The sequence below is a fragment of the Streptomyces sp. NWU339 genome, assembly GCF_003143855.1.
Taxonomy (GTDB): Bacteria; Actinomycetota; Actinomycetes; order Streptomycetales; family Streptomycetaceae; genus Streptomyces.
This window is the reverse complement of the sequence record NZ_QFRK01000019.1, coordinates 57672-106760: the sequence shown is the minus strand read 5'-3', so window position 1 is coordinate 106760 and position 49089 is coordinate 57672. Positions and strand designations below refer to the sequence as shown.

General features: G+C 71.0%; 47 protein-coding genes and 1 pseudogene (1 of these 48 cut by a window edge). 24 read left to right on the top strand and 24 right to left on the bottom strand.

Annotated features, from left to right (window positions below):
• On the top strand, positions 1 to 347 hold a 347-nt coding region (locus DIZ27_RS22680), incomplete at its 5' end, for a cytidine deaminase (RefSeq protein ID WP_109380277.1).
• A 43-nt stretch (positions 348 to 390) separates the two neighbouring features.
• Here DIZ27_RS22680 and DIZ27_RS22675 read toward each other — a convergent pair.
• From DIZ27_RS22675 to DIZ27_RS22665, 3 genes are all read right to left on the bottom strand, one after another.
• Entirely contained in the window at positions 391 to 1008 is a 618-nt protein-coding gene (locus DIZ27_RS22675) for a DUF1707 domain-containing protein (protein ID WP_109380276.1), read from the bottom strand.
• A 96-nt stretch (positions 1009 to 1104) separates the two neighbouring features.
• Positions 1105 to 1344, bottom strand: a complete 240-nt coding sequence (locus DIZ27_RS45855; RefSeq protein WP_181383644.1) for a hypothetical protein — start codon at positions 1342 to 1344, stop codon at positions 1105 to 1107.
• 70 nt (positions 1345 to 1414) lie between these two features.
• Positions 1415 to 2665, bottom strand: coding sequence for an amidohydrolase family protein (locus tag DIZ27_RS22665; protein ID WP_109380275.1), 1251 nt, complete (start codon positions 2663 to 2665; stop codon positions 1415 to 1417).
• A 248-nt stretch (positions 2666 to 2913) separates the two neighbouring features.
• Here DIZ27_RS22665 and DIZ27_RS47290 point away from each other — a divergent pair, with 248 nt between their 5' ends.
• The 3 genes from DIZ27_RS47290 to DIZ27_RS22645 all read left to right on the top strand — a co-directional run bounded on the left by DIZ27_RS47290 (position 2914) and on the right by DIZ27_RS22645 (position 6867).
• Positions 2914 to 3003: a TRIC cation channel family protein gene (locus DIZ27_RS47290; protein ID WP_258308507.1), complete on the top strand. Its 90-nt coding sequence runs from the start codon at positions 2914 to 2916 to the stop codon at positions 3001 to 3003.
• A 479-nt stretch (positions 3004 to 3482) separates the two neighbouring features.
• Positions 3483 to 6008 carry a discoidin domain-containing protein gene (locus DIZ27_RS22650; protein ID WP_109380273.1) on the top strand — a complete coding sequence of 842 codons (2526 nt, stop codon included), beginning with the start codon at positions 3483 to 3485 and terminating at the stop codon, positions 6006 to 6008.
• Between the two features lie 319 nt (positions 6009 to 6327).
• The gene (locus tag DIZ27_RS22645; RefSeq protein ID WP_109380272.1) at positions 6328 to 6867 is read left to right on the top strand and encodes a hypothetical protein; all 540 of its coding nucleotides are present in this window, start codon (positions 6328 to 6330) and stop codon (positions 6865 to 6867) included.
• A gap of 16 nt (positions 6868 to 6883) precedes the next feature.
• On the opposite strand, the gene DIZ27_RS22640 is transcribed toward DIZ27_RS22645, so the two are convergent.
• Both DIZ27_RS22640 and DIZ27_RS22635 read right to left on the bottom strand, forming a co-directional pair.
• A complete protein-coding gene (locus DIZ27_RS22640) occupies positions 6884 to 7876 on the bottom strand; it encodes an ATP-binding protein (protein ID WP_109380271.1) in 993 nt (330 codons plus the stop codon).
• 118 nt (positions 7877 to 7994) lie between these two features.
• Complete coding sequence (locus DIZ27_RS22635) at positions 7995 to 8759, bottom strand: CDP-alcohol phosphatidyltransferase family protein (RefSeq protein WP_109380270.1); 765 nt, start codon at positions 8757 to 8759, stop codon at positions 7995 to 7997.
• A 108-nt stretch (positions 8760 to 8867) separates the two neighbouring features.
• Here DIZ27_RS22635 and DIZ27_RS22630 point away from each other — a divergent pair, with 108 nt between their 5' ends.
• From DIZ27_RS22630 to DIZ27_RS47285, 5 genes are all read left to right on the top strand, one after another.
• Positions 8868 to 9851: a zinc-binding alcohol dehydrogenase gene (locus tag DIZ27_RS22630; RefSeq protein WP_109380269.1), complete on the top strand. Its 984-nt coding sequence runs from the start codon at positions 8868 to 8870 to the stop codon at positions 9849 to 9851.
• Positions 9852 to 10077: 226 nt separating this feature from the next.
• Entirely contained in the window at positions 10078 to 10476 is a 399-nt protein-coding gene (locus tag DIZ27_RS22625; protein WP_109380268.1) for a 6-carboxytetrahydropterin synthase, read from the top strand.
• A gap of 17 nt (positions 10477 to 10493) precedes the next feature.
• Positions 10494 to 11675 carry a glycosyltransferase family 4 protein gene (locus DIZ27_RS22620; RefSeq protein ID WP_109380285.1) on the top strand — a complete coding sequence of 394 codons (1182 nt, stop codon included), beginning with the start codon at positions 10494 to 10496 and terminating at the stop codon, positions 11673 to 11675.
• On the top strand, positions 11672 to 12676 hold the full coding sequence (locus DIZ27_RS22615) for a class I SAM-dependent methyltransferase (protein ID WP_109380267.1): 1005 nt from the start codon (positions 11672 to 11674) through the stop codon (positions 12674 to 12676). The genes DIZ27_RS22620 and DIZ27_RS22615 overlap by 4 nt, the downstream gene beginning before the upstream one ends.
• The gene (locus DIZ27_RS47285) at positions 12673 to 13929 is read left to right on the top strand and encodes a lysylphosphatidylglycerol synthase transmembrane domain-containing protein (RefSeq protein ID WP_375231995.1); all 1257 of its coding nucleotides are present in this window, start codon (positions 12673 to 12675) and stop codon (positions 13927 to 13929) included. The genes DIZ27_RS22615 and DIZ27_RS47285 overlap by 4 nt, the downstream gene beginning before the upstream one ends.
• On the opposite strand, the pseudogene DIZ27_RS22605 reads toward DIZ27_RS47285, so the two are convergent.
• Positions 13815 to 14573: pseudogene (locus DIZ27_RS22605) on the bottom strand (creatininase family protein); the annotation flags it as partial. The gene DIZ27_RS47285 and the pseudogene DIZ27_RS22605 overlap by 115 nt on opposite strands.
• Before the next feature lie 41 nt (positions 14574 to 14614).
• Here DIZ27_RS22605 and ribA point away from each other — a divergent pair.
• Positions 14615 to 15274, top strand: coding sequence for a GTP cyclohydrolase II (gene ribA, locus DIZ27_RS22600; RefSeq protein WP_109380264.1), 660 nt, complete (start codon positions 14615 to 14617; stop codon positions 15272 to 15274).
• A gap of 54 nt (positions 15275 to 15328) precedes the next feature.
• Here the strand turns inward: ribA and DIZ27_RS22595 are convergent, their stop codons facing one another.
• Entirely contained in the window at positions 15329 to 16558 is a 1230-nt protein-coding gene (locus DIZ27_RS22595; protein WP_109380263.1) for a serine hydrolase, read from the bottom strand.
• A 153-nt stretch (positions 16559 to 16711) separates the two neighbouring features.
• Between DIZ27_RS22595 and DIZ27_RS22590 the strand changes: the two genes are divergently transcribed.
• The gene (locus DIZ27_RS22590) at positions 16712 to 17155 is read left to right on the top strand and encodes a PPOX class F420-dependent oxidoreductase (protein ID WP_109380262.1); all 444 of its coding nucleotides are present in this window, start codon (positions 16712 to 16714) and stop codon (positions 17153 to 17155) included.
• Between the two features lie 68 nt (positions 17156 to 17223).
• On the opposite strand, the gene DIZ27_RS22585 is transcribed toward DIZ27_RS22590, so the two are convergent.
• Positions 17224 to 18582, bottom strand: a complete 1359-nt coding sequence (locus DIZ27_RS22585; protein WP_109380261.1) for an MFS transporter — start codon at positions 18580 to 18582, stop codon at positions 17224 to 17226.
• A gap of 200 nt (positions 18583 to 18782) precedes the next feature.
• The gene (locus DIZ27_RS22580; RefSeq protein ID WP_109380260.1) at positions 18783 to 19448 is read right to left on the bottom strand and encodes a TetR/AcrR family transcriptional regulator; all 666 of its coding nucleotides are present in this window, start codon (positions 19446 to 19448) and stop codon (positions 18783 to 18785) included.
• A 144-nt stretch (positions 19449 to 19592) separates the two neighbouring features.
• On the opposite strand from DIZ27_RS22580, the gene DIZ27_RS22575 reads away from it, so the two are divergent.
• Together DIZ27_RS22575 and DIZ27_RS22570 are read left to right on the top strand one after the other, a co-directional pair.
• Positions 19593 to 20477: a shikimate dehydrogenase gene (locus DIZ27_RS22575; protein WP_109380259.1), complete on the top strand. Its 885-nt coding sequence runs from the start codon at positions 19593 to 19595 to the stop codon at positions 20475 to 20477.
• A gap of 76 nt (positions 20478 to 20553) precedes the next feature.
• Positions 20554 to 22389 (top strand): bifunctional sugar phosphate isomerase/epimerase/4-hydroxyphenylpyruvate dioxygenase family protein, encoded by a 1836-nt coding sequence (locus DIZ27_RS22570; RefSeq protein WP_109380258.1) that lies wholly within the window; start codon positions 20554 to 20556, stop codon positions 22387 to 22389.
• 23 nt (positions 22390 to 22412) lie between these two features.
• Here the strand turns inward: DIZ27_RS22570 and DIZ27_RS22565 are convergent, their stop codons facing one another.
• The 5 genes from DIZ27_RS22565 to DIZ27_RS22545 form a co-directional block, all read right to left on the bottom strand.
• Entirely contained in the window at positions 22413 to 22997 is a 585-nt protein-coding gene (locus DIZ27_RS22565; RefSeq protein ID WP_109380257.1) for a histidine phosphatase family protein, read from the bottom strand.
• 5 nt (positions 22998 to 23002) lie between these two features.
• Entirely contained in the window at positions 23003 to 23938 is a 936-nt protein-coding gene (gnd, locus tag DIZ27_RS22560; RefSeq protein WP_109380256.1) for a phosphogluconate dehydrogenase (NAD(+)-dependent, decarboxylating), read from the bottom strand.
• 70 nt (positions 23939 to 24008) lie between these two features.
• Positions 24009 to 24944 carry a glucose-6-phosphate dehydrogenase assembly protein OpcA gene (gene opcA / locus DIZ27_RS22555; RefSeq protein WP_109380255.1) on the bottom strand — a complete coding sequence of 312 codons (936 nt, stop codon included), beginning with the start codon at positions 24942 to 24944 and terminating at the stop codon, positions 24009 to 24011.
• Positions 24941 to 26515: a glucose-6-phosphate dehydrogenase gene (gene zwf / locus DIZ27_RS22550; protein WP_109380254.1), complete on the bottom strand. Its 1575-nt coding sequence runs from the start codon at positions 26513 to 26515 to the stop codon at positions 24941 to 24943. The genes opcA and zwf overlap by 4 nt, the downstream gene beginning before the upstream one ends.
• A 279-nt stretch (positions 26516 to 26794) precedes the next feature.
• Positions 26795 to 28210, bottom strand: a complete 1416-nt coding sequence (locus DIZ27_RS22545) for a glycoside hydrolase family 16 protein (protein ID WP_109380253.1) — start codon at positions 28208 to 28210, stop codon at positions 26795 to 26797.
• Between the two features lie 195 nt (positions 28211 to 28405).
• Between DIZ27_RS22545 and DIZ27_RS45850 the strand changes: the two genes are divergently transcribed.
• Genes DIZ27_RS45850 through DIZ27_RS22535 form a run of 3 tightly spaced genes read left to right on the top strand, consistent with a single transcriptional unit; the run spans position 28406 to position 33008 of the window.
• Positions 28406 to 28579 carry a hypothetical protein gene (locus DIZ27_RS45850; RefSeq protein ID WP_181383643.1) on the top strand — a complete coding sequence of 58 codons (174 nt, stop codon included), beginning with the start codon at positions 28406 to 28408 and terminating at the stop codon, positions 28577 to 28579.
• Positions 28576 to 29922 (top strand): 6-phospho-beta-glucosidase, encoded by a 1347-nt coding sequence (locus DIZ27_RS22540; protein ID WP_109380252.1) that lies wholly within the window; start codon positions 28576 to 28578, stop codon positions 29920 to 29922. The genes DIZ27_RS45850 and DIZ27_RS22540 overlap by 4 nt, the downstream gene beginning before the upstream one ends.
• Before the next feature lie 20 nt (positions 29923 to 29942).
• On the top strand, positions 29943 to 33008 hold the full coding sequence (locus DIZ27_RS22535; protein WP_109380251.1) for a glycoside hydrolase family 38 C-terminal domain-containing protein: 3066 nt from the start codon (positions 29943 to 29945) through the stop codon (positions 33006 to 33008).
• Positions 33009 to 33067: 59 nt separating this feature from the next.
• Here the strand turns inward: DIZ27_RS22535 and DIZ27_RS22530 are convergent, their stop codons facing one another.
• Positions 33068 to 34219: an ATP-grasp domain-containing protein gene (locus tag DIZ27_RS22530; RefSeq protein ID WP_109380250.1), complete on the bottom strand. Its 1152-nt coding sequence runs from the start codon at positions 34217 to 34219 to the stop codon at positions 33068 to 33070.
• 319 nt (positions 34220 to 34538) lie between these two features.
• On the opposite strand from DIZ27_RS22530, the gene DIZ27_RS22525 reads away from it, so the two are divergent.
• Together DIZ27_RS22525 and DIZ27_RS22520 are read left to right on the top strand one after the other, a co-directional pair.
• On the top strand, positions 34539 to 35429 hold the full coding sequence (locus tag DIZ27_RS22525; RefSeq protein ID WP_109380249.1) for a metallophosphoesterase: 891 nt from the start codon (positions 34539 to 34541) through the stop codon (positions 35427 to 35429).
• Positions 35426 to 36103 carry a 4'-phosphopantetheinyl transferase gene (locus DIZ27_RS22520; RefSeq protein WP_109380248.1) on the top strand — a complete coding sequence of 226 codons (678 nt, stop codon included), beginning with the start codon at positions 35426 to 35428 and terminating at the stop codon, positions 36101 to 36103. Before DIZ27_RS22525 ends, DIZ27_RS22520 begins: the two co-directional genes overlap by 4 nt.
• Positions 36104 to 36167: 64 nt before the next feature.
• On the opposite strand, the gene DIZ27_RS22515 is transcribed toward DIZ27_RS22520, so the two are convergent.
• Positions 36168 to 36404, bottom strand: coding sequence for a hypothetical protein (locus DIZ27_RS22515; protein WP_109380247.1), 237 nt, complete (start codon positions 36402 to 36404; stop codon positions 36168 to 36170).
• 150 nt (positions 36405 to 36554) lie between these two features.
• Positions 36555 to 37211 carry a helix-turn-helix transcriptional regulator gene (locus DIZ27_RS22510; RefSeq protein ID WP_109380246.1) on the bottom strand — a complete coding sequence of 219 codons (657 nt, stop codon included), beginning with the start codon at positions 37209 to 37211 and terminating at the stop codon, positions 36555 to 36557.
• Between the two features lie 223 nt (positions 37212 to 37434).
• On the opposite strand from DIZ27_RS22510, the gene DIZ27_RS22505 reads away from it, so the two are divergent.
• A complete protein-coding gene (locus DIZ27_RS22505) occupies positions 37435 to 38097 on the top strand; it encodes a hypothetical protein (RefSeq protein WP_181383642.1) in 663 nt (220 codons plus the stop codon).
• Positions 38098 to 38183: 86 nt separating this feature from the next.
• On the top strand, positions 38184 to 39182 hold the full coding sequence (locus DIZ27_RS22500) for a LacI family DNA-binding transcriptional regulator (protein ID WP_181383641.1): 999 nt from the start codon (positions 38184 to 38186) through the stop codon (positions 39180 to 39182).
• Between the two features lie 277 nt (positions 39183 to 39459).
• On the opposite strand, the gene DIZ27_RS22495 is transcribed toward DIZ27_RS22500, so the two are convergent.
• The 7 genes from DIZ27_RS22495 to DIZ27_RS47275 all read right to left on the bottom strand — a co-directional run bounded on the left by DIZ27_RS22495 (position 39460) and on the right by DIZ27_RS47275 (position 45164).
• Positions 39460 to 40746 (bottom strand): ricin-type beta-trefoil lectin domain protein, encoded by a 1287-nt coding sequence (locus DIZ27_RS22495; protein ID WP_146228978.1) that lies wholly within the window; start codon positions 40744 to 40746, stop codon positions 39460 to 39462.
• A gap of 338 nt (positions 40747 to 41084) precedes the next feature.
• The gene (locus tag DIZ27_RS22490) at positions 41085 to 41528 is read right to left on the bottom strand and encodes a hypothetical protein (protein ID WP_109380243.1); all 444 of its coding nucleotides are present in this window, start codon (positions 41526 to 41528) and stop codon (positions 41085 to 41087) included.
• Positions 41529 to 41588: 60 nt separating this feature from the next.
• Positions 41589 to 41966: a hypothetical protein gene (locus DIZ27_RS22485; RefSeq protein WP_181383640.1), complete on the bottom strand. Its 378-nt coding sequence runs from the start codon at positions 41964 to 41966 to the stop codon at positions 41589 to 41591.
• 33 nt (positions 41967 to 41999) lie between these two features.
• Complete coding sequence (locus tag DIZ27_RS22480; protein WP_109380242.1) at positions 42000 to 42179, bottom strand: hypothetical protein; 180 nt, start codon at positions 42177 to 42179, stop codon at positions 42000 to 42002.
• Between the two features lie 245 nt (positions 42180 to 42424).
• Positions 42425 to 43918 (bottom strand): DUF6056 family protein, encoded by a 1494-nt coding sequence (locus DIZ27_RS22475; protein ID WP_109380241.1) that lies wholly within the window; start codon positions 43916 to 43918, stop codon positions 42425 to 42427.
• Positions 43919 to 44102: 184 nt separating this feature from the next.
• Positions 44103 to 44411, bottom strand: a complete 309-nt coding sequence (locus tag DIZ27_RS47280) for a glycosyltransferase (RefSeq protein WP_258308506.1) — start codon at positions 44409 to 44411, stop codon at positions 44103 to 44105.
• A gap of 150 nt (positions 44412 to 44561) precedes the next feature.
• Positions 44562 to 45164, bottom strand: coding sequence for a hypothetical protein (locus DIZ27_RS47275; RefSeq protein WP_258308505.1), 603 nt, complete (start codon positions 45162 to 45164; stop codon positions 44562 to 44564).
• 467 nt (positions 45165 to 45631) lie between these two features.
• Between DIZ27_RS47275 and DIZ27_RS22460 the strand changes: the two genes are divergently transcribed.
• The 4 genes in view from DIZ27_RS22460 to DIZ27_RS22445 are tightly spaced (at most 36 nt apart) and all read left to right on the top strand, a layout consistent with a single transcriptional unit that may run on beyond the window.
• Entirely contained in the window at positions 45632 to 46975 is a 1344-nt protein-coding gene (locus DIZ27_RS22460; protein WP_109380240.1) for an ABC transporter substrate-binding protein, read from the top strand.
• 6 nt (positions 46976 to 46981) lie between these two features.
• Positions 46982 to 47935: a carbohydrate ABC transporter permease gene (locus DIZ27_RS22455; RefSeq protein WP_109380239.1), complete on the top strand. Its 954-nt coding sequence runs from the start codon at positions 46982 to 46984 to the stop codon at positions 47933 to 47935.
• Positions 47932 to 48795, top strand: coding sequence for a carbohydrate ABC transporter permease (locus DIZ27_RS22450; RefSeq protein ID WP_109380238.1), 864 nt, complete (start codon positions 47932 to 47934; stop codon positions 48793 to 48795). The genes DIZ27_RS22455 and DIZ27_RS22450 overlap by 4 nt, the downstream gene beginning before the upstream one ends.
• Positions 48796 to 48831: 36 nt before the next feature.
• On the top strand, positions 48832 to 49089 hold the 5' end (the start) of the coding sequence (locus tag DIZ27_RS22445) for an alpha-amylase family glycosyl hydrolase (RefSeq protein ID WP_109380237.1). 1479 nt of this gene lie beyond the right edge of the window; the window shows 258 of its 1737 coding nt (coding positions 1-258); its start codon is at positions 48832 to 48834; its stop codon lies beyond the right edge, outside the window.

Genomic DNA, 49089 nt, shown 5'->3' with positions numbered 1-49089 from the left:
TGGCAGCCGCACCCCGCGCCCGGGACGGCCGGCTCGTCACCGCGGGGAACGCCTACCACCTCACCGGAGGACCCTGCGCCGAGTTGGTCCTCATCGGCGCGGCAGCCGCCCAGGGCGCCTACGAGCTGGACACCATCGTCGCCGTGGGCGCCCGCGACCGGGGGGTTGTCCCCCCGTGTGGCCGGTGCCGCCAGGTCCTTCTCGACTACTTCCCTGCCCTGAAGGTCATCGTCGGCGAGGGCGACCGCATCCGAACCGTCCTGATCACCGACTTGCTGCCCGAAAGCTACGTCTGGGCCGACCACCAGCTCGACGTTGAGAAAACCGCGCCACTCAGCACGAGCTGACACCGTCAGCCGACAACAGGGCGAACGTTGCTTGATGCAGCACCTAGTCCGGCGTCGGATTGCTGTGCAGCTTGCGCCGTTCCCAGAGGTTGGGGTGGCGGATGACCACTCCCGCCATGCCGCCGGACCCGGTGAGCCGGATCAGCGGAGTTCCCGGAAGCCGGTCGGGAGTGGTCTTGTCCCTCAGGCCGCCGATGCCGGGATCCATGCCGCTGGTGTCTGCGGCCCAGCCCTCGGGGATGACGATCGTGACACCGGCTGTCTCCCCGTACGCCTCCACCGCGACCTCCGTGAGGCGGCACTCGACCCGGGTGAAGTCGACCTTCACACCCCCCAAGCCTCCGTGAGCGATCACGCGCCCGGGAACCTCCCAGCGCCCGGGGCCTCGAGACGCGCCGTACATGCCGCCCTTGAGCACCAGCGGCGGCAGGTTCTCAGCGGAATTCATCCTCGGCAAGTCGGCGGTCAGGACGGCCAACTCGGCGTAAGTCTTGGACTTCAGCGCCTGCTCCAGGCGCGAATCCAGCTCATCGAGGTCGATTCGCCCCTCGGCTGCCGCATCGCGCAGCTGCTCCACCACTGCTTCCCGGTCGTCGTGAGAGGCGCGGAGCTCTCCCGGTGGAGCAGGGCGCGGAGAGGGCTTCGGAGGCTGAGCAGTCATGGCCACAAGGATAAGCAGCCGTCGGACTGAGCGGCATGGCCGGTACCTGTGGGTGAGTTGGGTTCCAGGCCGCTGCGGGCCGCGCGCTCGGCGGGGTCATTTCGCTGAAGGGCGGATCACGCTCACGGACGCCCACACGGTCTTGCCGGGCCCGGAGCGGCGGTCGGTGACCTCCAGGCGCAGCCGCCCGCGGTCCGCCTCGGCGGTCAGCCGGACGTGGAAGTCCCGGTCGGGGACGCGCCCGTGCCGGACGGCGGCGGCACGCTGATCATGAGCCGGCCCGCAGGGCGGCAGGACACCACACGAGCCCGTGCCGACCGGCACCCTGGACGCCACGGCTGCAGACCGAGCGCCTGCGGTCGATTCGACAAGTCAGACACTCCCCGCCCTCCCGGGTTCTGGCGCCTCATGCCGGGACGGCCCCGCGGTGGAGAGTGCCGTCGTGCATGACGAAGTCGACGCCGGTGGTGGCGTTGATGTCGTCGAAGGGGTTGCCGGGCAGGGCGATCAGGTCTGCGGTGGCGCCGGACCGGATGCGGCCCAGGTCGGGCCGTTGCAGCAGGTCGGCGGCGGTACTGGTGGCGGCGCGCAGCACCCGTAGCGGGGTGATGCCACTCTCCACCATGGCGGGGAACTCGTTCCCGTTCCGGCGGTGGGGGAACATGCCGGCGTCGGTGCCGAAGGCGATGCGCACGTCGCTGGCGGCGACGTTGCGGGCGCTGTCACGGAGTTGGTCGGCGTAGCGGTGGAACTTCTCCCGCTCGGCGGGGGCCTTGCCCTGCCAGTAGTCATCGTCGCCGAGGTGATCGAGCGCGTCGACGACCATGAACTGGGTGGGGACGAGGAACACCCCTTGCTGCTGCATGAGGGACAGTGTCTCGGCCGAGGCGAGGTTGCCGTGCTCGATGGACCGCACCCCGGCCCGTACGGCGCGGGCGACGCCCTCGTCGCCGTAGGCGTGCGGGGTGCACGGCACGCCCAGGTCGGCGGCGGTGGCCACCAGCGAGTCCATCTCGGCCTGGGAGTAGGTGGCCTGCCCGGGATCGTCGGTGGGGGTGCCGAACCCGCCGGTGGCACCGAACTTGATCCAGTCCGCGCCGGCGCGGATCTCCTCGCGCACGGCTCGGGTGACGGCGGCGGGCCCATCGGCGAGTACACCGATCTCGCGGCCGTACTCGGGGGCGAGCAGCGTGGAGAGGTCCCCGTGTGCGCCGCGGGCCGAGATCAGGTGCGGGGCCACGAGCATGCGCGGTCCGGTGACCAGGCCCTGGGCGAGGGCATCGCGCAGGTAGAGCGTGATCGGTTGGTCGGCGAAGGTGGCCAGGTCACGCACCGTGGTGAACCCGCGGTCAAGCAGATCGCGCAGCACCGGCAGGGCTCGTAGGGCGATGACCGTGGCCGGGTCGGCGGCGAACGCGGTGAGCAGGGCGGAAGGGTCCATCGTGGTGTGGATGTGGCAGTCGATGAAGCCGGGGAGCAGCATGCGCTCACCGAGCTCGACCACCTGTCCCGCGCCTCGCTCCACATGGTCGCCGACCTCGGTGATACGCCCGCCGCGGACCGCGATCTCGGTGTGGCCGGACGGTGTCTCGGCCAGCCCGTCCCAGCTCCGCTCAGCTACCAGTACGACGGTTTCGCACGAGGTGGTAGCGGTCATGACCCCTCCATGGCATGCGCGCCGATGCGTATCCCCGATCACTTCCTGATTGTGACACTTTGCTTTTACCTGTGCCGGAAATGCGATTCTGTGGTGATCCCGGCGTGTATGCAGGCCGGGATTGGCTTCCGAACTGCCGCCGTTGGCCGCCCTCGACCTGAACGGCGCCTTCGCCTTCGGACTCAACGGAGCGCCGACGGCCGTGCGCACCGCACGGCTGGATGTGGTCGGCGTGGGTCGCTCTCGGCATGACCACCGCACTCGGTGACGGGGTCATCCGCGACGTCCTCATCGACTCGCTGCCACCCGCCACCTTCCAGGACTGGCGCTACCGGTGAACGAGGTCGGCAACACATGGACCTATGTGACGGTCCGTGCCACCGGGGCCCAGGGCTGGGTGTACGACGGAAACCTCACGAACGGCGGCGGTTTCGTCCCGTGCTGAGCCGGCGCCAGGTCCGCCGAGTGAGGCGACAAGGGAAACGGGGTGGACCGCCGGAGTCGTCCGGCGGTCCACCCCCGTCGGCGAAGCGAGGTCCGCCGCGCCGAGGGCCGCGACTTGCCCGGCGGGCCCCTGTTCGGCCGGCACCGTGTCGAGGGCGTACTGCAGCAGCCCGGTGCCCAAGCCGTGGGGTTGCCCGGTGAGGGCACCGGCCGGGTACCGGCCAGTTTTTTCCAACGTTGCACATACTCTTCAGCCGGGACCCCGACCCATGGCACTCTGAGTCGAGAACCTCTGGCGGACAACGCTGTCAGGAACGGTCCGTCAGACGCTCGGGCAGCCCTGTCGACTCGTTCTCGCAGAAGGAGCACTCGCATGGCCCTCGATCGTCGGCGGCTTCTCCACAGCGGCGCAGCGGCCCTGGGCGCGGTGGCCTTGAGCGGTGCGGTGCCGCCCGGCGCGGCCGCACGCGTGAGTGCACCGGGCAGCTCCCCGGGCAGTGCACCGGGCGGCCCTCCGGGCGAGGCGCCCGCAGTTGGCGAGCGGTCGGTCGCGTCCCCGTCGTATCCGGCGGTGGGCCCCGGAACAGCCTTCCTGGACCACCGCTCACTGCTGGGAGACCTGCCGGAGGTCGAGTGGTACGAGGCGAACATCCCCTTCGTCGACCTGCCCGACGCCGCCATCCGGGACACCTACTACTACCGGTGGCGCGTGATCAAGCATGCCCTGAAGTACACCGGGCCCCGGGAAAGCTGGATCCTCTCGGAGTTCCTGGGTCCGGTCGGCTACTCCGCGCCGCACGGCGGGATCAACGCCGCCGCCGCTCACCACATCCGCGAGGCGCGCTGGCTGCGCGACCACCGCTACCTCGACGACTACATCGGCTACTGGCTGCGCGGCAGCGGCTCAGGACCCAAACCGGCCACGGACTTCCTCAACAAGAACACCACCGACTGGGCGCACCAGTACTCCTTCTGGATCGCGGACGCCGTCGTGGCCCGGGCGTCGACCGACGGCAGATGGGAGCACGCCCTGGGTCTGCTCGACGAGCTGGAGCGCCAGTGGAGGCGATGGGCTCCGCAGTTCGACGACGAAGTCGGCCTCTACTGGCAGACACCGGTGTGGGACGCGATGGAGTACACCGCGAGCTCCTACCAGAGCGACGACCCCTACCACGGTGGTGAGGGGTTCCGCCCCACTCTCAACGCCTACCAGTACGGCGACGCCAAGGCGATAGCCGCGCTCCTGCGACGCCGCGGCCACCGGGGCGACGAGGCGAAGGCCGACCGCTACGACGAGCGGGCCCGTGCCCTGCAGGTGCAGCAGGAGCGCCTGCTGTGGGACGAGGAGGACCAGTTCTACAAGCACGTCATGCGTGACGGGAACCCCGAGCGGCGCAGGATCGCCGACCGCGAGCAGATCGGCTTCCTGCCGTGGTACTTCCACATGGCGCCGGCGGGCAACGCTGCGGCATGGGCCCAACTGCGCGATCCCGAGGGGTTCTCCGCGCCCTTCGGTCCCACCACGGTCGAGCGGCGCAGCCCGTGGTTCATGTACCAGGCACTCGAAGGCTGCTGTCGCTGGAACGGTCCGAGCTGGCCGTTCGCCACCAGCCAGACGCTCACCGCCCTGGCCAACCTCCTCATCGACTACCCCGCCCAGCCCCACGTCGACCGCGCCGACTACTACGCCGTGCTCCGCGCCTACGCCCTGACCCATCGCAAGGACGGCAAGCCGTATGTCGCCGAGGCGCACCACCCCGACGAGGACCGCTGGATCTACGACGGCCGCGGGCACAGTGAGGACTACAACCACTCCACCTTCAACGACCTGGTCCTGTCGGGGCTGCTCGGGATCCGCTCCCGGCCCGACGCCACCGTCGCCCTGGCGCCACTGGTACCGCGCGCATGGGATCACTTCGCCGTGGAGAACCTCCCCTACCACGGCCACAACCTCAGCGTGCTCTTCGACCGCAGCGGCCGGCACTACGGACACGGAGCCGGCCTGAGCGTCTGGCTGGACGGCCGGCGCATCCACCGGCAGGCCGACCTGGAGCCGGTGACGCTCCCCATCGGCAGGACCAGGCAGCACACCCTGCCCCGCGAGGTCGACGACCTGGCAAACGTCGAGCAGAAGGGCTACCCCCTCGCGCGGGCCTCGTACACGTTTCCCCTCGACAGCCCGGCCAAGGCCATCGACGGACAGGACCTCCACCTGGACACGCCGTCGTCGCGGTGGACCAACTACGGCAGCCCCCACGCCGGCGACTGGCTCGCCGTGGACTTCGGCGTCCCCACCCCCGTGTCGGACCTGCGCATCTCCTTCTACGACGACGGCGGCGGAGTCCGCACCCCCGACTCCTACGAACTCCACCACCTCGGCCGGGACGGCGGATGGCATCCCCTGCCCGGCCAGCACCGCACCCCGCGAACCCCCCGGCCGGGGACCCTCAACCGCATCCTCCTGGAGAGGGCCGTCACCACCACCGCCCTCAGACTCATCGCCACACGCACCTCGGGCGGCGCGGTGGGAGTCGCCGCCTGGCAGTCATGGCGGACGGAAGATCCCCGGCTCACCCTCACCATCGAGACACCACCGAACGGCCTCGTCCCCGTGGAGCCGGGCAGGACCGTGAAGGTCACCACCACCGTCACGGCGACGACCAGCGCAGTCGTCAGCCCCCAACTGCTCGTCCCCGACACCTGGAAAGCCCTTCCCCAGCGCACGATCCACCCCACCACCCTCCGGGCGGGAAAGACGCTGCACACACGCTGGCTGGTGACGGCTCCCGCCGACCTGCCCCACCGCCTGCCGCAGCCCCTGCGCCTGCTGGTCCGGTCCCGGGGCGGGAAGGCGGAGCAGTTCGCCACCAGCGTCGTCGCCCAAGCACAGGCCGACTGACGCAACCACCACAGCACTGTCGCCGTACGGCACAGCACACACAGCCTTCCGACGTCACTCGGCGGGGAACGATCACCTTCAGCGCGGGAAGCGGGCTTCGTGCGGCATGCGAATCGACTGGCCGGAGCCTTTCGTCGGTGCCTCTGGAACGCGTCGTCCCACCCGTGTGCGAAGGGCCCGTCGCCCTGCCGTCAGCTCGTACCTCGTGCTCACGCGATCGGGTGATGCTGCCGAGGACGGGCACGGGTGGCGACCGCGGTCCGTTTGATCCCGTGACGAGGGCTTCTCGTCGTTCTCATCGCAGACCACGGGGGTACACATGGGTCTCCACTTTCATCGCCACCCTGACGGCACGACCACCGGGCGCAACGACGCCAGTGGGTTCACCGTGACGCATGCCGACGAGGAGGAGGTGAAGAGGCTGTTGTACGAGGACGCGGGGTGGCAGTACACGCCGCCACCGCCGCCGGTTCCGGCGGGGTTCCATCGGTTCTCCCTGGTGCACGAGGAGTTCGGTGTGGCCGGGTTCGGGGACGAGCGGTATGCGAGGCTGCGGGAGCGGCCGCCGGACGGCTGTGTGCCGGTGGACTGGGGGTGTTTTGCGCTGGAGTGCGAGCGGCCGGGGAAGACGCTGCTGGACGCGGTCGCCGGGACCGTCGCCCAAGTCCGGCGCGAGCACGGGCTGGTGCTGAACAGTCTGGGTGTCGAGAAGCCGCAGGAGTGGCTCGGTGACGACAGGGACGGGTGTGCGGCGGTGATCGCCGCACACCTGTTGCTGATGGGCACCCACCGTGCCCGGCTGCTCGGGTACGGGCGCAAGGACCTGGTCCGGCTGCTCGATTCGACCGGCATCGAGTAGCCGGGCAGGGCCAGGGTCAGGGCAGGAGGGCTTCGGGGCCGGGGACGAAGTCCGGGTCCACCTGGGCCGACAGGTCCTCGCCGGTGCGGGCGTCGGCCCAGGAGCGGGCGTTGCGGAGGTGGAACTCCACGGCGTGGCGGTGGAGGCGGTCCCAGTCGCGGGGGTGGGAGTCCACGGCCTCGCGCATGACCGTCAGGGCGTGGCGGTTGTGGGGTTCCAGCGTGCTCAGGGGGTCCGAGGCGTCCGCGGAGTCGGGACCGGCCGGTGCTGCCCTGCCCTGTTCCGCCGCCCGTACCCAGTCGGAGTGCACGAGGTGGGTCAGGAGGTCGTCGCCCACCTGGTTCTTGAGGAAGAGGAGGTCGTCCTCGCAGGTCACCTTGTTGCCGATGACCGCGATGCGGATGCCGAACTCGCGGGCGTGGTCCCGGTACTGGCGGTAGACGGAGACGCCCTTGCGGGTGGGTTCGGCGACCAGGAAGGTGAGGTCGAAGCGGGTGAACAGGCCGGAGGCGAAGGCGTCGGCGCCCGCGGTCATGTCGACCACCACGTATTCGCCGGGGCCGTCGACCAGGTGGCCCAGGTACAGCTCCACCGCGCCCAGCTTGGAGTGGTAGCAGGCCACCCCCAGGTCACTGTCGTCGAACTGACCCGTCGCCATCAGCGGGACGCCGCCGGCCCGGACGACGTGCCGCGTGTGCAGTTCGTCGTCGCCCAGCAGACGCAGGAGGCGTGAGCCGCGGCCGGGCGGGGTCGTCTTGATCATTGATTCGGTGGAGGTGATGCGGGGATTGGTGCCGCGCAGGTAGGCCTTGACGTCGTGCAGGCGCGGGCCCAGGGGAGGGGGCGTCGTCGGGGTGTCCTCGGCGGGGGCGAGGGCCTCGGCCAGGTGCTGGTTGATGTCGCCGTCGATAGCGAGGACCGGGGCGCCGGTGCTCGCCAAGTGACGGGAGAAGAGGGCGGACATCGTCGTCTTGCCGCTGCCGCCCTTGCCGACGAACGCGATCCTCATCGGCACTCCACCGTCTTGAAAACGAATGTCATGTCGGTAGATTTAGAGGGGGGCTGGGATGGTGTCAAACACTTCGGGGCGTGTCGGCGCCACTTCATGCTTACGGGTCGAGGGGGTATCAGCCCGCGACGAGTTCGCGCACCGGCTGTTCGGTGCGGGAGGCGGGCCGCAGCCGGGAGGTGTGCCACAGCCACAGGACGTCGCGGCCGAACGACCACAGCAGCAGGCCCAGGGCCAGCGCCACCACCCCGACGTTGACCGGGTGCGGCAGCAGGTCCGCGCCCGCCACCAGCAGGAGGACGCCCTGCAGCGCGGCCACCGTCTTGCGGGCCGTGCTCGGCGGGAGGGCGGCGTTCAGCCATGGCCACACCCGGGCCGCGGCGACGAAGACGTACCGCATACCGCCGATCAGCAGCACCCAGGGGCCCATCGCCATCGACACGTACACGCTGAGCACCAGGATGAGGAACGCGTCGACCTCCATGTCGAAACGGGCGCCCAGCGCGGTCGACGTGCCGGTCCTGCGCGCCACCTTGCCGTCCACCCCGTCGAGGACGAGGGCCACGGCGGTCAGTCCGACGAGGAGTGAGACGGGCGGAGTGTCCTGGAAGGAGTCGGCGACCAGCGCGGTCACCCCGCCCACCAGGATCGCCCGGCCGAGCGTGACCCGGTTGGCCGGGCCGAACGAGCGCAGGCGGGACCGGTGCAGGGCCCGGGAGAGCACCGCCCAGGTGGCGATCGTGAACGCGAGGCCGGTCAGCCAGCCCGCCGGGCCCATGCCGATCGCCGTACCGAGAAGCGCCAGCAGCAGGACCTGTATGCCCGCCCCCACGGCGGTCTCCTGCTGTACGAGCCTCGCGTCGTAACTGTTGTTCAGGGCCACCGAACACCCTCCGGCCGTGTGACAGAGTCGATCAACGCCGCTACCTTGTGCGCGGCCTGTGCACCACTCGGTACGGGTGCGACTCGCCGTTCGTTCAGGAGGAATTCGATGAACCGCACCGCTCATGCGTTCTGGCTCGACTCGCCCGGGCGGGGTGAGATCCGCGAGATCGCCCTGCCCGCCCCCGGTGAGGACGAGGTGCTGGTGCGCTCGCTGTACTCCGGGGTGAGCCGCGGTACGGAGACCCTCGTCTTCCGCGGCGGGGTGCCCGAGAGCCAGTACACGGCGATGCGCGCGCCGTTCCAGGAGGGCGACTTCCCGGGGCCGGTGAAGTACGGCTACCTCAACGTGGGCGTGGTGGAGGAGGGGCCTGCGGCACTCGTCGGGCGCACGGTCTTCTGCCTCTACCCGCACCAGACCCGTTACGTCGTCCCGGCGAGCGCCGTGACACCCGTGCCCGACGACGTGCCCGCCGGCCGGGCCGTGCTGGCCGGCACCGTGGAGACCGCCGTCAACGCCCTGTGGGACGCGGCGCCGTTGATCGGCGACCGGATCGCCGTCGTCGGCGGCGGCATGGTCGGCAGCTCGGTGGCCGCGCTGCTGGCCCGTTTCCCCGGCGTACGCGTCCAGCTCGTCGACGCCGACCCCGTGCGCGCCGAGACCGCCGAGGCCCTCGGCGTCGGATTCGCGCTGCCCGGGGACGCCCTGGGCGACTGCGACCTGGTCGTGCACGCCAGCGCCACCGAGCAGGGGCTCACCCGGGCGCTCGAACTGCTCGGCGCCGAGGGCACGGTGATCGAACTGAGCTGGTACGGCGACCGGAAGGTGAGCCTCCCGCTGGGCGAGGCCTTCCACTCCCGGCGGCTCGTCATCCGCAGCAGCCAGGTCGGCACGGTCTCCCCGGCCCGCCCCGGCCGCAGTTACGCCGACCGGCTCGCCCTCGCCCTCGACCTGCTGGCCGACCCCGCGCTCGACGCGCTGATCACCGGCGAGTCCGCGTTCGAGGAGCTGCCCGGCGTCATGCCCCGCCTCGCCTCCGGCGAGATCCCGGCCCTGTGTCACCTCGTCCGCTACGGCCGGACCACGCCCTGATCGGAGGGCCACCGCCTGACGCGCAAATAGATCGGTTCCAAGGTCACCAAGGGCCCGGCGCCTTCGATTTGCCCGCCCCACGGCGGGCGGCGAAGCCGCCCTGGATCGCTGACCTGAGAAAAGACGGACCGGGGGCTGAACGCCGAACGGCGGACGGCCGTACTACACGGCATCCCCGGCGGCGATCGGCCGGGGGGCAGACGCGCCGCACCTGGAGGGTCGTCCGTTGTTCAGCATCACCGTCCGCGATCACATCATGATCGCCCACAGCTTCCATGGCGAGGTCTTCGGACCGGCCCAGCGCCTGCACGGGGCCACGTTCCTCGTGGACGCCACATTCCGGCGCGAACAGTTGGACGAGGACAACATCGTCGTCGACATCGGCCTCGCGACGCAGGAACTCGGGGCCGTCGTCGGCGAGCTGAACTACCGCAACCTCGACAACGAACCCGACTTCGCGGGGATCAACACCTCCACGGAGTTCCTGGCCAAGATCATCGCCGACCGGCTTGCCGAGCGCATCCACAAGGGCGCGCTGGGTGAGAACGCCAAGGGCATCGCGGGACTCACGATCACCCTGCACGAATCGCACATAGCCTGGGCGAGTTACGAGCGTGAGCTGTGAACGACGCCACCGCCACCGTGACCGACACGGCTACCCAGCGGGCCCGCCTGGACTACGTTCCCCAGCAGGCCTCCTTCCCGGGGAACGGAGGGATCATCCCCATGTCCCTGCGCTCCGTGCACTTCCTGATGCCGGGTGGCGTCGACGACCCGGCCGCACCGAGTGGTGGCAACGCCTACGACCGGCGCGTCTGTCTGGACCTGCCCGGCTTCGGCTGGGAGGTGCAGCGGCACGCCGTGGCCGGTGACTGGCCCCGCCCGGACGCCGCCGCCCGCACCGCGCTCGCCCGCACCCTGCGCGAACTGCCCGACGGCGCCGTCGTCCTGCTGGACGGACTGGTCGCCTGCGGGGTCCCCGAGATCATCGTCCCGGAGGCGGAACGGCTGCGGATGGCCGTCCTCGTCCACCTCCCGCTCGGCGACGAGACCGGGCTCGACCCGGCGGTCGCCGCCGATCTGGACGCCCGTGAGCGTACGGTGCTGCGCGCGGTGCCGGCCGTCATCGGCACCAGCGACTGGGCGGTACGCCGTCTCGTCTCCCACCACGGGCTCGCACCCGACCGGGTCCATGTCGCCGCTCCCGGCGCCGACATCGCGCCCCTCGCCTCCGGCACCGACGGCGTCTCCCGGCTGCTGTGCGTCGCCGCCCTCACCCCGCGCAAGGGCCAGCACCGGCTGGTCGAGGCGCTGGCGGCGGTGTCCGACCTGCCGTGGAGCTGCTCGCTGGTCGGCGGACTCGGCCATGACCCCGAGTACGTCGCCCATCTGCGGTCCCTGATCGGCGAGTACGGCCTCCAGGACCGGCTGGAGCTGGCGGGACCGAAATCCGGCGCCGAACTCGACGCCAGTTACGCCGCCGCCGACCTGATGGTCCTCACCTCGTACGCCGAGACGTACGGCATGGCGGTCACCGAGGCGCTGGCGCGTGGCATTCCGGTGCTGGCCACCGATGTCGGCGGTCTGCCCGAGGCGGTCGGCCGCGCCCCCGACGGCGGGGTGCCCGGCATCCTCGTACCGCCGGAGAACCCCGCCGCCATCGCCGTCGAACTCCGCGGCTGGTTCGGCGAGGCGGACGTCCGCCGCCGGTTGAAGGCGGCCGCGCGCGGCCGACGTGCCGCGCTCGGCGGCTGGGCGAGCACCGCACAGAGCCTGGCGGCGGTACTGCGCCGGCTTCCGACCGAACCCCGGAGGGCCGCATGACCAGCTCGCCAACCACGCAGACGGTCCAGGCGGCGCAGCCGACGGCACCGGCCGGACCGGCCGGTCCCGCCGCCCGGCAGTCCGTCATCCCCGGGGCCGGCCCCGCGCTCCGTCCCGGGGAGCGGGACACCCTCCGGCTGCGGGAGGCCGCCACCGCCGACACCGATGAACCCGCCCGGTACGCGCCCGAGTGGCTCCAACTGCGTGAGCCCGCAGACGCCTACGCACGCGCCCACGACCTGCTCGACCCGCTGCGCATCCGGCTCGCCAACCTGCCGCAGCGGGCCGGCGGTTTCATCGTCCACGACATCGGCTGCGGCACCGGCTCCATGGGCCGCTGGCTCGCGCCCCGGCTGGACGGTGCCCAGCACTGGATCCTGCACGACCGGGACCCCTACCTCCTCCACTTCGCTGCCGTCGCCTCACCGCGGTCCGCCGCCGACGGCAGCCGCGTCAGCGTGGAGACCCGGCGTGGCGACGTCGCCCGGCTCACCCCGGAGGCACTGGCGGGCGCCTCCCTGGTGACGGCGTCCGCACTGCTCGACGTCCTCACCCGCGCGGACGTCGACGCCCTTGCCGCCGCCTGCGCCGGAGCCGGCTGCCCGGCCCTGCTCACGCTCTCGGTGGCCGGACGCGTCGAACTGACCGCGCCGCACCCGCTGGACCAGGAGATCACCGAGGCGTTCAACGCCCACCAGCGCCGGGACGGACTGCTCGGCCCGGACGCGGCCACCGTCGCCGCGGAGGCCTTCGCCGAACGCGGTGCGACCGTACGGCTCGACCCGAGCCCCTGGCGGCTCGGCCCCGAGCAGGCCGAACTGACCGCGCAGTGGCTGCGGGGCTGGGTCGGCGCGGCGGTCGAGGAGCGCCCCGAACTGGCGGAGCCCGCGGGCCGTTACCTGACCGAGCGCCTGGAGGCCTGCGCGGCGGGCGAGCTGCGGGTCGTCGTCCACCACAGCGACCTGCTCGCCCTGTGCCGGCCGTCGGGCGCCGCCGCGTGAGTGCCCGGACGGTGGAAACACCGGTCCTGGACACCCCGGTACCGCGCCCCGGCAGCGCCCCGCGCGCTCTCCTCGTCCGGCTCAACACCCCCACCGTGCGCACCCGCCTCGGCAGCGCCGCCGGTGTCCTCATCCTCGCCGTGCTGCTGTGGCGCCTGGGCACCGGTGTCCTCCTCGACGGGCTGCGCCGGATCGACGGGCTCTCCGTGCTGGCGGCGCTCGGGATCGGGTTGGTGACCACGGTGTTCAGCGCCTGGCGCTGGGCCCTGGTGGCCCGGGGCCTGAGAATCCGGCTGCCGCTCGCTCCGGCCGTCGCCGACTACTACCGTGCCCTGTTCCTGAACGCGGCCCTGCCCGGTGGCGTCCTCGGCGACGTCCACCGCGCGGTGCGGCACGGGCAGAGCACCGGTGACCTGGGCCGCGGGGTGCGGTCCGTGGTGCTGGAGCGGGCCGCGGGACAGCTGGCGCTGTTCGCCGCCGGGGCCGTGATGCTGCTGACCATGCCGTCGCCGGTCCGGGACGACATGCGGCAGGCCGTCCCGCTCGTGGGCCTCGCCGCACTCGGGGCCTGTGCCGTCGTCCTCGCCCTGCGGATGAACCGGTCGGCGTCGTCACGCCGGGGCCGGGCGCCGCGGCCGGTACTCGCCGAGGCCCGCGAGGGGCTGCTGTCCCGGCGCAACGGTCCGGGTGTGCTGCTCTCCTCCCTCGTCGTGCTCGCCGGATACCTGGCGATGTTCGTCCTCGCCGCTCGCGTCGCCGGAGTCGGCGCGGCGGTGACCGAGCTGCTGCCGCTGGGCGTACTGGCGCTGCTCGCCATGGCGCTGCCGCTGAACGTCGGCGGCTGGGGCCCCCGGGAGGGCGTCGCCGCCTGGGCGTTCGGCGCCGCGGGACTGGGCGCGGGCCGGGGACTGGCCGTCGCCGTGGTCTACGGGGTGCTCAGCCTCGTGGCGAGCCTGCCCGGAGTGATCGTGCTCGTCGTCCGCTGGTACGCGGAACTGCGCGCCGGGCGGCGGACGGTGGCCACCGCCGCCCGGCGCGCCCAGGAGGACACGGCCTATGCGCCGTCGCTCACCGCGTCGGCCGAACCGGTGGCGCCCGCCGAACCGGCCGGGGTCGCCGCCTCCGTCGCGGTGCTGCCGGAGGTGAGCATCGAGAAATACGCGCCGAAGGAATCCACGAGGCTCGCCAGGAGCTCTTTGCCCTTTTCCGCGGAGCCCAGTGAAGGGCGTCCTATGACACCGGAATCGGTATAGGCGGTCATTCCCAGCGTGAGCAACTGGCGCCGGTCGTCGGCGACGTGGTCGGAGGTCTCATAACCGGTACGGAGCAATTCGGGGTGAGTGTGCAGAAGGATGGAGGTCTCGATTTCCCCCGCGTGCATGTCGGTGAGCAGCGAGGTGACCACGCCGGCGTGCCGGCGCGCGGCCTCCCAGTCCTCCGGCGCCGGGAACAGCGACATGCGCTCGCCGCGGGCGGAGGATTCCTGGACGACGTTGCCGAGTACGTAGTTCCCGCCGTGTCCGTTGACCAGCACCAGGGTGTCCACGCCGGACCGGCGCAGCGAGTCGGCGATGTCCCGTACCACCGCGTGAAGGGTCACGGAGGAGATGGAGACGGTTCCCGGCCAGGCCGCGTGCTCGTGCGAGCACGAGATCGTCACCGGAGGGAGGAGATGCACCGGGTACGTGTCGGCGATCTCCCTCGCGACGGCACACGCCACCAGGGTGTCGGTCACCAGCGGCAGGAACGGGCCGTGCTGCTCGAAACTCCCGACGGGAAGGACCGCGATCTGCCGTGAGACGTCGGCGCCTCGATTCCGTACATCTTCTGTAGTATCCGCCGGCAACAGACCGTGGACCGGGCCGTATGCCGCCGACCGCTTTTGTGAACCACTCATACCCTCACGGCCTTTCGTCTCTGCTTAGGAACCCGAGAATCATGACAGAAAACATAGGCGTACTCGCCAAGAAGCCACCCCAGCGGACCGGCGTGGAACGTGTCGTGAATGTGCCGTTGCCCACCGTGTACGGAAAGTTCCAGGCGGTCGGCTACCTCGACCACGACCGCGGTGACGAACAAGTCGCCCTGGTCCACGGAGACATCGGCACGGACCGGGTCCTCACCCGGCTGCACTCGGAGTGCCTGACCGGCGACGCGTTCGGCTCCCAGCACTGCGAGTGCGGCGACCAGCTCGCCGCCGCGCTGCGCGCGGTGGCCGCCGAAGGGGCGGGCGTCGTCCTCTACTTGAGAGGACACGAGGGCCGCGGCATCGGCCTGCTGGCGAAGCTGCGCGCGATGGCCCTGCAGGCGGAGGGGCTGGACACCGTCGAGGCGAACCTCGCCCTCGGCCTGCCGGTGGACGCCCGCGACTACGGTGTCGCCGCCGGCATGCTCCAGGACCTGGGCGTACGGTCGGTGCGGCTGATGTCCAACAACCCCCGCAAGCACGAGGCGTTGGTGCGGCACGGGGTCCAGGTCGCCGAGCAGGTGCCGCTGTTGATACCGCCGTGCGAGAGCAACATCACCTACCTGCGCACCAAGCGGGAGCGCCTCGACCACGACCTGCCCCACCTGGACGCGGTGGCGCACTGGTCCTGACGTCCCGACGGACCCGGCACCCCGGCGGCGAACCGGCGTCCGGCCGGCCGGCGTTCAGCCGGTCACGGCCTCGTGCACCAGCCGCCTGAGGTCCGGGAACACCGAGTGGGAGGACCGGGGCCGCACCTGTGTGTAGAACTGCACGGTCAGGTCGCGGCCCGGGTCGACCCAGAACGCGGTGGTGGCGACCCCGGTCCAGCCGTAGGTGCCGAGGCCGGACGGGGCCCGCGTACGGGACGGGTCGACGACCACGGAGACACCGAGGCCGAAGCCGATGCCCTCGTTGCCGGGCTCGTCGTGGGCCGGACGGCTGCCGAAGGCGCGCAGATCGGCGCCGCCGGGAAGGTGGTTGCGGGTCATCAGGTCCACCGTCTCCGGGGTGAGCAGCCGGACACCGTCCAGTTCGCCCCGACGGCGCAGCAGTTCCATGAAACGGTGCATGTCGTGGGCGGAGGCCGCCATCCCCCCGCTGCCGGACAGGAACCGGGGACGCCCCCGCAGCGGCAGCCCGGCGATGGGCTCGATGCCGCCGGCCTCTGTCTCCCCGTACAACTCCGCGAGCCGCTCCGCCTGTTCGTCACCAACCTGGAAACCGGCGTCCGTCATCCCCAGCGGGCCGAAGATCCGCTCGGCGAAGAAGGTGTCGAGCGGCTGCCCGGACACCACCTCGATGATCCGCCCCAGCACGTTGGAGGCGACCGAGTAGTTCCACTGCGTGCCCGGATCGAACTGCAGCGGCAGACCGGCGTACACGTCGACCGTCCCGGCGAGGTCCGCACCCGGGGCCACCGACGAGTCCAGTCCGGCCTCGCGGTACAGCGCGTCCACCGGATGGGCGTGGTAGAAGGCGAACGTCAGCCCGGCGGTGTGGGTCATCAGATGCCGTACGAGCAGGGGGCCGGCCGCGGGACGCGTCCGCATCCCGTCGCCGGAACCGCTCTCGTACACCCGGGGTTCGGCGAACGCCGGCAGGTGACGGCCGACCGGATCGTCCAGCGACAGCCGACCCTCCTCCATGAGGATCAGCGCGGCGACGGCGGTCACCGGCTTGGTCATGGAGTAGATCCGCCACAGTGTGTCGCTCCGCACCGGCAGCCCGGCCGCGACGTCCCGCCGCCCGTACGCCGTCAGATGCGCGACCCGCCCGCCCCGCGCGACGGCGACGAGGAAGCCGGGCAGCCGCCCCTCCTCGACCTCGTGCGCGAAGTGCCGGTCCAGCCGGTCCAGTGCCTTCGCGTCCAGACCGGCCTCCGCCGGGTCGGCCTCTTGCCGCAGCAGTTCCATCGCGCACTCCTTCGATCATGCTCCCGAGCTGAGTCCGGCATACCCCGCCCACAGCACGTCAGACCTCGTCGGGCCGGGTGAACACACCGGCGAACCCGGACGGCCGGCGAGGGCGCCGGGAACGACGGGCCCGGTGCGGGCGTTGCACGGGGTATGACACAGGACACACTGCCCGCGCTGCTCGCACTGATCGGTGATCACAACGGTGGCGTGCTCGTCACGCTGAAACAGGACGGACGGCCCCAGCTTTCGAACGTCAACCACGCCTACTACCCCGACGAGCGGTTGATCCGTGTCTCGATCACGGACGACCGGGCCAAGACCCGCAACCTGCGGCGGGACCCCCGGGCGTCCTACCACGTGACCACCCCCGACCGGTGGGCGTACACGGTCGCCGAGGGCACCGCCGAACTGTCCCCCGTCGCCGCCGACCCGCACGACGAGACGGTGCGGGAACTGATCCGGCTCTACCGCGACGTCAACGGCGAACACCCCGACTGGGACGACTACCGCGCCGCCATGGTCCGCGACCGCCGCCTCGTGCTGCGGCTGCGGGTGGAGCGGGCGTACGGGATTCCCCGGCGCGGCGAGTCGTAGGGCCCGGGGCGCGCCGACGCGTGACCCCCGGAGCCGGGTACCGGCTCCGGGGGTCGGGGCGAGCGGGCTCAGGCCGTCACTTTCTCCGGCTGGGTCACGCCGTCGCCGGTCGCGCGTTCGCCGAGCAGTTCGGTCGGGACGCGGTGGGTCTCCCGCGCGGAGAGCGCCGCGATCACCGGCGGGACGCACAGGGCGGTCGTGAAGAGCGCCACCGCCGTCCAGTCGTCCCCGTCCGGGCCCGCGATCTGCGCGGCGAAGGTGACCGCGAAGCCGGCCACGGCGAAGCCGATCTGGGTGCCGATCGCCACGCCCGAGAGCCGTACCCGGGTCGGGAACATCTCCCCGTAGAAGGACGGCCACACACCGTTCGCGGCGCTGTAGACGACACCGAAGGCGATGATGCCCAGCAGCATCGTCAGGGCGAAGTTGCCGGTGGAGATGACCCACAGGTACAGGAACATCGTCACCGCGCTGCCGACGGCGCCGACCAGGAAGACCGGGCGGCGGCCGATCCGGTCGGAGAGCACGGCCCACAGGGGGATCGCGGCGAGCGCGGCGACGTTCGCCAGCGCGGCCACCCACAGCATCGACGTGCGGGACATGCCGACCGCGTCACTGGTCGCGTACGCCAGCGCCCACACCGTGAAGATCGTGCTGACCGAGGCGATCAGAGCACCCGCGACCACCCGCAGGACGTCCGCCCAGTGCTCGCGCAGCAGCACGGCCAGGGGCAGCTTCACGACCCCCTCGGTGGCGGTCTGCTGCTCGAAGGCCGGGGTCTCGTCCAGCTTGCGGCGGATGACGTACCCGACCACGGCGACCGCGACGCTCATCCAGAACGGCACCCGCCAGCCCCAGGAGAGCAGCTGCTCCTCGGGCATCGCGGCCACCGGGATGAAGACCAGCGTGGCCAGCAGCTGGCCGCCCTGCGTACCGCTCAGGGTGAAGCTGGTGAAGAAGCCGCGCCGGTGGGGCGGCGCGTGTTCCAGGGTCATCGAGTTCGCGCTGGCCTGTTCGCCGGCCGCCGAGATGCCCTGGAGGATGCGGCACAGCACCAGCAGGACCGGCGCGAGGGTGCCGACCTGGTCACGGGTGGGCAGACAGCCGATGAGGAACGTCGACACGCCCATCAGCATCAGCGTGAAGACCATGATCTTCTTACGGCCGACCCGGTCCCCGTAGTGGCCGAGGAACAGCGCGCCGAGGGGCCGTGCCGCGTACGCGACACCGAACGTCGCCAGCGACAGCAGGGTCGCGGTGGCCGGGTCGGAGTCGTCGAAGAACACCTCCGGGAAGATCAGCGCCGCCGCGCTGCCGTAGATGAAGAAGTCGTAGTACTCCAGGGCGCTGCCGATCCAGGCGGCGGTCGCCGCCTTCTTCGGCTGTCCGGGCGGGGAGGCGTCGCGGGGCGGTGCGGGGACGGACACGGCGGGCTCCTTCGAGGGGACTCCACGACGGTACGCGGAGGATGAGCTGAGGGGAGAAGCCGGTGCGCTAATTAACCCACTGGATAGTTAGTCGCGGCTGGATAGGGATGCTGCGCCCGACGGCCCCCGGTGTCAAGAGGTGGCGTCGTACGGAGTCGGCCCAGGGTCCGCCGGATTGAAAGGGCGAGGCTCTCCGCCGGTCAGTCCGTGGCCCGCTCCGCCGTCAGGTACGCGATCACCATGTCGCCCAGCATCGCCCGGTAGTGCTCGCGCCGGTCCGGGGCGACCAGGTCGCGGCCGAACAGCGCACCGAAGGTGTGCCGGTTGGACACCCGGAAGAAGCAGAACGAGCTGATCATCGCGTGCAGGTCGACGGCGTCCACGTCGGCCGTGAACAGGCCCGACTCCTGCCCCGCGGCCAGGATCCGGCGGATCACGTCGAGCGCCGGCGAGCCCATCCGGCCGAGCTCCTCGGAGGCCCTGATGTGCTCCGCGCCGTGGATGTTCTCGATGCTCACCAGGCGGATGAAGTCAGGGTGCCGCTCATGGTGGTCGAAGGTCACCTCCGCCAGCCGCCGGATGGCCGCCACCGGGTCCAGGTGGTCGACGTCCAACTGCTGCTCGGCCTCGCGGATCACGCCGTACGCGCGCTCCAGCACGGCCGTGAACAGACGTTCCTTGCCGCCGAAGTAGTAGTAGATCATCCGCTTGGTGGTGCTGGTGCGGGCGGCGATCTCGTCGACGCGGGCCCCGTCGTAGCCGGCCCGCGCGAACTCCCGCGTCGCCACGTCGAGGATCTCGGCCCTGGTGCGGGCGGCGTCACGGATGCGCTCGCCGGGCCGTGCCGGTTCTTCGACGCTGGTCATGGAGTTCCTTCGGGCGAGGGGTGCAGTGCCGGTGATTGTAGAAGGGGGCCGTCATCGGCCCGCCGGGGCTTCCACGAGGCCCCGACCGGCTGATATAGCTAACGTACTGGTTCGTACATTAGTGAGTGGTCTCTGGAGGCCCCGGTGCTCAAGGACTCGTATCTCGTCGGGCTGATCGGCTCCGGCATCGGCCCGTCGCTCAGCCCCGCGCTGCACGAGCGGGAGGCCGACCGGCAGGGCCTGCGCTGTCTGTACCGGCTCCTCGACCTCGACACGATCGGCGTGCCGCCCGAGGCGGTGGGCGAGCTGCTGCGCGCCGCGCGGCTGCTCGGATTCGACGGACTCAACATCACCCATCCGTGCAAACGGCTCGTCGTCGAGCATCTCGACGCACTCGATCCACAGGCCGAGGCGCTCGGCGCGGTCAACACCGTCGTCTTCGAGGGCGGCCGGGCCGTCGGCCACAACACGGACGTCACCGGCTTCGCCGCCTCCTTCGCCCGCGGCCTGCCCGACGTGCCGCTGGAGCGGGTGGTGCAGCTCGGCGCGGGCGGCGCCGGTGCCGCCGTCGCGCACGCCGTGCTCACCCTCGGCGCCGGACGGGTCACCGTGGCCGACGCCCTGCCCGAGCGGGCCGACGAACTCGCCGACTCCCTGAACCGGACCTTCGGAGCGGACCGCGCCGCCGCCGCACCCCTGGACCGGCTGCCGAAGCTCCTGGCTGCCGCCGACGGCAGCGGCGGCCTGGTGCACGCGACCCCCACCGGTATGGCCGCCCACCCGGGACTGCCGCTGCCCGCGGAGCTGCTGCACCCCGGGCTGTGGGTCGCCGAGGTCGTCTACCGTCCCCTGGAGACCGAGCTCCTGCGCACCGCCCGTGCGGCGGGCTGCGCCATCCTCGACGGCGGCGGCATGGCCGCCTTCCAAGCCGCGGACGCGTTCCGCCTGTTCACCGGGCGGGAACCCGACCGGGCCCGCATGCTCGCGGACCTCACCGAACTCACCGGCCCCGTCGCAGCACCCCAATAGCCCCCAGAGTCTCCAGAACCCCCAGAGCCTCCAGAGCCCTCAGAGCACGGAACTTCACGGAAGCAGAGGTACCGACGTGCGTACGTCCATCGCCACCGTCTCCCTCAGCGGCACCCTCACCGAGAAACTCACGGCCGCCGCCCGCGCGGGCTTCGACGGCGTGGAGATCTTCGAGAACGACCTGCTCGCCAGCCCGCTCACACCACGGGAGATCCGCGCCCGCTGCCTCGACCTCGGGCTCGGCATCGACCTCTACCAGCCGCTGCGGGACATCGAGGCCGTGCCCGCCGAGGCGTTCGCCCGCAACCTGCGCCGCGCCCGGCACAAGTTCGAGCTGATGGGCGAACTCGGCGCCGACACCGTGCTGGTCTGCTCCAGCGTCGACCCCGAGGCGATCGACGACGACGCTCTCGCCGCCGCCCAGCTGCGCGAACTCGCCGATCTGGCACAGGACTCCGGCATCCGGGTCGCGTACGAGGCGCTGGCCTGGGGACGGCACGTCAGCACGTACGACCATGCCTGGCGCATCGTCGAGGCGGCCGGGCACCCGGCGCTCGGCACCTGCCTGGACAGTTTCCACATCCTCTCGAGGGGCTCCGACCCCAAGGGCATCGAGGACATCCCCGGCGAGAAGATCTTCTTCCTCCAGCTGGCCGACGCCCCGCTGCCCGCGATGGACGTCCTCCAGTGGAGCCGCCACCACCGCTGCTTCCCCGGACAGGGCGGCTTCGACGTCGCGGGACTCGTCCGGCACGTCCTGCGCACCGGCTACGACGGGCCGCTGTCCCTGGAGGTGTTCAACGACGTGTTCCGGCAGGCCGAGGCCGCCCCGACCGCCGTGGACGCCCGGCGCTCCCTGCTCGTCCTGCAGGAGGAGGTGGGGGTGGCGCAGCCGCCCGCCCCCGTCGTCCCCACCGGCGTCGCCTTCGCCGAACTCGTCACCGCCGACGCCGAACCCCTCACCGGACTGCTGGGCGCCCTCGGCTTCACCCGCACCGCCCGGCACCGGAGCAAACCCGTCGACCTCTGGCAGCAGGGCGAGGCCCGCATCCTCGTCAACACCGGTACGGCCGTACGCCGCGACGGCACCCGACTCGCCGCCGTCGGCCTGGAGTCGCCCGACCCCGCCGGTGCCGCCGCCCGCGCCGAGGCCCTGCTGGCGCCCGTACTGCCGCGCCGCCGTGCCCCCGAGGACGCCCCGCTGGACGCCGTCGCCGCCCCCGACGGCACGGAACTGTTCTTCTGCGACGCCCGACTCGCCGGCTGGCGGGCCGACTTCGAGGACGTCGGGGAGCCTTCGACCGGGTCTGCCGCGGCTGCCACGGCAGACTCGGCTGCCACGTTGAGGATCTGGCGCATCGACCATCTCGCGCTCACCCAGCCCTGGCACCACTTCGACGAGGCGGCCCTCTTCCACCGCAGCGTGCTCGGGCTGCGGGCCGAGGACAGCGTCGACGTCGCCGATCCCTACGGGCTGCAGCGCAGCCGTGCGGTCAGCAACGCCGACGGCACCGTCCGGATCGCCCTCACCGTCCAAGCCGCGCCCGGCGACGACACCGTGCACGCCCAGCACATCGCGTTCGCCACCGACGACGTGGTCGCCGCGGCCCGCCGACTGCGCGACGCGGGCGTCCCGTTGCTGCCGATCCCGGCGAACTACTACGACGACCTCGCCGCCCGCCACGAGTTCGCCGACGGCGAGCTGGAGACCTACCGCGAACTGGGCATCCTCTACGACCGCGACGAGCACGGCAGCCTGCGGCACTGCTACACCCGCACCGTCGGCCGGGTGTTCTTCGAACTCCTCCAGCGCGACGGCGGCCACCGCGGCTACGGCGCCCGCAACGCACCGGTACGGCTGGCCGCCCAGCACGCCGTCCGGACGTCGACCGCCCTCACGTCCCAGCCGTAGGGCAGGGCGTCGGCGTCACGGCCTCAGGGCCGGGTGTTCCACTCCGCGAGCACCGGGCTGCCATGCTCCAGCGACAGCCGGCCCAGCGTCCCCGTCTCCAGCCGGAACAGCCGCCCGTCCGCGGGCGGCAGGCCCAGCCGCCGTGCGGTCAGCACCCGCAGCAGGTGGCCGTGCGCCACGAGCATCACATCACCCGTGTCGAGCGCCCCGGTCACCCGGGACAGTACCCGGTCGGCCCGCTCGCCGACCTGCGCGGCGGACTCGCCGGGAAACTCCGGACCGGGCGGCACCCCGTCGGTCCACAGATCCCAGCCGGGCCGGGCGCGTCGGATGTCCGCGGTGGTGACGCCCTCGTAGCCGCCGTAGTCCCACTCCCGCAGGTCCGGCTCCGGCACCGCCCCCGCCAGCCCCGCGAGTTCGGCGGTGCGCCGGGCGCGGAGCAGCGGACTGGTGAGCACGAGCGCGAAGGCGCGGCCCGCGAGCAGCGGGGCCAGGGACCTGGCCTGGTCCTCGCCTCCCGGGGTCAGGGGCAGATCGGTGCCACCGGTGTGCCGTCCCGCCCTGCTCCACTCCGTCTCACCGTGCCGGGCCAGCAGGAGATCACCCACGGTCGCTACGCCCAGTCCTCCTGCTCCTGCTGCTTCTGGTCCCGTTTCTGCTCCGGGGCGTTTCGGTCCGCGGACTCGACCGCGTGGCCGCCGAACTGGTTGCGCAGCGCCGCGACCATCTTCATCTGCGGCGAGTCCTCCTGCCGGGAGGTGAACCGCGCGAACAGGGAGGCGGTGATCGCGGGGAGCGGCACCGCGTTGTCGATGGCGGCCTCCACGGTCCAGCGGCCCTCGCCCGAGTCCTCGGCGTAGCCGCGCAGCTTCTCCAGGTGGGCGTCCTCGTCGAGGGCGTTGACCGCCAGGTCGAGCAGCCAGGAGCGGATGACCGTGCCCTGCTGCCAGGAGCGGAACACCTCGCGGACGTTGTCCACCGAGTGGACCTTCTCCAGCAGCTCCCAGCCCTCGGCGTAGGCCTGCATCATGGCGTACTCGATGCCGTTGTGGACCATCTTCGCGAAGTGCCCGGCGCCGACCTTGCCCGCGTGGACGTAGCCGTACGGGCCCTCCGGCTTGAGCGCGTCGAAGATCGGCTTCAGCCGCTCCACGTGCTCCTCGTCGCCGCCGACCATGAGGGCGTAGCCGTGCTCCAGCCCCCACACACCGCCCGAGACACCCGCGTCGACGAAGCCAATGCCCCGGGCACCCAGCTCCTTGGCGTGCTTCTCGTCGTCCGTCCACCGGGAGTTGCCACCGTCGACGACGGTGTCACCGGGCTTGAGCAGGCTTCCCAGCTGATCGATGACGCGCTGGGTGACCGCGCCGGCCGGGACCATCACCCAGACGACGCGCGGGCCCTCGAGCCGGTCGACGAGGTCGGACAGGTGGCCGACGTCGGAGCGGTCGGGGTTCGTGTCGTAGCCGACGACGGTGTGTCCGGCGGCACGGATGCGCTCACGCATGTTGCCGCCCATCTTGCCGAGACCAACAAGGCCGATCTGCATGTCAGTTCACTTCCTGGGTTCGGGTAGGGCGGCCCACCGGGGGCGCCGGGTCGGTGCGGGGGAGGGGGCGTCAGACACGGGCGGGGACCTCCTCGGTGGCCTCGCCGCGCAGGGCGACGGCGTACATCTCGTCCGCGTCGAGACGCCTGAGCTCCTCCGCGATCAGCTCGGGGAGGGGGCGTACCTTCAGCGCGAGCCGCCGCGACGGCTGCCCCGGCAGCGACAGCGTGGCCATCGGGCCCTCCGGGCGGTCGATGACGATCTCGCCGTCCACCGTGCCCAGGCGCACACCGGTGACCACCGGGCCGGCCGTCTCCACCCGCTCGACCGGCACGCTCAGCCGGGCCTCCAGCCAGCGCGCCAGCAGCTCCGCGCTCGGATTGTCGGCCTCGCTCTCCACGGCCGCCGACGTCACCGTCAGCCGGGCCTGGTCCAGGGCGGCGGCCAGCATGGACCGCCACGGCGTCAGCCTGGTCCAGGCCAGGTCGGTGTCACCGGGCGCGTAGCAACGCCTCCGGGCGGCCAGCACCTCCAGGGGGTCCTCGACCGCGTACAGGTCGGTGATCCTGCGCTGGGCCAGCGCACCCAGCGGGTCCCTCGACGGGTACTCGGGCCCGTCCGCAGGCCACCAGACCACCACCGGGGCGTCCGGCAGCAGCAGCGGCAGCACCACGGAGTCGGCGTGGTCGGACACCTCTCCGTAGGTCCGCAGGACCACGGTCTCGCCGGTGCCGGCCTCCGAACCGACCCGCACCTCGGCGTCGAGGCGCGGGTGGGTGCGGTCGCGCGGGGTGCGGGCGTGGCGCTTGATGACGACGAGCATGCGCGAGGGGTGCTCGTGCGAGGCCTCCTCGGCGGCCTTGATCGAGTCGTAGGCGTTCTCCTCGTCCGTGACGATCACCATCGTCAGGACCATGCCCACGGCGGGGGTGCCGCTGGTGCGACGGCCCCGCACCAGCGCCTTGTTGACATCGCTTGCCGTGGTGTCGGTGAGGTCGATCTTCATGGCCTGCGCCAGCTCCGTCCGTCTCGTGCGAGCATCTCGTCGGCTTCCGCGGGTCCCCAGCTGCCCGAGGTGTACCGCGCGGGTGTGCCGTGGGATGCCCAGTGCTCCTCGACCGGGTCGAGGATCCTCCACGACTCTTCCACTTCCTGATGGCGGGGGAACAGGTTGGCGTCCCCCAGCAGGACATCCAGGATGAGCCGTTCGTACGCCTCCGGGCTGGACTCGGTGAACGACTCGCCGTAGGCGAAGTCCATGGTCACGTCGCGGATCTCCATGGACGTGCCCGGCACCTTGGAACCGAACCGCACCGTCATGCCCTCGTTCGGCTGCACCCGGATGACGATCGCGTTCTGCCCGAGCTCCTCGGTGGCGGTGGAGTCGAACGGCGAGTGCGGCGCCCGCTGCAGCACGATCGCGATCTCGGTGACCCGGCGGCCCAGCCGCTTTCCGGTGCGCAGGTAGAAGGGGACACCCGCCCAGCGGCGGTTGTCCACCCCCAGTTTGATCGCGGCGTAGGTGTCGGTGGTGGAGCCCGCGTCGATGCCCTCCTCCTCCGCGTAGCCGCACACCCGTCGGCCGCCCTGCCAGCCCGCCGCGTACTGCCCGCGCACGGTGTCCCGGCCCAGGTCCTTCGGCAGCCGCACGGCCCGGAACACCTTCAGCTTCTCGGCGAGCAGCGACGCCGCGTCGAAGGAGGCCGGCTCCTCCATGGCGGTGAGCGCCATCAGCTGGAGCAGGTGGTTCTGGATGACGTCACGGGCGGCGCCGATGCCGTCGTAGTAGCCGGCCCGGCCGCCGATGCCGATGTCCTCGGCCATGGTGATCTGCACGTGGTCCACGAAGGACCGGTTCCAGATCGGCCCGAACAGTTGATTGGCGAAGCGGAGCGCCAGGATGTTCTGGACGGTCTCCTTGCCCAGGTAGTGGTCGATCCGGAAGACCTGGTCCGGGGCGAACACCTCGTGGACGATCGCGTTGAGCTCCTTGGCCGACTTCAGGTCGTGGCCGAAGGGCTTCTCGATCACCGCGCGCCGCCAGGAACCCTCGGGCGCGTCGGCCAGCCCGTGATTCCTCAGTTGTCGGACCACCTTCGGGAAGAACTTCGGCGGTACCGAGAGATAGAAAGCGTAGTTTCCGCTGGTACCTTGAGCGCTGTCCAACTCTGCTACGGCCGCGCGCAGTTGCTCGAAAGCGGCGTCGTCGTCGAAGTCACCCGGCACGAACCGCATACCCTCGGCGAGCTGCTGCCAGACCTCCTCGCGGAACGGCGTGCGGGTGTGCTCCTTGACCGCGTCGTGCACCACCTGCGCGAAGTCCTGGTCCGCCCAGTCCCGGCGGGCGAAACCGACCAGGGAGAAGCCGGGCGGCAGCAGACCCCGGTTGGCGAGGTCGTACACGGCCGGCATCAGCTTCCTGCGCGAGAGGTCGCCCGTGACGCCGAAGATGACGAGCCCGGAGGGGCCGGCGATCCGGGGGAGCCGGCGGTCGCGGGGGTCGTGCAAGGGGTTGGACCAGCAGGCCCCGGCCTCGTTCTCGCCTCCGCCTTCGGCCTCGTCCGTCTCCTCGGTCATTCCGTGTCAGCTCCCTTGGTGTCGAGGGCCTTCCCCTCTACAGGGTGTCCCGGGAAGCGGGAACCTTCACCTCCGAGAAATCCCGGCGGGGCCCGTGCCCGTGGTTTTCGCCTGCTCGTCCTTGAGGAGCCTTGGATCCGAAGGAGTGGCTGCAGATTTGCCTTCAGTAGTAAAAGTATGACGTTACAAGCGGAAGGATGCCTCGAGGTGCTGTCTCCGGTGGTCGCCCGCATGGGTGAGGGGGCCCCACGCGCGCGTGGGCCCCCTCACCGTCGGTGGTCAGCGGCCGAAGGTGAACCAGTTGACGTTCACGAAGTCCTGCGGCTGGCCGCTGGTGAAGGTCAGGTACACGTCGTGCGTGCCCGTCACGGAGGTGATGTTCGCCGGGATCGTCCGCCACGACTGCCAGCCGCCCGTGTTGCCCACCGCGAAACTCCCGACGGGCGCGTTGCCGCGGCTGTCCAGGCGTACCTCGACCAGGCCGCTGACCCCGGTCGGCGCACCGCTCGCCACCCGGGCGGAGAACTGCCGGGCCGCGGAGGAGCCGAAATTGACGCCCTTGTACTGCAGCCAGTCACCGTTGGCCAGCGCACCCACGTTCTGGCCGCCGCCGGAGTCCGAGGTGGGCTCCGTCATCGTGCCGGACTGGGCGTCGAAGGACTCGGCCTGGATGGTGCCGTAGGCGTCCCGGTTGCCGGTCGGCGGGGGCGTGGTGCCACCGCCGCCGGAGCTCAGCACCTGGACGTAGTCGACGAGCATCGAGTAGCCGGGCTGGGTACCGCCGTCCGGGCCGCCGCCGAAGGCGTCGGGGAAGCCGCCGCCCATCGCCACGTTGAGGATGATGAAGAAGCCGTGGGCGGTGGCGTTCCTCCAGGTCGTCGCGTCGACCTGGTTCTCCCGCACGGTGTGGAAGTTGTTTTCGTCGAGGTAGAAGCGGATCTCCTCCACGCTCGACGAGCGGTCCCACTCCAGCCGGTAGGTGTGGAAGCCGGCCTGGCAGGTGGTGCCCTGACAGGCGGTCGAACCGCCGATGCCGCTGTTCTCGTTGCACGGCCCGCCGGGTGCGGTGCCGCAGTGCATCGTGGCGAAGACGGTGTTGTTGCCCTGTGTGTTCTCCATGATGTCGAGTTCACCGACGGACGGCCAGTTCCAGTAGTTGCCCCGGTACGGCGCGCCCAGCATCCAGAACGCCGGCCAGTAGCCCTTGGCGGCGGCGCCGGTCACGTTCGGCACCTGGATGCGGCTCTCGACGCGCAGCGTGCCCCCGGCGGGCGGCTGGAAGTCGGAACGGTTGGTCTCGATGCGGCCCGAGGTCCAGTTGCCGGAGGCGTCCCGGCGCGGGGTGATACGGAGGTTGCCGTTGCCGTCGAGGGAGACGTTCTCCGGGCTCGACGTCATCGTCTCGATCTCGCCGGTGCCCCAGTTGGCGGGGCCGCCCGGGTAGCCCTTGCCGGTCGCGTACTGCCAGTTGGAGGTGTTGACACCGCTGCCCGCGGCGCCGTTGAAGTCGTCGACGAAGACCTGGTTCCAGCCCGACGGCGGGGGCGGGGCGGCGGCGCTCGCCGACGGGACGGCGGCCGTGGCGGCGGCCGCGGTGAGCCCGAGCGTGCCGACGACGGCGAGCAGCGCCCGCCGCAGCGGGCGGGGTCTGCGGAGGGACCGGGATCTGCGGGGGGTGCCGGAGGTGTCACTCATGTGGGGGCTGCCTCTCGGATGCGGATGCGGACACGAGAACGGATGAGGGTGCACGGGTGCGTGCGGGGAGTGCTCGAAGAGCCCGGCTCGATGATTCTGAGAGCGCTCTCAGAGTGTCGCCAATGTGCTTTGCGGCCCCGTGGCCGTCAAGAGGTGTAACCGAGAAAGTCTTTCTGCGCGGGCAGAGTTCATTCCGTGAATCGACGCGAACGGGTGCAACCGCGCCACGACGACGGCGTACGGACGCCCCGTACCTCAGTGCTCGCTCCGGCCTCCGCCCCGCTCGGGTCGGCCGGACATGCTGGTGTCGATGCCGTCAACGGCGTCGACGGCATCGGTGACGTCGAGAAGGGAAGGGTGCAGACGTGAAACTGACGATTCTGGGCGGCGGAGGATTCCGGGTGCCGCTGGTGTACGGCGCGCTCCTCGAGGACCGCGCCGAGGGGCGGGTGACCCGGGTCGTCCTCCATGACGTGGACGATCGTCGACTGTATGCGATCGCCCGCGTGCTGGCCGAGCAGGCGGCCGGCGTGCCCGACGCTCCCGAGGTGACCACCACCACCGATCTGGACGACGCCCTGCGCGGCGCCGACTTCGTCTTCTCCGCGATCCGCGTCGGCGGCCTCGAGGGCCGCGCGAACGACGAACGGGTCGCGCTCGCCGAGGACGTCCTCGGGCAGGAGACGGTCGGCGCGGGCGGCATCGCCTACGGACTGCGCACCGTCCCCGTAGCCGTCGACATCGCCGCCCGGGTGGCCCGCCTCGCCCCCGACGCCTGGGTCATCAACTTCACCAACCCGGCGGGCCTGGTCACCGAGGCCATGTCCCGTCACCTCGGCGACCGCGTCATCGGCATCTGCGACTCGCCGGTCGGCCTCGGCCGCCGCGTCGCCCGGGTGCTCGGCGCGAACCCGCGGGAGGCGTGGATCGACTACGTCGGCCTCAACCACCTCGGCTGGGTGCGCGGCCTGCGGGTCAAGGGCCGCGACGAACTCCCGCGCCTGCTCGCCGACCGCCACCTGCTCGGCTCCTTCGAGGAGGGCCGGCTCTTCGGCGCCGACTGGCTCCAGTCCCTCGGCGCGATCCCCAACGAGTACCTGCACTACTACTACTTCAACCGGGAGACCGTACGCGCCTACCGACAGGCAAAGAAGACCCGCGGCGCCTTCCTCCACGACCAGCAGGCCCGGTTCTACGCGCAGGTGGGCGACCCCGACGACACCGGCACCCCCGCTCTGGAAACCTGGAACCGCACCCGCGCCGAACGCGAGGCCACCTACATGGCGGAGAACCGCGAAACCGCCGGCGCCGGTGACCGCGACGAGGACGACCTGTCCGGCGGCTACGAGAAGGTGGCCCTCGCGCTGATGCGGGCCGTCGCCCGCGACGAACGGACCACCCTGATCCTCAACGTCCGCAACCGCAGCACCCTTTCGGCACTCGACGCGGAAGCCGTCATCGAGGTCCCGTGCCTCGTCGACGCCGGCGGCGCGCACCCGGTCTCCGTCGACCCGCTGCCGGGCCACGCCACCGGCCTGGTCTGCGCGGTCAAGGCGGTCGAGCGCGAGGTGCTCCAGGCCGCCGAGTCCGGCTCCCGCGCCCGGGCGGTCAAGGCCTTCGCGCTGCACCCGCTCGTCGACTCCGTGAACGTGGCCCGTCGCCTCGTCGACGGCTACACCGCTGTCCATCCCGGCCTCGCCCACCTCAAGTAGCCCCGTGAGGAGAGCACTTCATGCATGACGAACGCCATCGGATCGAGGGCCGCGTCGAGCGCGTCCACACCCAGCGCGTCAAGCCCGCGCTCTACGCCGCCACCGTCCCGCTCACCGTCGAGGCCTGGCACGCGCCGGGCGAGCCGGTCCCCTTCGCGCAGGCCGCAGCCGCCCCCTACGAGCCCTTCGCCAGGAACACCCCGTGGGGTCCGCCCTGGGGCACCACCTGGTTCCGGATGCGCGGGCAGGTCCCCGCCGCGTGGGCCGGCCGGCGCGTCGAGGCGGTCATCGACCTCGGCTTCACCGGCGCCGGGCCGGGCTTCCAGGCCGAAGCCCTGGTGCACCTGACCGACGGCACCCCGCTGAAGGCGGTCAACCCGTTCAACCGGTACGTTCCGGTCGCCCGCCGGGCCGCGGGCGGCGAGGAGATCGACTACCTGGTCGAGGCGGCCTCCAACCCCGACATCCTGGCCGACGGCTTCGCCCGCCCGACCCCGCTCGGCGACCGGCGCACGGCGGGCGACACACCGCTGTACGTGTTCCGCGGCGCCGATCTCGCCGTCCTCGACGAACCGGTCTGGCACCTCGACCTGGACCTGTGCGTGCTGCGTGAACTCATGGCCGAACTGGGCGAACACGAGCCACGCCGGCACGAGATCGCGCACGCCCTCGACCGGGCCATGGACGCCCTCGACCTCGACGACGTCTCCGGCAGCGCCCCCGCCGCCCGCGAGGCCCTCGCCCCCGTCCTCGCGAAGCCCGCGCACGCCAGCGCGCACACCGTGTCCGGCGTCGGGCACGCCCACATCGACTCCGCCTGGCTGTGGCCGCTGCGCGAGACCCGGCGCAAGACGTCCCGCACCTTCTCCAACGTCACCGCGCTCGCCGGCGAGTACGACGACTTCGTCTTCGCCTGCTCGCAGGCCCAGCAGTACGCGTGGGTGCGCGACCACTATCCGCAGGTGTGGGAGGGGATCAGGAAAGCCGTCGACGAGGGCCAGTGGGCACCGGTCGGCGGCATGTGGGTGGAGGCCGACGGCAACCTGCCCGGCGGCGAGGCCCTGGCCCGTCAACTGGTCCACGGCAAACGGTTCTTCCTCGAGCACTTCGGCATCGAGACCAAGGGCGTCTGGCTGCCCGACTCCTTCGGTTACACCGCCGCCTACCCGCAACTCGCCAAGCTCGCCGGCAACGAGTGGTTCCTCACCCAGAAGATCTCCTGGAACCAGACCAACAGGTTCCCGCACCACACCTTCTGGTGGGAGGGCATCGACGGCACCCGCATCTTCACGCACTTCCCGCCGGTCGACACCTACAACGCCGCCCTCACCGGCGAGGAGATGGCCCGCGCCGTGCGCAACTACCGCGAGAAGGGCGGCGGTACCCGCTCGCTCGCACCGTTCGGCTGGGGCGACGGCGGCGGCGGTCCCACCCGTGAGCACATGGAGCGGGCCCGCCGGCTGGCCGATCTGGAGGGCTCCCCGAAGGTCGTCGTCGAGCACCCCGACGCCTTCTTCGCCAAGGCCCGCGAGGAGTATCCCGACGCCCCGGTCTGGAACGGCGAGCTCTACCTGGAACTGCACCGCGCCACCTACACCAGCCAGGCCCGCACCAAGCAGGGCAACCGGCGCAGCGAACACCTCCTGCGCGAGGCCGAGTTGTGGGCCACCACGGCGGCACTGCACACGCCGGACCACGCCTACCCGTACGAGACACTCGACCGGCTGTGGAAGACGGTCCTGCTGCACCAGTTCCACGACATCCTGCCCGGCTCGTCCATCGCCTGGGTGCACCGGGAGGCGGAGGCGGAGTACGCCAGGGTCGCACAGGAGCTGGAGGCGCTGACGGGGGAGGCGATCGCCGCCCTGGGCGAGGGCTCAGGCCTCCGGGTGTTCAACACCAGTCCGTACGACCGCGCCGAGGTGATCCGGACACCCGGGGGAGCGCCGGTGTGGACGACCGCGCCCGCGAACGGCAGCGCACCCCTGGAGGCGCCGGCCGGCTCCCCCCGCCCCCGGCCGGTGACCGTCACGGAGCGGGTGCTCGACAACGGGATGGTGCGGGTGCGACTGGCGGACGACGGCACGCTGGCGTCCGTCCACGACCTCCGCTCCGACCGCGAGGTGCTGGCCGGTCCGGGCAACCTGCTCCGGCTGCACACGGACCTCCCCAATTACTGGGACGCCTGGGACATCGACCGGCACTACCGGAACCGGTTCACCGAGCTGCCCGCCGCCGAGTCCGTCACCGTTGTCGCACAGGATCCGCTGGTCGGCGCCGTCCGGGTGGAGCGTGCCTTCGGCAACGGCTCGCGGATCGCCCAGACGATCACCCTGCGCGCCGGCAGCCCCCGGGTCGACTTCGAGACCGAGATCGACTGGCACGAGGCCGAGAAGATCCTCAAGGCCGGCTTCCCGTTCGACATCCGGGCCCCGCACTCCTCCGCGGAGATCCAGTTCGGTCACATCCAGCGCCCCACCCACACCAACACCAGCTGGGAGGCGGCCCGCTTCGAGGTCTCCGGCCACCGCTGGGTGCACATCGGCGAACCCGGCTACGGCGTCGCCGTCCTCAACGACTCGACGTACGGCCACGACGTGACCCGCACGGTCCGCGACGACGGAGGCACGACCACGACGGTCCGACTCAGCCTGGTGCGCGCCCCGCGGATCCCGGACCCCGAGGCCGACCAGGGCCTGCACCGCTTCACCTACGCGCTGCTGCCCGGCGCGGGCATCGAGGACGCCGTCGCGGAGGGCTACGCGCTCAACCTGCCGCTGCGTGTGGCCCGGGCGGCGGGCGCACCGGACCCGGTCGTCTCGGTGGACGGCCGGGGCGTGACCGTCGAGGCGGTCAAGCTCGCCGACGACGCCTCCGGCGATGTCGTCGTCCGCCTCTACGAATCCCGCGGCGGACGTGCCACCGGCACCCTGCGCACCGGCTTCCCGCTCGGCGGGGCCCAGGTGACCGACCTCCTGGAGCGGCCGCTGGAGCCGGCGGACACCGACGGCGACAGCATGCCCGTGGCCCTGCGTCCGTTCCAGGTGCTGACCCTGCGGCTGACGGTGGACCGGAACCGGGACTGACCGCCCGCGCACCGTGTGCACCGGGTCGGCCGGCCCCCCGTGACAGCGGCCGACCGACCCTACCGGTGGCCCGGGCCCCAGGCCGGGCCGCCGGCCACGGCGTCCCCGGCCACCGCCGCGGCCGGTACGCCGCTCAGCGCGGGCGCGGGCAGCTCCGCGGGCAGGTCGGGGCGCAGCTGTGGCGCCGACACGGGACGCAGCGGACGCGGGCCGGACACCACCGAGTAGTCCTGGCCCAGGAAGGGCGGGGAGATCTCGCCCGGGTCCTCGCCGAGCGCCAGCCGCACGGCGGCCCACGGCGCGTTCACCCCGCACAGCGACAGCTGGTGCAGGCCACCGGCGGGGCGGGTGTTGACGTCCATCAGCACCGGCTGCTCGCCGAACATCCGGAACTGGATGTTGGACAGATGGTGCAGGCCGAAACCCTCCGCGATCCGCCGGGCCGGCTCCAGCCACCGCTCGTGCAGGGTGAACCCCCTGCGACGGCCGTTCTTGGTGCGGCCGACGGCCAGCCGGACCCGGTTGTCCGGCCCGGTGAGACAGTCCACCGACACCTCCGGCTGCTCGAGCACCGGCATCACCAGCCAGTCCACCGGCTCCTCCGCCTGCCGCACCGCCGCCAGCACCAGATCGAGCGGCACCTGCGGGCTGGGGAAACCGCTCAGCTGCCCGAGGGCGAAGGGGGCACGGGTGATCACCCGGAAGCCCACACCGCCCGCGCCGGAGGCGGGTTTGAAGCACGCCCGGTGCCCCAGCGCATCCAGCTCCTCCACGGCGCGGACCAGCTCGTCCGCCGACCGCACCCGCCACCACGGCGGCACGGGCACCCCGATCGCCTGCACGGCCTCGTAGGCGATCACCTTGTCGCGGAAGACGGCCACGGCCTCGGGCGGCGGCGCCAGCAGCGCCGTACCGGCCGCCTCGAACTCCGCGCGGTGCGCGACGAGAGCCCCTTGGTGCAGCCGGGGCACGAACACGTCGATGCCGCGCCGCGCGCACTGGGCGAGCGCGTACTCGACGTACGCCGCCGGGGACAGGTTCTCGGGTTCCAGCTCGGCGGTGTCGGCCGCGGCCAGTACGGGGGAGTCGGGGTCGCCGTGCGTGGCATGGATCTCGACGGCCCGGTCGTCGGGATTCTTTCTCACCTGATCGATGAAGAACACGTTCTCCGCGTACGTGCGGTTGAGCCATACGCGTACGCATGAGGCCATGCAGGCCGCCTTTCACGGTGTGCGGGCAGGCCTCAGCGGCCCGTGCCCGGGCAGAGGGTATGGAGGGTCACCGAACGGCCCTGTGCGAAGGGCTCTTCAATGCGGTGGTGTCGGGGCCGATCATACGGCTTCGGCGCCCGGGGCCGAACCACGGGCGTGTCACGGTCTCCCGGGAGACTCCGGGAGAACCGCCCTTGTCCGGGCGACACGGATGTGATCCCTTGGGAGTGTTCGCGGACGCCGGGGTCCCCCTGCTCGAAGCGCTCGGGGAGTGCATGCTGTCCGTACGGGTTGTTCGTTCATCTCCAGGAGGCGACGAGTGGCGTCCACGGCCGGTGGCGACGGACAGATGTGGGCGATCAGCGACCTGCACATCGGTTACGAGGAGAACCGTGCGCTGGTCGAGCGGATGCACCCCGAGTCGGACGAGGACTGGCTCCTCGTGGCCGGGGACGTCGCGGAGACGGTGGACGACATCCGCTGGGCGCTCAAGACACTCGCCGGCCGGTTCCGGAAGGTCGTCTGGGTGCCCGGAAACCACGAACTGTGGACCCACCCGAGAGACACCGTCACCCTGCGCGGCGTCGCCCGCTACGACCACCTCGTCGAACAGTGCCGAGAGCTCGGTGTGACCACCCCCGAGGACCCCTACCCGATCTGGGACGGCCCCGGCGGTCCGGTGGCCGTGGCCCCGCTGTTCCTGCTGTACGACTACACGTTCCTGCCCACCGGTTGCGCCACCAAGGACGAAGGACTGGCGTACGCGCACGGCACCGGCGTCGTCTGCACCGACGAGCACCTGCTGCACCCCGATCCGTACCCGAGCCGGGAGGCCTGGTGCCGGGCCCGGGTCGAGGCGACCGAACGCCGGCTCGCCGAACTGCCGGACGACCTGCCCGTCGTCCTCGTCAACCACTACCCGCTGCACCGGCACCCGACGGACGTCCTGTGGTACCCCGAGTTCGCCATGTGGTGCGGCACCGAGCTGACCGACGACTGGCACCGCAGGTTCAACGTCCACACGATGGTCTACGGCCACCTCCACATCCCGCGCAGCACCCGCCAGGACGGCGTCCCCTTCGAGGAGGTGTCCGTGGGCTACCCCCGCGAATGGCGCAAGCGGGCGGCGCCACCGGGACGGCTGCACCGGATCGTGCCGGGTGGGCACGCGGACGAAGGCAAGGGCGAGCCCGAGGGAGGGACCCGATGATCGAAGAGTTGCTGCCGGCCACGGTCGTCGTCGTGGAGGCCCGCGGCGACGAGGGCGCCGACGCTCCGCTCTACCCGGAGGAGGCGGCGCTCATGGAGCGGGCGGTCGAAAAGCGCCGCCGGGAGTTCCGGGCGGTACGCTCCTGCGCCCGCCGGGCCATGGAGAAGCTCGGAGTGCCCCCGCAGCCCGTGCTGCCCGGCGAGCGCGGCGCACCCGGATGGCCGGCCGGGCTGGCCGGCAGTATGACCCACTGCACGGGCTACTGCGCCGCCGCCCTCGTCCGGGCCGACGACCTGGCCTCCCTCGGCATCGACGCGGAGGTGCAGGGGCCGCTGCCCGAGGGGGTGCTGTCCTCCGTCGCCCTGCCCGGGGAGGCGGAGCGGATCGGCCGACTGGCCGTGGAGCGGCCCGAGGTGCACTGGGACCGGCTGCTGTTCAGCGCCAAGGAGGCCGTCTACAAGGCGTGGTTCCCGCTCACGGGGCAGTGGCTGGACTTCATGGAGGCCGACATCGAGCTGTTCACCGACCCCGGCGAACGGACGCGCGGCGGTTTCCGGGCGGCGCTCCTGGTTCCCGGCCCATGGGTGGGCGACCGCCGCCTCGACCACTTCGCGGGCCGCTGGACCGCCGAGAGCGGCCTGGTCGCGACGGCGGTCGCCGTACCCCACGGCTGACGGGGCCGACGTCCGTGCCCCGCCGTCGCGCGGCACGGGCGTCGGCCCGGCCCTGCTCTCCCGGTCACGGCTCTGGATGCCAGTCGCGGAGCATCCGGAAGAAGGTCTCCTCGTTGCCGCTCAGCCCGGCGCGGGCCAGGGCGGTCTCCGCCTCCGCGAGGGCCGAGGGCGCGACGACCGGGGGCCTGCGGGTGTCCGGCGGGCCGCTCTCCGCGTCGTAGGCGGCGCGCACCGTGTGCAGCAGTCGCAGATAGGCCTGGACGGCGGTGCGCTCGTGGTCGGTCAGTACGGCGGTGGGCATCGCTCGGCTCTCCCCGGGTCGTGATCCGGCATCAGACGTCCCGCACGGTGCGGGCACGCCTCCAGCCTGCCGTCCACCACTGACAGTCGGGCTGTGCGGCCCGCCGCTCCGCCCGTCCGGCGGAGCGGCGGGCCACCAGCGCTCCCCAGGTCAGGAGTGGGGCCGCTGAACGCTCTCCAGGAGCATGTCCAGCCACTCCGCGACCTTGTCGCGGTGCTGGTCGGTGGGGAGTTGTGCGGCCCGCCACGCGATTCCGCGCACGCCGTGGTCCCGCAGCAGCCGCTCCAGCGGGTCGTCGGCCGCCGCGGCGGCCCGCCGCTCACGGTCCGCGAGGGTCTGCAGCAGTTCCTGCTCGGTGTGCCGGAGGGCGCCCGCGAGCGCTTCGGGGTCCTCGGCGGTGAGGAATCCGGCGTGCACCCGGAAGAACCGCTGGATGGCGTCGCAGTGTTCCATGGTGGGACGCCGGTCGCCGTTGATCAGGGCGCCGGCCTGCTGGCGGGACATGCCCGCGCCGTCCGCGATCTCCTGCTGAGTGTACTTGCGGCCGTTCGGCTTGAGCCGGGTACGGCGCAGCAGGTCCAGACGCTGCACGAACCGGGTCTGCACCTCGGGCTCGCCTGCGGGCCGGCCGCTCAGCAGAGCCTTGACCACCGGTTCCGGAACGCCGGACGCCGCGGACAGCCGGCCGACGTCGAAGATCTCGGCGTGCGGCACCTCGAGCCGGTCGGCGAGTACGGTGACGCGGGCGACGACGGCCGACAGCGCGGTCGTCGGCGCGGTGTCCGGACCCTCGAAGCCACCCGTCACCGACAGATCTCCTACGTCTCTCACAGGCTTCTCACGAGCGTTTGCCATGAACTTCACGGAGACTAGCCCGTGTCTCGAACTCACATCCAGGTCTCGCCACAACTGTGTCCAATTTCAGCCGTCAACGGGCATGGAATGCCACGATAGTTGACACACCTCACGTCAGGGCAGCAGGATCGGGGCGCCGCGTCAAGGCCGCACAGGCAAGAGGGGTGACCTCCCGATGGCACATCAGGCAGGAGGGCAGCGGCCGACACCGCGGCCGCCCGTCTTCGAGACTCCCGAGGTGCAGGCCTATCTGGAGGACTACGCCGTGTTCCTGAACGCGGTCCCCTTTCCCTCCCTGGTGGTCGACCACCGCTGGGACGTACTGCTGGCGAACGCTGCTTTCCAGACACTTTTCCGGGATGTCGAACCGCATCCGACGGCCATGCCCGGCGACAACTTCCTCCGGTTCGTCCTCTTCCACCCGGACGCGTCCACGGTGCTGGGCGAACACGAGTCGAGCTGGTGTCTGCCGATGCTGGCCCACTTCGCCAAGACGGTGGAGCGGGACGGCCACGACCACGGGCTGCAGGCCATCCGCCGGGACATCGCCCAGGACCCCATCATGGAGGCGGCCTACCGGCAGGGGCTGCCGCACTGGCTCCGTGCCGTCGGCGAGCAGGCCGCCGAACACGACGGCGCGGTACGGCCGTTGCGCCATCCCGATCCGCGTTGGGGAGTCACCGACTGCCGTCTCGTCGTGGAGACGACCAGGATCCTCGAAGGCATGGACTGCACCCGGCTCACGCTGGTCCTGCGCGAGACGCGCCGCGCCCCGTCCCGCCGCCGCGGGCACCGTCGTGCCGCCTCCCACCTCAGCGTCGTGTCGGCGGCCGACTGACTCCTGTCGTGACGGCATCGCCATGACGCGAGTACTTCCTGCAAGCCACGCAAGTGGCTTGCAGGGCTTGCGCTATTCTTGCGTTCATGACGCGACGACTTGCTGTGGTGGCGAAGAAGGTCGGGGTCAGTGAGGCCACGGTCAGTCGGGTGCTCAACGGCAAGCCGGGAGTTTCCGAGGCCACCCGGCAGGCGGTGCTGTCCGCGCTGGATGTGCTCGGCTACGAGCGGCCCACCCAGCTGCGCGGTGAGCGCGCCCGGCTGGTCGGCCTGGTGCTGCCCGAGCTGCAGAACCCGATCTTCCCCGCCTTCGCCGAGGTCATCGGTGGCGCGCTGGCCCAGCTGGGGCTGACGCCGGTGCTGTGCACCCAGACCCGGGGCGGTGTCTCCGAGGCGGACTACGTGACGCTGCTGCTCCAGCAGCAGGTGTCCGGCGTCGTCTTCGCCGGCGGGCTCTACGCCCAGGCGGACGCTCCCCACGACCACTACCGGCAGCTCGCCGAGCGGAACATCCCCGTCGTCCTCGTCAACGCGGCCATAGAGCACCTGGGTTTTCCGGGCGTCTCCTGTGATGACGCCGTGGCCGTGGAGCAGGCGTGGCGGCATCTGGCCTCGCTCGGTCACGAGCGGATCGGCCTGGTGCTCGGCCCCGCCGACCACGTGCCGTCGGCCCGCAAACTGGCCGCCGCCCGCGCGGTCGCCGCGGAGGTGCCCGACGCGCACGTCGCCCGGGCCATGTTCTCCATCGAGGGCGGGCACGCCGCCGCCGCCCGGCTCATCGACCGGGGCGTCACCGGCTTCATCTGCGCCAGCGACCCCCTCGCCCTCGGCGCTGTTCGGGCCGCCCGCCGCAAGGGGCTGGACGTCCCCTCGCAGATCTCGGTCGTGGGGTACGACGACTCGGCCCTGATGAACTGCACCGAGCCGCCGCTCACCACCGTCCGCCAGCCCATCGAGGCCATGGGCAAGGCCGTGGTGGAACTGCTGAACGCGCAGATCAACGGGCGTCCGGTGGCCGCCGAGGAGTTGTTGTTCGAGCCCGAGCTGGTGGTACGGGGGTCGACCGCGCAGGCGCCCCGTCCCTGAGCCTGACTCCGACATGAAAAATTAGTGGAAGCGGTCGTCAAACCCGATCTCGCGAGCAGGGAGCACTCGGTGACGATCGCGGCGGCGTTACGCGCTTCGCGCGGTTGCTGACCGCTGTGCTGCTCGCAGCAGTCCCGGTGGGACGGGTCTCGTCTTCCACGACCGGAGCCGAGCGGTCCGTCTCGGCCGACCCGTTCGGCCCCGGCCCCGGCCCGGTCCGGTAGTCACGGATCGCCTTCGGGGTCGCGGGGCAAGCTGCGGGCGGCCCCTGCGGGGCTCACCAGCGCCAAGTGACCTCCGGTCGGTACGGAGCACAGTCATCCATATGCAGGCGGGGTGCGGTCCGGGCCATGTCGTCCTGAGTCAGACAGCGGCCTCCGGCTTCCAGGCGGCCGTGCCCGTCCCGCCGCCAGATTTGCTCCGGCCTGCCGGAGCAGGGGCGAAGTCCGACCTCGGGGCCGCTGGTGAGGCATCTCGTGGAGTGGGCCGACCGGACGGTCCCGTCCGGCGCGAACTCCCAGGTCTGAGACGGTGAACCGTCGCACGGACGTGTACTCGCCCTGGAGGTTTCCCGGGCGGTCAGGCACAGTTCGGTGGCCCCGGCTGCGGGTGCCTTGCCGATGTCCGAGAGGATCTCCCCCTGTTTCGGGGCGCGGTGCCTCCGGGGGTACTGCCGAGCGAGCCAGTTCCGATAGGTGGGGGAGATGATGTCCGGGCGCAGACAGTGGTATGTCACACATCCCACCGTCTCGATGTAGGCGACGAGCCCGATTTTCTTGGATCTGCGTTCGGCGGCGTCAAGATTGGCCGGTAGAAGAGAGATTCCGTAACCGAGGTACGGAGTGATACGGGGTCTGACCGGCAGCGCGTACGCGGCACTACGGAAATAGCGTGCCGAAATGCCGTGATCACTGTGGTCCGCGCCCCTCACCCTCGGCCTGCCGAATTTCACATTGTCGAAATCGAGTGTCAACAAATCGTCTGCTCTCCACTGTTTCATGATGGTCGACAATGCGGCCACCAGCTGTTTTTCGCTGTAGCGACGTGAAGAGTCCAGAGCATCGATGACAGTGATCTTCCCTTGGAACAGACGGAGCAGGCTTTGGTGCCTGTCCAGTACAGATCCGCTGCCCCTGGGGAAGCCGTCCGGCAACCGGAAGAAAGTGAGGCGGATCTCTCCGCCGCGGCTGCGGAGGACATAGGAGGGAATCCGTTCCGCGCCCGCCCGCAGGGAGTCCGGCGTCCAGCTCTTCACCGCTCGCGCCAGCCGCGCGTACGCACGTTGCACACCCGCCTCGCGGCGGGCAGCGAAACTGCCGGTACCGGCAGGACGCCCGTCGTTACCGGCGGTCAGGTAGACCACATGCACCGGGCACATCCGTTCCGCCAACTGCGCGACGCGCGGGCTGGTGAACAGGAGGTCATCGTCCTCATGGGCTACTCCGACCAGGGTGCGGGGGCAATCCGTCCGTCCGGCGGCGCCGTCGAGGCTCGTGGTGATCGGGTTCTCGGCCCCGGAGGGGCCGAGGGGCGAAGGCAGGCTGCTCGCCGGCGCGAGGGTCAACGCCCCGCACAGAGCGACGAGAGCTGCCTGAAGGGGCCATCGGCGCCCGTTTACCCTTTTTCGAGGCGCATCCTTGTGTTCTACCACTCCGTCTACCCTCACCACTCGTACCGTTTCGTCCTGCTGACACCCGCTGCCGGGGCCAATGGCCCCTCCAGTCCCGTCGCTGCCTCAAACCCGGTCCGACGCGCATGTTGCCCTGTGGGGGTGACGCCATGTCCGTCGGGCCGCCCGGTGGGGCCGAACGGGTTATCCGCGGGCGTGTGGACGCGTGATTCCGCCCTCCGGCCGGTGCGTGCGGATCGAATGCCCTGGGACGGCCGGGAACGGTCCTGTTGTCACCCCTTTCGGGCACCGTCATCGCCGGCCCGCCGGATCCAGTGGGCACGGCGCTGGTTGCGGCGGACCGGGGGCGGCGCATCGGGGCGCGGAAGGTCACCATCGGCCGGGGATCCCGTCCCGGGAGGAGGCGCACCGGGTGGGCTGTCTGCCGGTGGGTGTAGTCCTTCCATCGAGTAGTCCGTTGTCGCGATGCTGTCCACGAGCTGCTGTTCGGTGTAGTTCTCGGAGCCGGGGACATGGGGGACGAAGCCGATGAGGACTCCCTCGTCGACGATCTCCGCATCCAGCCCCGCCGCTCCGTCGACGTCCCAGAGTGCTTCGATCCCCTCATCGAGGACCACGCGGATTCCGAACTCGTAGACTCCTGCCTCCACGAGATGGGCCATCACACCACGGGCACGCAGCAGTTCCACCATGCGGCGGGCACGTTCCGCATCCATGTCGAATGCACCTCCTACGCGGACGGGAACTCAGGACGCCCCCGGGCGACCCTGCTGCGCTCACGGATGATCTGCTCCACCGTGAGTTCGCCGACGATCGAGCGCAGGTGCCCGGCGAAGATCCGGTCCCACCAGCTCGTCCGTCCGGCTTTGTTCCGAGAGGAATTGGCGGACCGCGTCGGCGATCGATACGGCGTCGTTCCCGACCTTGAAGACGCACACGGCCCGGACGGTGAGCCGGATCACCTGCCGGGTGACGCGGTCCTCGACGATCTCCGCCTCCCGCAACGCAGGTGAGAGCACGCGTGCCTTCTGCTTGATCGGCAGCACGAAGCTGCCGTGACCGGTGACGATCCGGAACCGTGCGTCCTCGGCCTGCCGTGGGGAACCGGAGATGAGCATTGCTTCGTCGGGCGCGGGATCCTGCCAGAACAACATGGGGCCCACCTCGGGTCCGTCAGACGCAGTAGATCAGGACGGCAGTGCCTCCACGAGGACCGAGCGTGCCGACGGGGAGTCGACCACCAGAACGCGCGCACCCCTGTCGGTCGCCACGGCCGACCACGCCGCGCAGGACTCCGATCCGCCCCGCACGGCCACCCGCACCTCGCCGGGCCCGTCCGGTGGGATCGGTACCGTCACCTTTCCCACGGGTCCCACGGGCTCTGCGAGGACCCGTCAGTTCCGCACCCACACCCCTTCGACACTCAGATCCGTTCGGGGCGCCGTGTGACCGGGCAACGGGCGGTCGAGGCGGACACCTCCACCGGCGCCCCCAGGGGCGCACGCACGCCGCCGGGGAGACCAGGCGGTCCCTGTCGCCCGTCTTCCACTTGTCACGGTACTCCGCTCCGGTCCGGCCTGTGTCCCGTGCGGGGCGGGGGTCGAGGGAGGCGTCACTGCCAGGGGAACACCCGGGCGGGGGTGATGCGATCCAGCTGGTAGTACCTCGCGACGCAGCCGCTGGGCCAGGCCCCGTCGACGGGCTCCGTCATCTTGCTGATCGGTGTGGGCCGGTACGGCAGTTCCCGGGCACCACCCTCCGCCTGTGTGCGGAGCCACTGGTCCTGACGGTCCCATTGACGGGCCCGCACCTGCATGCTGTGCTCGAGCTGGTTGAGGGAGAGGGCGAGCACGACGCACACCAGGCCGCAGACGGCTGTGCTGGCCACCACCGGAGCCACGGGGTGCCGGGCGCGTCGTCGCAGTCGGTGCCCCAGGAGCACGCCGAAGCCGAGGAGCAGCACGATGTAGAGGAACCGGAAGTCGTTCCACAACCGGGTGGAGGCCACCACTCCCGGGCCGAAGACGGGATAGGCGGCGAGGGTGCAGAGGTAGCCGGAGAGCAGGAACGCGAGGATGGCGGCGTTCATCGGCAAGAGGTGTTTCACCGACGGGGCTGTGCCGCCGTCCGCCCTCGTGGCGAGCGCGCCCAGCAGGACGCCGACCGCGACCGCCCCCGCGTACGGCCAGGTGGTGAGGAGGGTTCCGAGGATCCGGACGAAGCCCTTGGCGGCCCCGATCAGGGATTCGGGAGCGAGCATGGACGCCATCCCCGCATCGCGCCCATGACGTCGGTTGCGTGATCCCGGAGACGTGACGAGCACCAAGGTACCGATCACCGTCCCCGCGGTTCCCACGAGACACCAGAGCCGTACGTAGCTTCGCCGGGGCCCGGTGACGATCCAGCGGCCGAGGAGCAGCACACCGCTCAGGAGGACCAGCACGCAGAGGGAACTCTGCTCCGAGAGGGTGCCGATGAAGACGCCGGCCAGGAAGACGACGACCAGCGCAGTGATCTCCGCCGTGCGTGATCGCGCTCGGAGCAACGGGATCACCGCCGCGCCGGCCAGGAGGGGTGCCAGGGTGTGCGAGACCGAGGCCGCCGGCCAGTAGAAGGTCTTGTAGGTGTTGGGGGACGCGAACAGGAAGAGGACCGTCACCATGGACGCCACCAGGAGCGGCACCCCCCGGGGAACGGTCACGCCGGCCCGACGCACGGCCGCGAGGGTCACGGCCCAGAGGACGCCCACCACCACGAGGCCGCTGATCAGCGCGAACCACTGGTGTCCGGGAACACCGAAACGCGCATAGGCCCAGACGAGCAGGGCATTCGCGACCCGCCCGTTGTCATGGACGTAGAACTTTTCGAGCATGCCTGTGAGGCCGCCGTCGCGCACCACGGGCAGGAAGCACCACTCGTCCCCACTGGGCCGGACCCAGCGCCCGAACCACATGGCCGCGGCGAGCACCCCGAGAGGCACCAGGGAGAAGACCGCGGTCCAGTGCCGCGCCCACGGTCGTCCGGATCGGGTGCGTTGTCTCCGGGTGGGCTCACCGGCCTTGTCCGACTGCTCTGGGTCCGTCGTTCCGGACCCGTCGAAGATCATGCGCGGTACTGCCTTTCATCGATGCAGTGGCGCACCAGTCGGTGGCAGGCACGGCTGAGGGCAGCCCGTACGACGCCCTCACCTGCACGGTCGCGTTGGACGACCGCTCGGTCGAAGCCCTGCCGACGCAGCTCGAACATGCGGGGAAGGAGTTCCGGTGGGTGCTGAAGGTCGGCGCCCATCATCACGACCGCGCCCCTGAGCCATGCGTGGACCGGCGAGCAGGGCGGCTTCCTTGCCGAAGTGCCGGCTGAAGACCGTGCAGCGAATGCGCGGGTCGACGGCGGCTCCCCCTCAGCAGGGAGCGCGTGTCGTCGCCGCTGCGGTCATCCGCACAGCAGACCTCGAACGCCTGCCGGGTGGGCTCAACGGCCGAGAGTAATGCGGCGTGGGACGTTTCGATGACTTCGGACTCATTGAAGCAGGGCGCCACAACGGAGATTTGCAGAGTGGTCACCGGGCATGCCCCCTCTGGGGCATGCCAATGGGCCATAGCCGCACATCTGGGGAAGGCCCTGAATCCGGTGCACCGCAAATTCCTGCACCTGACGCCACGCATACGGCTCATGGTGGAAACCTCCCGTGAACCATCTCGCTGGACTGGTGATGGATCTCATGTGCATGCATGCCCATCCGATGCATATCACTTCCTTTTGGGCATGACCGTGTCATTGCTCTGCACGGGTGGCTCTGCACACGTCGAGGAGCAGTGTTTCTGCAGTGGTTCGGGAGGCACTTCGGAGGGCGGCGCCGAGCTGTTGGTCATGGCGATGGACAGCACCGCCCACCGCCGGGGAAGCGCACCGCTGCCCGGGTCCTGCCGGCGTAGGTGGCCGACGCGCACCACCGGCTGGAGCTGGTGTGGGCCGACGGCGGCTGCACCGGCAGCCTCGTCGGTTACTGCCTGTCCACGTTCGCCCTGGTCCTGGCGATCGTCAAACGCAGCGACGACAGGCGCGGCTTCGTGGTGCCGTCCCCACGGTGGATCGTCGAGCACCTCTTCGCCCACCTGATGCAAAGTCGCCGCCTGGTGCGCGACGTCGAACGCCAACGGCAGGGCCGAGGCGATGGTCCACTGGTCGATGACGCTGCTCGTGACCCGCCGCCCGGCCCGGCCACGCCCGCAGCGAGGGTGAACCGGCCCGGCGTCGGCTCGGCCGGCCGTGCGCGGCCAGGCGTTTCTGGGGGCCGGCCCCTCAGGGGACTTCGACCGCAGTGCCACCACCCGCGCCGGTACCACGGCCATGCCGAAGACGGCGGCCCTCTCCGGGCGGGAGACCGGACCCTGCCGCGAGGCGGGCCCGGCCCCACCCGCACGATGCGCCGGTCGTCCACCGACAGCGCCGACCAGGCCGGCCCCTGGCGCCGCACCGGAACCTGCGACTTCGGCCTCGCCGCATCCCGGGGCGCCGACCGCGCGTCCGCATCCGGCGGATCCACGACGGCCTTTGCCCCGGCGGTGCCGTCGCCCTCCGGAGCCGGCACCGTATCGACCCGTCTGCGGGCGATCACCCATTCCTGCCGTTCCCGCTCGGCCGAGGACGGCTCGACCTGGACGCGGTCGGCCTTCTCCACTCTGTTTCCGGACTGCTGTCGAATAATTTCAAAATTTACGCGACATCTTGCGGACCCCTGTCGTCGGTGCTTGAGTGTGCCCCGCCCACCGCTCCTGTCCGAGGGGTTCACCCGCTCCTGTCCCAGAGGGGTCCACCGATGAGAAGCACCGGGATCCGCCGTACCCTCGTCGCGCTAGGCGTCGGCGCCCTCACACTCACCGCCTGCGGCTCGAACGACGACCAGGCGGCCGACGGCAAGACCCGCATCACGGTCAACTGCATGCCGCCCAAGAGCGCGAAGGTCGACCGCCGGTTCTTCGAGGAGGACATCGCCGCCTTCGAGAAGGAGAACCCGGACATCGACGTCGTCCCGCACGACGCGTTCCCCTGCCAGGACCCGAAGACCTTCGACGCCAAGCTCGCCGGGGGGCAGATGGAGGACGTGTTCTACACCTACTTCACCGACGCCGGGCATGTCGTCGACATCAACCAGGCAGCCGACCTCACCCCGTACCTCAAGGAGTTGAAGAGCTACGGGACGATCCAGCAGCAGTTGCGGGACATCTACACCGTCGACGGCAAGGTCTACGGCGTACCCCGCACCGGCTACTCCATGGGGCTGGTCTACAACCGGGCGCTCTTCGAGAAGGCCGGCCTCGATCCCGACCGGCCGCCCACCACCTGGGCCGAGGTCCGAGCCGCCGCGAAGCGTATCGCCGCACTCGGCGACGGCACCGTCGGCTACGCCGACTACAGCGCCCAGAACCAGGGCGGCTGGCACTTCACCGCAGAGCTGTACTCCCAGGGCGGGGACGTCGTCACCCCCGACGGCGAAAAGGCGGCCGTCGACTCGCCCGAAGGCCGCGCCGTGCTGCGGACCCTGCACGACATGCGGTGGAAGGACGACTCCATGGGCAGCAAGCAACTGCTCGTGATCAACGACGTCCAGCAGATGATGGGCGCCGGCAGGCTCGGCATGTATCTCGCCGCCCCCGACAACATCCCGATCCTGGTGAAGGAGAAGGGGGCCGAGTACAAGGACCTCGCCCTCGCCCCCATGCCCGGCGGCAAGGCCACCCTCATCGGCGGCGACGGCTACATGGTCAACAAGAAGGCCTCACCCGAGCAGATCAGGGCCGGCCTCAAGTGGCTCGACCACATGTTCCTCACCCCCGGCGAAGGCTTCCTCGGCGACTACGCCCGCGCCAGGAAGAACGAGGCGCCGGTCGGCCTGCCCGAGCCTCGGCTGTTCACCGGCGCCGCCGACGCAAAGGACCAGCAGGTCAAGAAGGCCAACGCCAACGTCCCGGTGGGGAACTATCAGGCCTTCCTCGACGGCAACCAGAGCCTGGAGATGAAGATCGAGCCGCCGCGGGCACAGCAGCTCTACTCCGTCCTCGACGGCGTCGTCTCCGCGGTGCTCACCAAGGAGGACGCCGACATCGACCGGCTTCTGAAGGACGCCTCCGGCAAGATCGACGGCATCCTGGCCCGGGGCTGACCGGCGATGAAGACGGTCGTACGCCGGCCCGCCGAGGCCGCCGAGCTCCGCCCGGTGCGGGCGCAGTTCCCGGCCGGGAGCCGGAGGTGGCGCCGCCTCACCGACCAACTGCGCGCCTACGGCTTCCTCCTCGGCGGCCTCGTCTGCTTCGCCCTGTTCTCCTGGTACCCGGCGATCCGCGCGGTCGTGATCGCGTTCCAGAGATACACACCGGGCTCACCCTCCGAATGGGTCGGCACCGCCAACTTCACCCGCGTCCTGGACGACCCCGAGTTCGGCGCGGCCTGGCGCAACACCCTCGGCTTCACCCTGCTCGCCCTGCTCATCGGCTTCGCCCTCCCGTTCGTCCTGGCCCTGGTGCTGAACGAACTCCGGCACGCCAAGGCGTTCTTCCGCGTCGTCGTCTATCTGCCGGTGATGATCCCGCCGGTGGTCAGCGCCCTGTTGTGGAAATGGTTCTACGACCCCGGCACCGGCCTCGCCAACGAGGCGCTGCGGTTCCTGCACCTGCCCACCTCGAACTGGTCCAACGGCGCCGACACCGCCCTGGTGTCCCTGGTCATCGTCGCCACCTGGGCCAACATGGGCGGCACCGTCCTCGTCTACCTCGCCGCCCTCCAGTCCATCCCCGGCGAACTGTACGAGGCCGCCGAACTCGACGGCGCGAGCCTGCTCCAGCGCATCCGGCACGTGACGATCCCGCAGACCAGGTTCGTCATTCTCATGCTGATGCTGCTTCAGATCGTCGCCACCATGCAGGTGTTCACCGAACCCTTCGTGATCACCGGCGGCGGACCGGAGAACTCCACCGTCACCGTCCTCTACCTCATCTACAAGTACGCCTTCCTCTACAACGACTTCGGCGGCGCCTGCGCACTGAGCGTGATGCTCCTCGCTCTGCTCGGTCTGTTCTCCGCCCTCTACCTCCGACTCACCGGCTCCCCGAAGGAGGCGACGTGAGCGGCACCCGCACCCTCGTCTCCCCGGCCGTCCTGGCCCGACAGCCCGGCAGGGCCGTCTACTGGGCCGTGTTCACCGGCGTCGTCGTCCTGTTCACGCTCGCCTTCCTCTTCCCCGTCTACTGGATGGTGAGCGGCGCGGCGAAGTCACCGGACGAGGTGGCACGCACCCCGCCGACACTCCTCCCGGAGCAGTGGGGCACGAGCGGGTACACCGACGCCTGGGTCCTGATGCAACTGCCGACCCACCTGTGGAACACGGTGGTGCAGGCGGCCGGTGCCTGGCTGTTCCAGCTGGTGTTCTGCACGGCCGCCGCCTACGCGCTGTCCAAGCTCCGGCCCGCCTTCGGCAAGGTGATCCTCGGCGGCATCCTCGCCACCCTGATGGTCCCCGCGCAGGCCCTCGTCGTACCGAAGTACCTGACCGTGGCGGACCTCGGCCTCCTCAACGACCCCCTCGCCATCTGGCTGCCGGCCGTCGCCAACGCCTTCAACCTCTATCTGCTCAAGCGGTTCTTCGATCAACTGCCCCGGGACGTGCTGGAGGCCGCCGCAATCGACGGCGCCGGGAAACTGCGCACCCTGTGGTCGATCGTCCTGCCCCTGTCGCGCCCGGTGCTCGGCGTGGTGTCGATCTTCGCGCTGGTCGCCGTGTGGCAGGACTTCCTGTGGCCGCTGATGGTCTTCTCCGACACCGGGAAACAGCCGATCAGCGTGGCCCTCGTGCAGTTGTCGCAGAACGTCCAACTGACCGTACTCATCGCTGCGATGGTGATCGCCAGCATCCCCATGGTCGCGCTGTTCCTCGTCTTCCAGCGGCACATCGTCGCCGGGATCAGCGCGGGCGGCACCAAGGGCTGACGCCGAATCCGTCCACCCAGAAGAAAGGCACGCACCGTGGGACAGCCCACTCCTGCCCGAAACGACGACGACTGGTGGCGCTCCGCCGTCATCTACCAGGTGTACGTCCGCAGCTTCGCCGACGGCGACGGCGACGGCACCGGCGACCTCGCCGGAGTCCGCGCCAAGCTGCCCTATCTCGCAGAACTCGGCGTGGACGCCCTGTGGTTCACCCCCTGGTACCTGTCCCCCATGAAGGACGGCGGCTACGACGTCGCCGACTACCGGGCGATCGACCCGGCCTTCGGCACCCTC

Coding starts and splice junctions, on each gene's coding strand:
- DIZ27_RS22675 (WP_109380276.1), bottom strand. CDS start 1,008: ATGACTGCTCAGCCTCCGAAGCCCTCTCCGCGCCCTGCTCCACCGGGA.
- DIZ27_RS22665 (WP_109380275.1), bottom strand. CDS start 2,665: ATGACCGCTACCACCTCGTGCGAAACCGTCGTACTGGTAGCTGAGCGG.
- DIZ27_RS47290 (WP_258308507.1), top strand. CDS start 2,914: ATGACCACCGCACTCGGTGACGGGGTCATCCGCGACGTCCTCATCGAC.
- DIZ27_RS22650 (WP_109380273.1), top strand. CDS start 3,483: ATGGCCCTCGATCGTCGGCGGCTTCTCCACAGCGGCGCAGCGGCCCTG.
- DIZ27_RS22645 (WP_109380272.1), top strand. CDS start 6,328: ATGGGTCTCCACTTTCATCGCCACCCTGACGGCACGACCACCGGGCGC.
- DIZ27_RS22640 (WP_109380271.1), bottom strand. CDS start 7,876: ATGAGGATCGCGTTCGTCGGCAAGGGCGGCAGCGGCAAGACGACGATG.
- DIZ27_RS22630 (WP_109380269.1), top strand. CDS start 8,868: ATGAACCGCACCGCTCATGCGTTCTGGCTCGACTCGCCCGGGCGGGGT.
- DIZ27_RS22615 (WP_109380267.1), top strand. CDS start 11,672: ATGACCAGCTCGCCAACCACGCAGACGGTCCAGGCGGCGCAGCCGACG.
- ribA (WP_109380264.1), top strand. CDS start 14,615: ATGACAGAAAACATAGGCGTACTCGCCAAGAAGCCACCCCAGCGGACC.
- DIZ27_RS22595 (WP_109380263.1), bottom strand. CDS start 16,558: ATGGAACTGCTGCGGCAAGAGGCCGACCCGGCGGAGGCCGGTCTGGAC.
- DIZ27_RS22590 (WP_109380262.1), top strand. CDS start 16,712: ATGACACAGGACACACTGCCCGCGCTGCTCGCACTGATCGGTGATCAC.
- DIZ27_RS22580 (WP_109380260.1), bottom strand. CDS start 19,448: ATGACCAGCGTCGAAGAACCGGCACGGCCCGGCGAGCGCATCCGTGAC.
- gnd (WP_109380256.1), bottom strand. CDS start 23,938: ATGCAGATCGGCCTTGTTGGTCTCGGCAAGATGGGCGGCAACATGCGT.
- opcA (WP_109380255.1), bottom strand. CDS start 24,944: ATGAAGATCGACCTCACCGACACCACGGCAAGCGATGTCAACAAGGCG.
- zwf (WP_109380254.1), bottom strand. CDS start 26,515: ATGACCGAGGAGACGGACGAGGCCGAAGGCGGAGGCGAGAACGAGGCC.
- DIZ27_RS22545 (WP_109380253.1), bottom strand. CDS start 28,210: ATGAGTGACACCTCCGGCACCCCCCGCAGATCCCGGTCCCTCCGCAGA.
- DIZ27_RS22535 (WP_109380251.1), top strand. CDS start 29,943: ATGCATGACGAACGCCATCGGATCGAGGGCCGCGTCGAGCGCGTCCAC.
- DIZ27_RS22530 (WP_109380250.1), bottom strand. CDS start 34,219: ATGGCCTCATGCGTACGCGTATGGCTCAACCGCACGTACGCGGAGAAC.
- DIZ27_RS22520 (WP_109380248.1), top strand. CDS start 35,426: ATGATCGAAGAGTTGCTGCCGGCCACGGTCGTCGTCGTGGAGGCCCGC.
- DIZ27_RS22515 (WP_109380247.1), bottom strand. CDS start 36,404: ATGCCCACCGCCGTACTGACCGACCACGAGCGCACCGCCGTCCAGGCC.
- DIZ27_RS22505 (WP_181383642.1), top strand. CDS start 37,435: ATGGCACATCAGGCAGGAGGGCAGCGGCCGACACCGCGGCCGCCCGTC.
- DIZ27_RS22500 (WP_181383641.1), top strand. CDS start 38,184: ATGACGCGACGACTTGCTGTGGTGGCGAAGAAGGTCGGGGTCAGTGAG.
- DIZ27_RS22490 (WP_109380243.1), bottom strand. CDS start 41,528: ATGGATGCGGAACGTGCCCGCCGCATGGTGGAACTGCTGCGTGCCCGT.
- DIZ27_RS22485 (WP_181383640.1), bottom strand. CDS start 41,966: ATGTTGTTCTGGCAGGATCCCGCGCCCGACGAAGCAATGCTCATCTCC.
- DIZ27_RS22475 (WP_109380241.1), bottom strand. CDS start 43,918: ATGATCTTCGACGGGTCCGGAACGACGGACCCAGAGCAGTCGGACAAG.
- DIZ27_RS47280 (WP_258308506.1), bottom strand. CDS start 44,411: ATGGCCCATTGGCATGCCCCAGAGGGGGCATGCCCGGTGACCACTCTG.
- DIZ27_RS47275 (WP_258308505.1), bottom strand. CDS start 45,164: ATGGCCGTGGTACCGGCGCGGGTGGTGGCACTGCGGTCGAAGTCCCCT.
- DIZ27_RS22460 (WP_109380240.1), top strand. CDS start 45,632: ATGAGAAGCACCGGGATCCGCCGTACCCTCGTCGCGCTAGGCGTCGGC.
- DIZ27_RS22455 (WP_109380239.1), top strand. CDS start 46,982: ATGAAGACGGTCGTACGCCGGCCCGCCGAGGCCGCCGAGCTCCGCCCG.